Genomic DNA, 57,671 nt, shown 5'->3' on the forward strand with positions numbered 1-57,671 from the left:
TCGGGAGCCTTCCCCGGGGGAGTGTTCCCGGGGGTTGTGTGCGGGGTTCGCGCAGGATTCCGGGCCGGCGTCCGCAGCCGAGCGCGCGACCCCTGCCGCCGGGAAGCGGGAGCCATCCGGGTAAGGTCGGGGGGCATCGTCAGCACGTTCCCCCACAGGAGGCCCTCGGGTGGAGGTCCAGGAGACCCGCGTTCAGACCGACCGGGTCCTCACCATCCCCAACATTCTCAGCATGGCGCGGCTCCTCGGAGTGCCGCTCTTCCTGTGGCTGATCCTTCTCCCCGAGTTCGGCGGTCCGAAGAGCGACGGCTGGGCCCTGCTCGTCCTGATGCTCAGCGGAGTCAGCGACTACCTCGACGGAAAGCTGGCCCGCCGCTGGAACCAGATCAGCAGCCTCGGCCGCATCCTCGACCCCGCCGCCGACCGGCTGTACATCCTGTCCACCCTGGTGGGACTCACCTGGCGGGAGATTCTCCCCCTCTGGCTGACCGTCGCGCTTCTCGCAAGGGAGCTGATGCTGCTGGTCATGGTCGGGATCCTGCGGCGCCACGGATATCCGCCCCCGCAGGTCAACTTCCTCGGCAAGGCGGCCACCTTCAACCTCATGTACGCCTTCCCCTTGCTGCTCCTGAGTGACGGGTCCGGCTGGCTGGCGTCACTGGCGGCGATTTTCGGATGGGCGTTCGCCGGATGGGGTACAACACTGTATTGGTGGGCAGGGATCCTCTACGTGGTCCAGGTCCGCCGCCTCGTCAAGGCGGACGCAGCGGCCGATTGACCCCTCCAGAAGCGCAGCCGTGCAGAGTGGCCGGCCGCGGACGCCACCACAGGGTCCTTTCGGACGGGTGCCGTCGGCTGAACCGTCATCTCTTCAAGGAGGACGCTTCCGACATGAAGGCCGTCGTGATGGCCGGTGGCGAAGGAACCCGGCTTCGCCCCATGACCTCGAGCATGCCCAAGCCGCTCCTGCCGGTTGCCAACCGGCCGATCATGGAGCACGTGCTCCGGCTGCTCAAGCGGCACGGACTCACCGAGACCGTGGTGACCGTCCAGTTCCTCGCCTCGCTCGTCAAGAACTACTTCGGCGACGGCGAGGAACTGGGAATGGAGCTCACATATGCCAACGAGGAGAAGCCGCTCGGTACCGCGGGGAGCGTCAAGAACGCAGAGGAGGCGCTGAAGGACGACGCCTTCCTCGTCATCTCCGGCGACGCACTCACGGATTTCGACCTCAGCGACCTGATCGCCTTCCACAAGGAGAAGGGCGCGCTCGTCACGGTCTGCCTCACGAGGGTTCCCAACCCCCTGGAATTCGGCATCACCATCGTCGACGAGGAGGGAAAGGTCGAGCGCTTCCTGGAGAAGCCCACCTGGGGCCAGGTGTTCTCGGACACGGTGAACACCGGAATCTACGTGATGGAGCCCGAGGTCTTCGACTACGTCGAACCGGATGTCCCCGTGGACTGGTCCGGTGACGTGTTCCCCCAGCTGATGAAGGAGGGCAAGCCGATCTTCGGCTATGTCGCCGAGGGCTACTGGGAGGACGTGGGCACCCACGAGAGCTACGTGAAGGCCCAGGCCGACGTCCTGGAACGCAAGGTCGACGTCGAGCTCGACGGTTTCGAGATCTCCCCGGGTGTCTGGGTCGCCGAGGGCGCGGACGTCCACCCCGACGCCGTTCTGCGGGGGCCGCTCTACATCGGCGACTACGCCAAGATCGAGCCGGGGGCGGAGATCAGGGAGCACACCGTCGTCGGATCCAACGTCGTCGTGAAGTCGGGGGCCTTCCTCCACAAGGCCGTCGTCCACGACAACGTCTACCTCGGGCAGCAGAGCAACCTGCGCGGCTGCGTGATCGGCAAGAACACCGACATCATGCGTGCCGCCCGCATCGAGGACGGCGCGGTCATCGGCGACGAGTGCCTGATCGGCGAGGAGTCGATCGTCCAGGGCAACGTCCGGGTGTACCCGTTCAAGACCATCGAGGCCGGCGCCTTCGTCAACACCTCGGTGATCTGGGAGTCGCGCGGCCAGGCGCACCTCTTCGGCGCGCGCGGGGTGTCCGGCATCCTCAACGTGGAGATCACCCCCGAGGTGGTCGTACGCCTCGCCGGCGCCTACGCCACCACCCTGAAGAAGGGGGCCACGGTCACCACGGCCCGTGACCACTCGCGCGGCGCGCGCGCCCTCAAGCGCGCCGTGATCTCCGCCCTCCAGGCGAGCGCCATCGACGTGCGCGACCTGGAGAACGTCCCGCTGCCCGTGGCCCGCCAGCAGACCGCCAGGGGCAGCGCGGGCGGCATCATGATCCGCACCTCGCCGGGTGTCCCGGACTCCGTGGACATCATGTTCCTCGACGAGCGCGGAGCGGACCTCTCGCAGGCCCGGCAGCGCAAGCTGGACCGCGTCTACGCACGCCAGGAGTACCGCCGCGCCTTCCCGGGCGAGATCGGGGACCTGCGCTTCCCGTCGAGCGTCTTCGACTCCTACACCGGCTCCGTCCTGCGGAGCGTGGACGTCAGCGGCATCGCCGAGTCGGGGCTGAAGGTCGTCATCGACGCCTCCAACGGCAGTGCGGGCCTGGTCCTGCCGAGCCTCCTCGGCAGGCTCGGTGTGGACGCACTGACGATCAACCCCGGCCTTGACGAGTCGCGGCCCACGGAGTCGGCCGACGCCCGGCGCTCCGGACTGGTGCGGCTCGGCGAGATCGTCGCCTCGGCACGGGCCGCCTTCGGCGTCCGCTTCGACCCCGTCGGCGAGCGGCTGTCCCTCGTCGACGAGCAGGGGCGGATCGTCGAGGACGACCGGGCCCTGCTGGTGCTGCTCGACCTCGTGGCGGCGGAGCGGCGCAGCGGCCGGGTGGCCCTGCCCGTCACCACCACACGGATCGCCGAGCAGGTCGCCGCCTACCACGGCACCCAGGTGGAGTGGACGACGACCTCGCCCGACGACCTGACCCGGGTGGGCCGCGAGGAGTCCACGATCTTCGGCGGCGACGGGCGGGGCGGCTTCATCGTCCCCGAGTTCAGCTCGGTCTTCGACGGGTCGGCCGCGTTCGTCCGCCTCGTGGGCCTGGTGGCGAGGACCCAGCTCACCCTGAGCCAGATCGACGCCCGGATCCCGCGCGCCCATGTGCTGCGGCGCGACCTGGCCACCCCGTGGGCGGTCAAGGGCCTGGTGATGAGGCGGGTCGTCGAGGCCGCCGGCGACCGCCGGGTCGACACCACCGACGGCGTGCGGGTCGTGGAGGCCGACGGTCGCTGGGTGATGGTGCTGCCCGATCCCGCCGAGGCCGTGACCCACCTGTGGGCCGAAGGGCCCGACGACGCGTCGGCGGAGGCGCTGCTCGACGAGTGGACCGCGGTGGTGGACAGCGCCGGTACCTGACGGGCCCCTGTGCCGGGCGGGGCACCGGGTGCCCCGCCCGGCACTCCACGGGGGCCGTTCGGCGGTGGCGACCGCGACGTGCGACGATGTGCGGCATGTCCCAGCAGCCCCCCGTTCGGAGCAGTGGTCCCGCACCGCCCGCGCGCCCCGACGCGTCCATGTCGCTGCTGACCAACGTCATGGAGCACAGCCTCGATGACGGCTACGCCGAGGCGGCCGCGCGCCGGTCGGAGGGCGGCGGCGTCCCCCGTACCCTCAGGGCCCGTCTCGGGCTGGCCCTGGGACTGGTGCTGACCGGCGCCGTCGTCACCGTCGGCGCCGCGGAGACGCGGATAGCGGCGCCCGTGCTCGCCAAGGAGCGCGAGGAGCTGATCGACAGGGTCCAGGCGCAGACGCGTTCCGTGGGTGAGCTGGAGCGCACGGTGGAGTCGCTGCGCGAGGACGTCCACGAGCGGCAGCGCAGGGCCCTCAGCTCCTACGACTCCGGTGCGAGCAACCTGGCCGGGCTGCTGGCCGGCGCGACCGCGGTGGAGGGCCCCGGGGTCACGCTGGTGGTCGACGACGCCAAGGGCACGGGACAGGGGGGCGACGGCCCCCGGGAGAGCAGCGGGTTCTCCGACACGGGGCGGGTCCGCGACCGGGACCTCCAGCGGGTCGTGAACGGCCTGTGGGAGTCGGGCGCGGAGGCGGTCGCCATCAACGGGCACCGCCTCACCGCGCTCTCCGCGATCCGCGCGGCGGGAGACGCGGTGCTTGTGGACAACCGGCCCATGGTGCCGCCGTACACGGTGCTCGCGGTGGGCGACGGCGGGAACCTGGCCTCCGCCTTCCAGGACAGCGCCGACGGGCAGTACCTGCAGGTGCTCAAGGAGGACTTCGGCATCCGCACCCGGATCAGCGCCGAAGAGCGGGTCCGGCTGCCTGCCGCGCCGAGCCTGATCGTACGTACAGCCGAGCCGCAGGCCGCCGGTGCCGATGGGGGCAGCCGGACGGGCGCGGCCGACACAGAGAAGGACGCATCGTGATCGCCGTACTGGGCCTCGTCGTGGGAGTCGTGGTCGGTCTGCTGGTCCGGCCGGAGGTGCCGGCGGTGGTCGAGCCCTACCTCCCGATCGCCGTGGTGGCCGCCCTGGACGCCGTCTTCGGCGGACTGCGCGCCATGCTGGACGGCATCTTCGTGGACAAGGTCTTCGTGGTGTCCTTCCTGTCCAACGTCGTGGTCGCCGCGCTGATCGTCTTCCTGGGCGACAAACTCGGGGTCGGCGCCCAGCTGTCCACCGGCGTGGTGGTCGTCCTGGGCATCCGCATCTTCTCCAACGCCGCGGCCATCCGCCGCCATGTCTTCCGGGCGTGAGGCACATGAACAGCGACGACCGGCCGAACGAGGGCACGCCGGAGCCCCGTCGGGATCCCGCACCGGAACCCCGTCGGGATCCCGCACCGGAGCCCGGTCGGGATCCCGCACCGGAATCCCGGCGGGAACCGCTGCCGCCCCTGGCCCCGCCCCCGCCGCCGAGCGCGGAACCGGAGGACGGCCGGGCCGCCGCGGAGGCGGAGGAGCGGAGCACCGGGCGCCGGAGGCTGGGTGAGGCCCTGTGGCCGCCGCGCGTGACGCGTGCCCAACTCATCGTCGCGGTGCTGCTGTTCGTGCTGGGGCTGGGCCTGGCCATCCAGGTACGCTCCAACAGCGACGAGAGCGCGCTGCGCGGGGCCCGCCAGGAGGACCTGGTGCGCATCCTCGACGAGCTCGACAACCGCACCCAGCGCCTCCAGGACGAGAAGCAGAGCCTGGAGGAGCAGCGCACCGAGCTGGAGAACAGTTCGGACCAGGCGGAGGAGGCGCGCAAGCAGCTCCGGCAGAAGGAGCAGCAGCTCGGCATCCTGGCCGGTACGGTGGCGGCCCAGGGGCCGGGCATCACGCTCACGATCGGCGACCCCTCGGGGACGGTGGAGCCCGACAGGCTGCTGGACACCGTGCAGGAGCTGCGTGCGGCCGGGGCGGAGGCGATCCAGGTCAACGGGGTCCGGGTGGTGGCGGGGACCTACTTCTCCGGCACCGCCGGCGCCGTCGAGGTGGACGGCGAGCGGATCAGCGCGCCGTACACCTTCCGGGCCATCGGCAAGCCGGAGGACCTGGAGCCTGCGCTGAACATCCCCGGCGGTGTGGTGCAGACCTTGGAGAAGGAGCAGGCCACGGCTACCGTGGCTCGTTCGGAGAAGATCGTCGTGGACGCCTTGCGACCGGCGGAACCGCCTGACTACGCTCGGTCGTCATCGCAGTGAAGCGGGGGAACATGGGGGCTGCCGGACCAGGGCAGTGGAGTTCAGGGGGGCGGCGCGCCGGATCGGCGGCGCGTGGTGGAAACTGTCGGGTGGTCACGGACGTTGAGAAGGTGTCCGGGTCGGCAGGTGTGGTTGTTCAGGGTTCGTCCTGCCCCACGGGCGGGTCTATTTCGGTCAAGGGGAAACGCCCGTGAAGTTGTTTGGGAAGTTGTTCGGCAAGAGCGCGCGCGAGGACGGCGACGCCCGGCACCGCGCGCCGCGTCACGGCCAGGCCGAGGAGCAGGGCGGTGACCGTCCGCTGTTCCGCGACGAGATCGCCACCGGCGACCATTCCGGTGGACGGGGCGCGTCGTCTGTTGACCCTGCCGGTGCAGGCCGCATAGGTTTCGGGGAACCATCACGTACGGGTGGAGGGTTCGCCCCGGACCCGTACGCGACCGACCCCCACGCGGGGCAGCCGCGGCAGGAGGAACCGTCCATGGCGGGCTTGCCGGTTTGTACGAGGTGCGGCCACCAGAACACCGAGGCCGCCCGGTTCTGCTCCCAGTGCGGTGCGCCGCTGCGCGGCGGGGTGCCCGCCGAGCGGGCCTCGGAGACCACGTCGACGATCTCGATCTCCGGGATCGAGGCGTACGACTCCGAGACCACCGGCCAGACCGCGCTGCCCGCGCTCTCCCCGGAGGCCCAGGCCGCGGTGGACGCGCTGCCGCAGGGCTCGGCCCTCCTGGTGGTGCGCCGCGGCCCGAACTCGGGCAGCCGCTTCCTCCTGGACGGCGAGCTGACGACGGCCGGGCGCCACCCGCAGAGCGACATCTTCCTGGACGACGTGACGGTGTCCCGTCGTCATGTGGAGTTCCGCCGCGGTGCGGACGGCCACTTCACCGTCTCCGACGTCGGCAGCCTCAACGGCACCTACGTCAACCGCGAGCGGATCGACTCCGTCCCGCTGTCCAGCGGCGACGAGGTCCAGATCGGCAAGTACCGGCTGGTCTTCTACGGGAGCCAGCGGGGCGTCTGACCCGTCAAGGGGAAGGTAATGCTGCGCACACCCCCAGGCGGTGCCGGCCACGGCACCGCCGCACCGGGCGACCGTCCGATGAGCATCGGAGCGGTGCTCACCCGGCTGCGGGACGAGTTCCCCGAGGTGACGATCTCCAAGATCCGCTTCCTGGAGGCCGAGGGGCTCGTGGAGCCCAGCAGGTCCCCGTCCGGGTACCGCAAGTTCAGCCCCCAGGACGTGGAGCGGCTGGCACTGGTCCTGCGGATGCAGCGGGACCACTACCTTCCCCTGCGGGTGATCCGCGAGCAGCTGGACGCCCTGGAGCGCGGCGAGCAGCTGCAGCTGCCGCCGGGCCCCGCCCCGGGCGAATCCACGGAGGAGCTGTGGGAGCCGGGGGCCGAGGAGCCCACCGTGCGCAGGGTCGGCCGGGCCGAGCTGCTGGCCGCGTCGGGCGCGGGCGAGGAGGAGCTGGCCGAGTGGGAGTCCTACGGTCTGGTGACGCCGGACGGGGACGGCGGCTATCCCGCCGAGGCCGTCACCGTCGCACGGCTCGTGGCCGATCTCGGCAGGTTCGGGCTGGAGCCCCGCCACCTGAGGGCCATGCGGGCGTCGGCGGAGCGTGACGCCGGACTGGTGGAGCAGGTCGTCGCGCCGCTGCGCCGTCACCGCAATCCGCAGACCAGAGCCCATGCGGAGGCCACCACCAGGGAGCTCGCGGCCCTGTCCGTACGGCTGCACGCGGCCCTGGTGCGCAGTGCCCTCGGGATCCGCTCGACCTGATCTTGACCCGGCCCGACTACCCAAACCCGGCGCGGACGTCCTAGGGTTGCTGTGTGAATGAGCTCGACGTTGTGGGTGTCCGGGTCGAAATGCCCTCGAACCAGCCGATCGTGCTCCTGCGCGAAGTGGGAGGCGACCGGTACCTCCCCATCTGGATCGGTCCGGGTGAGGCCACGGCCATCGCCTTCGCGCAGCAGGGCATGGCCCCCGCCAGGCCGCTGACCCATGATCTCTTCAAGGACGTGCTCGAGGCCGTGGGCCAGGAGCTGACCGAGGTCCGTATCACCGACCTGCGCGAAGGCGTCTTCTACGCGGAGCTGGTCTTCGCCAGCGGTGTCGAGGTCAGTGCCCGTCCGTCCGACGCCATAGCGCTCGCCCTGCGCACCGGGACGCCGATCTACGGCAGCGACGGTGTCCTCGACGACGCGGGAATCGCGATCCCGGACGAGCAGGAGGACGAGGTCGAGAAGTTCCGCGAGTTCCTCGACCAGATCTCGCCCGAGGACTTCGGCAGCAGCAACCAGTGATCCCGGGAACGCGCCCGTGCGGACGGCCGGCCGGCGCGCCGCGGACGGCGGCCCGTGTTCACGCGGGGTGACGGCGGCGCGGGGTCCTGTCGACGGTCGGTGACGGGAGTGGTGGGGCCCGTGACCATTCGGCCAGCTTTTCCCGGTCCCGGGTCACGGCAAACCACTCCCAGGGTGACTATCACCCGGCGTGGCGAGTGTGGCGATCGTTGACGGGCCCCGGGCGACTCCCTACCGTCGTGGTGGCAGGTCAAGGACGGAGGTCGGCGTGAGAAGCAGCGGCGGCAGTGCGGCTGGGGGCGGCCCCGGAGTCAGTCCGGTGGGCGGTGCGCCGTATCCGCTGTGCGGGAGCGCGGACGAACCCGGGCAGGACACCATCGGCTACCGCGGGCCGACGGCCTGCGCGGCGGCCGGTATCACCTACCGCCAGCTCGACTACTGGGCGCGCACCGGGCTCGTCGAACCGAGTGTCCGCGCCGCCTACGGATCGGGCACCCAGCGCCTCTACAGCTTCCGGGACGTCGTCGTCCTCAAGATCGTCAAGCGCTTCCTCGACACCGGTGTCGCCCTCCAGAACATCCGCGCGGCCGTACAGCACCTGCGCGCCCGGGGGTTCCGGGACCTTGAGCGCATGACGCTGATGAGCGACGGGGCCACGGTCTACGAGTGCTCCTCGCCCGACGAGGTCGTCAGTCTGCTCCAGGGCGGCCAGGGCGTCTTCGGGATCGCCGTGGGCGTCGTGTGGAGGGACGTGGAGACCGCGCTCTCCCAGCTCCACGGGGAGCGCGTCGACACGGGGGAGACGCTCATCGGCAACAACCCCGGCGACGAGCTGGCCCGGCGCCGCCGCGACCGCGCCGTCTGAGGCCCCTCCGGTCCCCCGCCTCCGGCCCGGCCGCCCCGCAGCGCCCTCCGTCACCCGTCCGGCGGTACGCGGCCGGTTCCGTGTCCGGCGCCGCGGACACCCCGGCGCGGCTGTCGGTGCGGTAGGGCAGCATCGGGGGTGTGAGATCCGCCCCGACCGTCCTTCACCTGGACATGGACGCCTTCTTCGCCGCCGTCGAGCAGGCGGCGAAGCCCTCCCTGCGCGGGAAGGCGGTCGTCGTGGGCGGCCTCGGGCCCCGGGGTGTCGTCGCCACGGCCTCCTACGAGGCCCGGCGCTTCGGCGTCCACTCCGCCATGCCGACGGCCCAGGCCCGGCGCCTCGCCCCGAACGCCGCCTACCTGGTGCCCCGGTTCGCGCTCTACCGGGCGGTCAGCGACCAGGTCATGACTCTGCTCCGCGAACTGTCGCCGCTGGTGGAGCCCCTGTCGCTGGACGAGGCGTTCGTCGATCTGGAGGCCGGGGGAGCGGCGGAGGACTCCGCGTCCGCGCGGGCTGCCGGCCTGCGGCTGAGGGCCGACATCCGTGCGCTGACCGGGCTGAGCGGCTCGGTGGGCCTCGCCGGTTCCAAGATGCTCGCCAAGATCGGTTCCGAGCAGGCCAAGCCCGACGGGCTCCTGCTCATCGAGCCGGGCACCGAGCGCGAGCTGCTCGCCCCCATGCCGGTGCGCATCCTGCCGGGGGTCGGCCCGGCCACCGGGGAGCATCTGCGCCGGGCCGGGACGGCCACGGTGGGCGACCTGGTCGAGGCCGGGGAGGACGAGCTGGTGCGCCTGCTCGGCAGGACGCACGGTACGGCCCTGTTCCGCATGGCCCTGGGGCGCGACGACCGCCCGGTCGTGGCCGAGCGGGACGCCAAGTCCGTCTCCGTCGAGGACACCTTCGACACCGACCTCCACGACAGGCTGCGGGTGCGCACGGAGGTCGACCGGCTGGCCGAGCGGTGCGTGCGGCGCCTGAGGGCGGGCGGGCACTCGGGGCGCACCATCGTGCTGAAGGTGCGGCGCTACGACTTCTCCACCCTCACCCGCTCCGAGACCCTGCGCGGACCCACCGACGACCCCGCGGTCGTCCGCGAGGCCGCGGGGCGCCTGCTGGAGTCGGTGGACACCACGGGCGGGGTGCGGCTGCTCGGCGTGGGGGTCACCGGGCTGGCGGACTACACCCAGGAGGACCTGTTCGCCCAGGCCGCCGCCGGGGCGGGCCCGGAACCCCGGGACCACGCACCCCCCGGCCGCGCGGCCGGGGACGGGGCCGCACCGGGCGGGTCGGACGGGGCCGGGGAGCAGCGCCCCGCGCCGCCTGCGCGGGACCGGTCCGGGAGCCCCGCGGGGCCCCGGCACTGGGCGGCGGGGCAGGACGTCCGGCACGCCGTGCACGGCCCCGGCTGGGTCCAGGGCAGCGGCGTCGGCCGGGTCACCGTGCGGTTCGAGCAGCCCGGGTCCGAGCCCGGGCGGGTACGGACCTTCCCCGTGGACGACCCGGAGCTGGAGCCCTCCGACCCGCTGCCCCTGGTCGGGGGCGGCGGCACTGCGGCCCGCGGCTGAGCGCCCCGGCCACGGCCGCCCGGAGCGGCGGCTGCCGGTGCGCCCGCCGCGGCGGCGGGCTCAGGGCCTGCCCGGTGGCACGGACGGCCCTCAGTCCTCCTCGCCCGCGATCCGGCCGAAGGACCGGTCCCCGGACGCCGGAGCCGGCGTCGTCGGCGGGGGAGGGGCCAGATGGAGCCCGTAGTGGTGGTAGAGCTGGAGCTCCTGCTCGGGCGAGAGATGACGGCCGACACCGAAGTCCGGGGCGTTCCTGATCAGGGAGCGCTCGTAGGGCACCCGCAGCATCCCGCCGACGAGCTCGCTCGGCTCCAGGGGGACGAACGCGTCCCTGCTGAAGAGACCCGTGCGCACGGCCGCCCACTCCGGGACCCCCGTCGCATCGTCCAGGTACACCTCGTCGACGGTCCCGATCTTGTGGCCGTCGCGGTCGAAGGCCTTGCGGCCGATCAGGCTGCGCGGATCGATGTCGGTCTGCACGGTCCCTCCAACTGATCGCGGCTGCTCCCCCTCCTACGAAAGGCCACATCGGCGGTGTCGGCCACTCGGGGGACCGCGCGGAACACGCTGGTACCCTGGCAGACGGCTGTCGACCCCGTGCGGGAGAGTCCACCGGCGAAACCCCGCCGGCGGCGCCGAAGGAGCAAATCCTCCCCGGAATCTCTCAGGCCCCTGTACCGCACGGACGAGGTCACTCTGGAAAGCAGGGCGGGCGTCGGACGGCATCCGCTCTCACCGACGGTGAAAGCCGGTGCGTGCCACACGTGCCCGGTGAAGCTCTCAGGTCGAGATGACAGAGGGGGAGGCCGTCCGGGCATCCGCGTCGTGATGCCCCTCGCAGGTCGTACTAGACCAGGAGGCCTCCCACATGACCGACAACCGCATCCCGCTCTCGGAGCTCGAACGCGGCACCCCCTTCGAGCACCGCCACATCGGCCCCGACACCGCCGCGCAGGCCAAGATGCTGGCCCAGGTGGGCTACGGCTCGCTCGACGAGCTGACCGCCGCCGCGGTCCCGGACGTCATCAGGAGCGCGGAGGCCCTGGATCTTCCCGAGGCCCGCAGCGAGGCCGACGTCCTCGCCGAGCTCGGCGCCCTCGCCCGCCGGAACAGCGTGCTCGCGCCCATGATCGGCCTCGGTTACCACGGCACCTTCACGCCCCCCGTCATCCTCCGCAACGTCATGGAGAACCCCGCCTGGTACACGGCCTACACGCCGTACCAGCCGGAGATCTCCCAGGGGCGCCTGGAGGCCCTGCTCAACTTCCAGACCGTGGTGGCGGACCTCACCGGACTGCCGACCTCCGGCGCGTCGCTGCTCGACGAGGGCACCGCGGCCGCCGAGGCCATGTCGCTCTCCCGCCGGGTGGGCAAGGTCAAGGGCGGAGTCTTCCTCGTCGACGCCGACGCGCTGCCCCAGACGATCGCCGTCATAGAGACCCGGGCCGAGCCCACCGGCGTCGAGGTCGTGACCGCCGACCTGTCCGACGGCATCCCCGCCGAGATCGCGGAGCGCGGTGTCTTCGGCGTGCTGCTGCAGTACCCCGGCGCCTCCGGCCAGGTGCGGGACCTCAAGCCCGTCATCGACCAGGCGCACGGGCTCGGGGCCGTGGTGACCGTCGCCGCCGACCTCCTCGCCCTCACGCTGCTCACCCCGCCCGGGGAACTGGGCGCCGACATCGCGGTGGGCACCACCCAGCGCTTCGGCGTGCCGATGGGCTTCGGCGGCCCGCACGCCGGCTACATGGCCGTCCGCGACGCCCACGCCCGCAGCCTTCCCGGCCGTCTGGTCGGCGTCTCCGTGGACGCGGACGGGAACAAGGCCTACCGCCTCGCCCTCCAGACCCGCGAGCAGCACATCCGCCGCGAGAAGGCGACCAGCAACATCTGCACCGCCCAGGTGCTCCTCGCCGTCATGGCGGGCATGTACGCGGTCTACCACGGCCCCGACGGCCTGCGGGCCATCGCGGAGCGGACCCACCGCTATGCCGCGCTCCTCGCCGACGGGCTCCGCGCCGGGGGCGTCGAGGTGGTGCACGGCTCCTTCTTCGACACCGTCACCCTCCGGGTGCCCGGCCGCGCGGCCGAGGTCGTCGCGGCCGCCCGCGAGGGCGGGGTCAACCTGCGCCTCGTCGACGCCGACCACGTCTCCGCCGCCTGCGACGAGACCACCGGCCGCGAGCAGCTCGCCGCCGTGTGGGCCGCCTTCGGGGTGAGCGGGGACGTCGAGGCGCTGGACGCCGCCGGCGCCGACGCGCTGGCCGCGTCGCTGCTGCGGACCGACGACTACCTGGCCCACCCGGTCTTCCACCAGTACCGCTCCGAGACCGCGATGCTGCGCTACCTGCGCCGCCTCGCGGACCGGGACTACGCGCTGGACCGGGGCATGATCCCGCTCGGCTCCTGCACCATGAAGCTGAACGCGACCACCGAGATGGAGCCGGTCACCTGGCCGGAGTTCGGCCAGATGCACCCGTTCGCGCCGGTGGAGCAGGCCGCGGGCTATCTGACGCTGATCACCGAGCTGGAGGAGCGGCTCGCCGAGGTCACCGGCTACGACAAGGTGTCCATCCAGCCCAACGCGGGCTCGCAGGGCGAGCTCGCCGGGCTGCTCGCGGTGCGCGCCTACCACCGGGCGAACGGCGACGAGCAGCGCACCGTCTGCCTGATCCCGTCCTCGGCCCACGGCACCAACGCGGCCAGCGCCGTCATGGCCGGGATGAAGGTGGTCGTGGTCAGGACCGCCGACGACGGCGAGATCGACGTCGAGGACCTGCGGGCCAAGATCGAGCAGCACCGCGAGCAGCTGGCCGTCCTAATGATCACCTACCCGTCCACCCACGGCGTCTTCGAGGAGCACGTGGCCGACATCTGCGCCCAGGTGCACGACGCGGGCGGCCAGGTGTACGTCGACGGGGCCAACCTCAACGCCCTGGTGGGTCTGGCCAAGCCGGGCCGCTTCGGCGGGGACGTCTCGCACCTCAACCTGCACAAGACCTTCTGCATCCCGCACGGCGGCGGCGGCCCGGGCGTCGGTCCGGTCGGCGTCCGCGCCCACCTGGCGCCGTACCTGCCCAACCACCCGCTCCAGCCGACCGCCGGCCCGGAGACGGGCGTCGGGCCGATCTCGGCGGCCCCGTGGGGCTCCGCGGGCATCCTGCCGATCTCCTGGGCCTACGTGCGCCTGATGGGCGGCGAGGGCCTGAAGCGGGCCACCCAGGTGGCGGTGCTGGCCGCCAACTACATCGCCAAGCGCCTGGAGCCGCACTACCCGGTCCTCTACACCGGCCCCGGCGGGCTGGTGGCCCACGAGTGCATCATCGACCTGCGGCCGCTGTCCAAGGCGACGGGGGTCAGCGTCGACGACATCGCCAAGCGCCTGATCGACTACGGCTTCCACGCGCCGACCATGTCGTTCCCGGTGGCCGGCACGCTGATGATCGAGCCGACCGAGAGCGAGGACCTGGCCGAGCTGGACCGGTTCTGCGACACCATGATCGCCATCCGGGCGGAGATCGAGAAGGTCGCCTCCGGCGACTGGCCGGCGGAGGACAACCCGCTGCGCAACGCCCCGCACACCGCGGCGGCGCTGGGCGGCGAGTGGCAGCACGCCTACAGCCGCGAGGAGGCCGTCTTCCCGGCCGGGGTGAGCGCCGCCGACAAGTACTGGCCGCCGGTCCGCCGCATCGACGGCGCGTTCGGTGACCGCAACCTGGTCTGCTCCTGCCCGCCGCTGGACGAGTACGACGCCTGACCGGACCGCCCCCCCGGGGCGGAGACCCGCAGGGGCCGTGCGAGGACACCGTCCTCGCACGGCCCCTGCGCCGTTCCCCCTCGCGGGGGAGCGCCCGACGGGCCCGCGGTCAGGCCGCCGTCACCACCTGGCCGGCGCCCAGGGCGCGCCGGGGAGCGATGACCCGGCCGTCGGGGAGGAGTTCACCGGTGTCCTCGAAGAGCAGGACGCCGTTGCACAGCAGGCTCCAGCCCTGCTCCGGATGGTGCGCCACCAGGCGTGCCGCCTCCCGGTCGGCGGAGTCGGACGTCGGGCAGACAGGCTGGTGCTGGCACATGGGCGGGTTCTTTCCCTGCGATGTGGTGTGATTCCTGCGGCTCGATGAGCTGTTCATGGCCGCCCCCCGTATCGTGTCGGTCCGGTGCCAGTCTTCCGCTGCGGAGCGCGATCCGCAGGGATTTCACGGCAGCTCTTCCTACTGATGGATGACGCATCACCCGCCGGAGCGGTTCAGGACACCCGGGCCGTCACTTCGGGGGGTTCTGCATGGCCCCAGCGGGCTAGTCACTCCGGGCGGGGCGCGTCCGGGGGCGGACACGGGTACGCCCCGTGCCCGTGGGGGCGCGGGGCGTACGGAGCGGCGCGGGTGCCGTCAGGCGGCCGGGTCGAGCAGTGGAGCCGGCGCCAGCCGCAGGGTCATCAGCGGCAGCAGGTCGGCCGCCGGGTGCGGGCGGTGCGCCGCGATCCCGGGGGGCGCCGGGGCCAGGGGGACCAGGAGGTCGCCCGGCTGGAGCGAGCCCCGTGCCGGATCGGCCTCGGTGTCCGCGTGCAGCCACAGGGTGAGCATGTAGAGCTCGGGCACCGACAGCAGCCGGGCCTGGCCGTGGGCACCGGTGGACTCCGCCTGGTGCAGGGCGAGTTCGGTGGAGGCCAGGTAGGGCCCTTCGAAGAAGTGGGAGAACGCCCAGCCGTCGGCGCTGGGCACGCTGTCGGCCGCCGCCACGGCGCGATCACCGCTGCGGACCAGGAAGCGCCAGCCGGCGAGCCGGGTCGCCGGCTGGCCGCCTGCGGTCACGACCCGATCGAGGACGTGCAGCGGGAGCGGCAGCTCGGCGCTCAGTGGTCCCTGGACGGACCGCAGGGCCCGGGTCGGAGCCTCGCGGACCGCCGCGGGGGATCCGAGCGCTGCGAGAACGCTGCGCAGGGCGGATGCGGGGGCCGGGGGGAAAAGCAGCGGCATGATGGGTCGCCTCTCACTCAGGAGACACGGTGATGCGGGGAGGTGCGGACGACGCTGTCGGCAGGGGGCCGCGCGGGGCCGGAGGACCACCGGGCGCCGACTGTCGGCCCGTTCGCGGAGTTTATACGACACTTGTTCGCCCGATGTTTCCGCTAGTCGTCGCCCATATTTCCCACAAGGCGAATACCGGACCCCGTCGCCGGGCCTGTCCCGCTGTTCGGGCGAGAGGTACGGACCGTGGCCAGCGGATTCACCGTCCGTGCGGTAGGCCGAATCCGATCGGTGGTTCTCGCCGCGGCGTGCCGGTGAATATCCCTCCGGCATATCCGTTGGTATGTGCCGCCGGTATGTGCCCCACAGGGGCTGACTCCAGCCTATCGGGAGCGTGCATGTGCCGGGGGCGTTACGGATCAAAGAGTCTGGGCATTATCGTCCGTGTCACGAGCCGCCCTGGCTGAGTGGCTTCCAGTCGAGGAAGGAACCGCCGATGGGGGAGAAGGTCGTGGCAGGCGGGTTCGACCTGTCCGATCGGCAGCGGTACCGGCGCAAGCTCCAGCAGTGCCTCGCCGGACTGGGGAGGCTCCTGGCCGAGAAGCGGTTCGACAGGCCGAGGAATCTCATGGGCCTGGAGATAGAGCTGAATCTCGCCGGCGGGGACGGCATGCCGCGCATGATGAACGGAGAAGTCCTCTCCCGCATCGCCAGCCCGGATTTCCAGACCGAGCTCGGAATGTTCAATCTCGAAGTGAACATCGTTCCGCACCGGCTGGAGGGCCATGTTCTCGACCAGCTCGCCGAGGAGTTGCGGACGGGACTCGGATATGCGGACCGGAAGGCCGGTGAGGCGGGTGCCGGCATTGTGATGATCGGGATTCTGCCCACGCTCGCCCAGCAGGACCTGGTGACCGCCAACCTCTCCGCCGTCGACCGCTACACCCTGCTCAACGACCAGATCGTCGCGGCCCGCGGGGAGGACTTCACCCTCGACATCTCCGGCGTCGAGGATCTGCACTGCACCTCCTCCTCCATCGCCCCCGAGGCGGCCTGCACCTCGGTGCAGCTGCACCTCCAGGTCACCCCCTCCCGCTTCGCCGACGTCTGGAACGCCGCGCAGTCCGTCGCCGCCCTGCAGGTCGCGGTCGGAGCCAACTCGCCCTTCCTCTTCGGCAAGGAGCTGTGGAGGGAGTCCCGGCCGCCGCTGTTCCAGCAGGCCACCGACACCCGCCCGCCCGAACTCCAGGCCCAGGGGGTGCGCCCGCGGACCTGGTTCGGGGAGCGCTGGGTGACCTCCGCCTACGACCTCTTCGAGGAGAACCTGCGCTACTACCCCGCGCTGCTGCCGATATGCGACGACGAGGACCCCCTGCGCGTCCTCGACGACGGCGGTGTGCCCAGGCTCCAGGAGCTCGTGCTCCACAACGGCACCGTGTACCGCTGGAACCGCCCCGTGTACGGCGTCGTCGACGGAGTGCCGCACCTGCGCGTGGAGAACCGCGTCCTGCCCGCGGGGCCCACGGTCACGGACGTCATCGCCAACACCGCCTTCTACTACGGCCTGGTGCGGGCGCTGGCGGAGGACGCCCGGCCGGTGTGGAGCCGCATGCCCTTCGAGACGGCCCACGAGAACTTCGAGGCGGCCTGCCGCCACGGCATCGACGCCGAGGTGCGCTGGCCCCGGTCCGGCAGGGGCGGCGGGCTGGTCACCGTACCGGTGGTCGACCTGGTCCGCGACGAGCTGCTGCCGCTGGCGGAGGCCGGGCTGGACGCGTGGAACATCGAGCGGGCCGACCGGGACCGCTACCTCGGCGTGATCGAGGAGCGCTGCCGGCGGCGGGCCAACGGCGCCTCCTGGCAGGTGCGGACCTACCATCGGGCGCTCGGGGCGGGCCTGGGGCGCGAGGCGGCCCTCGCCGCGACGACGCGGCGCTACATGGAGCTGATGCGGGAGGGCGAGCCGGTGCACACCTGGCCCGTCGGGTTCCCGGGGCCGGGCGGGGCCTGACCGCCCGCAGGCACCGCCGGGGGGCGCTCCGCCCGCCGTGCGGAGCGCCGGGCGCCCGGCGCCGGCGGGGAGGCTCGGGGAGGACCCGGCTGGGACGGCGGCACCCGCATCGGGCAAGCTGTGGTCCCCCATGCGGTGGGCCCCCTCACCGGTGCGCCGGGAGGGGCCCGGGCCTTGCGCGGGTGCGGGGCCGGGGCCCGCCGCACGCGGCCACGCACCCGCGCCCCCAGGGCGAGGGAGCGTGGCCGTCCACCGAACCTGGAGGCACGTGTGCAGGCAGAGGCCGTCGGCGGGAGCCACTCCCGCCCTCCCGCAGGACTGTCGGTCGGGCTGCTGCGGTCCGAGACCGTGCTGGTGCTGGCCCTGTCGCTCGGGGCCAGCGCGGTCTCCTCGCTGATCAGCTTCGTCGGGTCGCTCACCAAGCCCGGTGGGCTCAAGGACCAGGCCGCCACCCTCAACGGCTCCTACGCGCCCGGGCGGCCCTGGCTCGACCTCGCCTGGCAGCTGTTCGGCATCGCCACCGCCCTGGTGCCGGTGGCGCTGGTGGCGCATCTTCTCATCAGGGAACGCGCGGGGCTGGGCGCGATCGGCTTCGACCGGAGCCGCCCCTGGTCCGACCTCGGCCGCGGAGCACTGGTCGCGGCCGGGATCGGCAGTGCCGGGCTGGCCTTCTACCTCCTCGCGCGGGCGGCGGGATTCAACCTCACCGTGGTACCCGAGTCCCTGCCGGACGTGTGGTGGAAGTACCCGGTGCTGGTGCTCTCCGCCGTGCAGAACTCCGTCGTCGAGGAGGTCATCGTCGTCGGCTACCTGCTGCGCAGGCTGGACCAGCTGGGGTGGTCGCCGAGGGCGTCGCTCGCGGCGAGCGCCGTGCTGCGGGGCCTCTACCACCTCTACCAGGGCGTCGGCGGCTTCGTCGGGAACATGGTGATGGGCGTGGTGTTCGTGCTGCTGTACCGCCGCTGGGGCAGGGTCGGGCCGCTGGTCGCGGCCCACGCCTTCCTGGACATCGTGGCCTTCGTCGGATACGGGCTGCTCGCCGGCCGGGTCGACTGGCTGCCGACGCCCTGAGGCGGCGCCGGGGCCGGGCAGGGCCCGGCCCCGGCGCGGCTCACGGGGCCGTGAGCAGCTCCCCGTCGATGACGGTGACGGCCCGCCCCGAGAGCAGGGTGCGCTCCCCGTGCAGCTCGGTGCGGACCAGACCGGAGCGCGCGGACGCCTGGAGACCCGTCAGCACCGGACGCCCCAGCCGGGCGGACCAGAAGGGGGCGAGGGCGGTGTGGGCGCTGCCCGTGACGGGGTCCTCGTCGATGCCGAGCCGGGGGAAGAAGCAGCGCGAGACGTAGTCGTGGCCCCGGGCCGGGTCCGCGGCCGGAGCGGTGGCGACGACTCCCCGGTCCGACAGGGCGGCCAGCGCGGCCGTGTCGGGGCGCAGACCGCGCACCGTGGCCTCGTCGGCCAGCTCCACGAGCAGGTCGCCGATGTGCTCGCCCGTGTCGTGCACCGACAGGGGCGTGGCCCCGAGGGCCTCCGCAAGGCCGTCGGGCGCGGCAACGGGGGTGAGCGGCGAGGTGGGGAAGTCCAGGGTGACGGTTCCGTCGTCCCCGGCGGTGGCGGTCAGGATCCCGCACCGGGCCGCGAAGCGCACGGTCCCCTCCGTCCTGCCGTCGCCGTGCAGGACGTGCGCCGTGGCCAGCGTCGCGTGCCCGCACATGTCCACCTCCGCCGCGGGGGTGAACCAGCGCAGGGCGAAGTCCGCCTCCGACCCCGGGGGGAGGGGGTGGGCGAAGGCCGTCTCGGAGAGGTTGACCTCCGCGGCCACGTTCTGGAGCCACGTGTCGCCGGGGAAGCCGGGGGAGTCCAGGACCAGGACACCGGCCGGGTTCCCGGTGAAGGGACGGTGGGCGAAGGCGTCGACGATTCGAATCCGCATGCCGCGACCGTAGAGCGCCCGGGCCCCGGCGGGACAAGGCCAATCCGCAGCCACTGGACTCTTCGCGGCCCGCCCCGCGGCGTACCCCGGCGGTCCCCGGCGGGGCCTCCGCGTCGGGGACCGGGGGGAACGACCGCGACCGGGCCGGGCGCCGCGCACGGCGGCGGGGGAGGGCCTTCGACCGCCGACTGGCCGTTCGGGATCCGGCCGCCACGCCCGCGCTGATCGAACGGCTCAGCCATGACCCCGCGGTCTGGACGCGTCAGGCGGCGGCTGGTGACCCGCGCCTCCCGCTCCACCGGCTTCGCGAGGCCCTCCACGTACCCGAACTGGCCTCCAGCGCGGGCGCCAACCCGGCGCTTCCCGAAGACGAGATGGCCGCCGTCCTGGACCGGGCCGGCGTTCCCGTCTGACCAACGGGCAGAACCGCCCGGCTCTGCGCCACGTCCCTGCAACCCGGCCGGGCAGTCCCGGGGATGACGGCCGTGATCGACCGGACGTCCCCCTCGTCGGGCGGACGCGCGGCAGGGCGACGATCGTGACGGTCAGCCTGCACCGGCACGGACAGCGGGGCAGTCACCCTTCGCCGACACCAACCGGCTTTGGCCGACTCTCCCCGGCAAGCGGTCAACGACCGCCGTCACAGGTCGGCAGACGCCGATCGGGAGCATTGTCATCCGACAGGTTCCGATATATCGTTGAAGCATCGCGACAGATCAACGATGGAAGGAGTGCGCGATGGACGCGGAACAGTACGGCGGATACGGGCGGGGTCGTGGACACTGCGGGCCCGGTCATCGCGGCGGTGGGGAGCGGGAGGGGCACAGGGCGGCCTTCGGGCCCTTCGGCCCCGGCTTCGGCGGCCCCTTCGGCGGGGGACGCGGGCGCGGCGGAGGTCGCGGCAGGGCCCGCCGCGGCGATGTGCGGGCCTCGATCCTGGCGCTGCTCAAGGACCGGCCCATGCACGGCTACGAGATGATCCAGGAGATCGCCGAACGCAGCGGCGGGGCGTGGAAGCCCAGCCCCGGATCGGTCTACCCCACCCTCCAGCTGCTGGAGGACGAGGGACTGATCACGAGTGCCAGCGAGGGCGGCAAGAAGCTGTTCACCCTGACCGGCGCGGGGCGCGCCGAGGCCGAGTCGGGTCCCGAGGCCCCCTGGGAGGAGGCCGGTCGCGGTGTCGACTGGGACACCGTCAACGAGGTCCGACAGGCGGGCTTCGGACTGATGGAGGCGTTCGGGCAGGTCTGGAAGACCGGCTCCCCGGAACAGCGGCAGAAGGCCGTCGCCGTGATCAACGAGGCACGCAAGAAGCTCTACCTCATCCTCGCTGACGACTGACGACTGACGACTGACGACTCGACGGCGTGCGGCAGGCGCACAGGGCGGGGCATGGCCCGGGACCCGCGGTGGCGGGTCCGGGGCCACGCCCGCATCCGGGGCAGGGCGGCGCGCGGGCCGTGGGGGGCGATCTCCTCCGCAGGGATGAGGCGCCCGGGACGCGTGCCCGACCTGCGTCGGATGGGCGGATGCTCCCCTGCGGGGAGGTTTTCGTGCCGGATGCCTGGTGAAGTGGGAGGGTGTACAGCTCCGCCCCGCCGACACGGCCCTGCCGCGCCTTTGCCGACCGCCCCGCCGCCCCGGGCGCCGGGCCCGCCGCCGTCCTCTCGGGCGCGCGCCGCAGGGCTCTGCGCGGCGGCGACCGGCACACCGACACCGCCCACCTCCTGCACTCGCTGCTGGAGAGCGACGACCGGGCGCGCGCGGCCGTCGGAGACCCTGCGCGGGCGGCCCGGGTACTCGGCTACCTCGTGCAGCGCAGCATCGGGTACGGGCTGCGCTGGCAGCGCACGGTGGAGGGGGTGCCCCCGAGGCCGGGCCACGCCGCACGGTGCGGGAGCGGGTCCCGCGCCTCCGCCTCGGCCGCGCTGTCCCCCTCGGCGGCGGGCGCCGTCGCCGCCGCGTCCGCCCGCGCCCGCCGCCGGGGCGGCGACGAGGCGACGGGACTCGACCTGCTCGCCTCCCTGGCCGCGGACCCCACCTGCCGCGCCGTGGAGGTGCTGCGGCGGGCGGGTGTCGACCCGGCCGTCCTGACGGACCGGATCGCGAGCCGTCTCGACATGTGTCACAGGGGTGACGGTCCTGACGGGCGCTGACATCATGGCCCGATGCACGTGTCCTCGGGAAGAAGTGCCGGGCTGGGCCTCGCCCTCGCCTCGGCCTTCGCGTTCGGCGGTTCGGGAGTCGCGGCCAAGCCGCTGATCGAGGCGGGGCTCGACCCGCTCCATGTGGTGTGGCTGCGGGTGGCCGGGGCGGCGCTGGTGATGCTGCCCGTCGCCTGGCGCCACCGCGACCTCGTCCGGCGGCGCCCCGCGCTGCTCGCGGGGTTCGGCCTGCTGGCCGTCGCGGGCGTGCAGGCCTGCTACTTCGCCGCCATCTCCCGCATCCCGGTCGGCGTGGCGCTGCTCATCGAGTACCTGGGCCCCGCCCTCCTGCTCGGCTGGGTGCGTTTCGTCCAGCGCCGCCCCGTGACCCGCGCGGCCGCCTTCGGTGTGGCACTGGCCGTCGTCGGCCTCGCCTGCGTCGTCGAGGCCTGGGCCGGGCTCCGCTTCGACCTCCTCGGGATGCTGCTGGCCCTGGGTGCGGCCTGCTGCCAGGTCGGCTACTTCGTCCTCGCCGACCAGGGCGGGGACGCGGAGGACCCGCCCGCCCCGCTGGGTGTCATCGCCTACGGCCTGCTGGTCGGCGCGGCCGTGCTGACCCTGGTCGCCCGGCCCTGGGGCATGGACTGGGCCGTGCTGGCCGGCGGGGCGTCCATGGACGGCAGCCCGGTGCCGGCCGCCCTTCTCCTGGGCTGGGTGGTCCTGGTGGCCACGGTGCTCGCCTACACCACCGGTGTCCTCGCCGTGCGCCGGCTCTCCCCGCAGGTGGCGGGGGTGGTCGCCTGCCTGGAGGCGGTGGTCGCCACCGCCTTCGCCTGGATCCTGCTCGGCGAGCACCTCTCGCTGCCGCAGGTCCTCGGCGGCGCGGTCGTCCTGCTCGGCGCCTTCATCGCCCAGTCCCAGGCCCCTCGCCCGTCGTCCGGGCCGGTGGCGGCGGGCGGGCCGGAGGGGGCCTCAGACGCCGCGGACGGTCGGGGCGCCCCGGCCGCGGCGGCGGGGAGCTGACCGGCCCGAGGCCGCGGCGCGGCACCGCGCACCCCGGGACGCGGTCGGGAGGGCACGCGGCAGCCGCTAGGGTGGGGCACATGCATTCGACCGTGCTTCCGCCTCCCGCCGCCTGAGGCGGGCGGCAGTCAGCAGACAAGGACCGGGCCCGGGGCGACCCCGGGCGGACGGGTGCTGCCCGCACGACCTCCCGCAGGCAGACCCTCTCTCCCGTTCCTCGTTCGGAGCCACACGTGTCGCATCCCTCCACCGCTCCCGTCGGCGTGCCCGTCGGCCGGAGTCTCGTCTACCTGGTCTTCGCAGGCGTCGCCTGGGGCACCGCGGGTGCCGCCGCCTCGCTCGTCTTCGCCGCCGCCGACCTCGGCCCCCTGGCCCTGTCCTTCTGGCGCTGCGTCGGGGGACTCCTGCTGCTCCTGCCCGTGCTGGCCCTGCGGGCCCGCAGGCGACCCGTCCGCACGTCCGAGCCGCGGCGGCGGCGGCTGGTGCGGATCCTGGGTACCGGCATCGGCCTGACGCTCTTCCAGAGTGCCTACTTCGCCGCGGTGGAGGCGACCGGGCTGGCCGTGGCCACCGTGGTCACCCTCGGCGCGGGCCCCGTGCTGATCGCCCTGGGGGCGCGCCTGGCGATGGGCGAGCGCCTGGGCCGCGGCGGGGTGCTCGCCGTCGCGGGGGCCCTGGCGGGGCTCGCGGTGCTCGTGCTGGGCGGCGAGCGCGCCCTGGTGCGGCCGCCCGGGATCGCCCTCGCCCTGCTCTCGGCGGCGGGCTACGCGGCCATCACCCTGCTGACCCGCCACCTCGGCCGGACGGGCGGCGGCGGCGACTCCCTGTCGACCACGGCGTGGGCCTTCGCGATCGGTGCCGCCGGGCTGCTTCCCCTCGCCCTGTCCGAGGGCGTGCTGCCGCACACGGCCGAACCCGCCCGGGTCGCACTGCTGCTCGTGTACGTGGCCGCGGTCCCGACGGCGCTGGCCTACGCGCTGTACTTCGCGGGCGCCGCCCGCGTCCGGGCCGCCACGGTTTCCGTGATCATGCTGCTCGAACCCGTCAGTGCCGCCGTGATCGCCGTAGCCCTTCTGGGGGAGCGGCTGTCGGTCGCCACCGTGGCCGGAACCCTCCTGCTGCTCTCCGCGGTGGCGGGTCTGTCGGCCGCCGAGGCCAGGGGCGCGGCCGCGCGGCGCCGCACGGTGGCGCCCGCCTAGGAGCTGTCCGGGCGGACAGGTGACCGCCCCGTGCCTGGGTCCTTGGTCCGGGCACGGGGCGGGGCCGGGTCGGCAGCCGCTCGCGCGCGGCGTCCCGCCCGTCCGGTCCCCCCGCGGCCCCCGGCGCCGCCGGCCGGTGAAGCCGCACGCCGACACGGGCTACGAGTCCGCACCCGCGCCGATGGCTCCGCGAACCGACGTGGGAGGGCGTCAGCCGAAGACGACGGAGCGGAAGTGCAGCCGCTCGCCGAGATTCCGGCCCGGGGCCATGACGAAGTACGTGTCCCCCTCGCAGCCGGCTTCGAGGAACACGGTGGCGGTGGCGTCCGTGCGGTTCCGGGGGGCGAAGGCGGGGACGTCGTTGCCGACCGTCTCGGGGACGTCGACGTACACCCCGCTCTCCGGGTCCGCCAGGGTCCCGTTCAGGTTGATGCCGCCGGGACCGGCATAGGCGTACGCGAAGTCCCCTGTGGCGGCCGAGGCCGGCGAGGCGGGCAGGGCGACAAGGAGAGCGAGCGCGCCGAGACCGGCGGCCAGGGTGCTGCGCACGTGCAGGGGATGTACTCCAAGGGGGAGTGCGATGCGGGACACCTCACCCTCCCCCACGGGCGGTCCGTGGTGAGCGCGTCGTGCTCGCGGGAAGGTTCCGCTTCACCCGTTCGGACCGGCGCCCGCCGCTGCGGCCCGCGGCTCCGGCAGGGCTGGATCAGGACCGGTGCGGCCCCCGGCCGGGGCGGGCGGGAGGCGAGGGCCCCGCCCGCGCCGGGTCCCCTCAGGCGCGGGCGGCCAGGTAGGGCGGCAGCGCGATCGCGGCGTCCAGGTCCGCTGCCGGCACCGGCTCGCCGTGGGTGCGGGACACCGGCAGCACTCCTGCCCAGTGGGGGAGCGCCAGGTCCTCGGCGTCGTCGTTCGGGCCGCCCGCACGGGACTTGGCCGACACCTCGGCGAGGTCCAGCCGCAGGACGGCCGTCGCCGCCAGCTCCCTGGCGTCGGCGGGGCGGGAGTCGGCCGAGCGGCCCGCCACCACCTGGTCCACCAGCGCGTCCAGCGCGGTGCGCTTCTCCTGCGGATCCGTCACCTGGTACGCGGTGCCGTGCACCACGACGGAGCGGTAGTTGACGGAGTGGTGGAAGGCGGAGCGGGCCAGGACCAGTCCGTCGACATGGGTGACCGTCAGGCACACCGCCAGGCCCGGGTCCGGCTCCCCGGCCATCCGCAGCGGCCTGGAGCCGGTCGACCCGTGCACGTACAGTGCCTCGCCGACCCGGGTGTAGAGCGTGGGCAGGACGACGGGCGCACCGTCGCGGACGAACCCGAGGTGGCACAGGTAGCCCTCGTCGAGTATCGCGTGGACGGTCCCGCGGTCGTAGGACGCGCGGTCCCGGGACCGGGTCGGCACGGTGCGTCCGGTCCGCGGGTAGGCGGACGTCTCGGCGGGCGGGAGGGTCCCGGTGGTCTCCGGCATTGCGGTCTCCATTGCACTAGTGCATAATCATGTTTGTGCTAGGAGAGTATCGGATCAGTGGGCGGCGTGCATCGGAGATCGCCGCGAGCATCGAGCAGGCAGTGGGCTCAGGCGCGCTCGACCCGGGCCAACTGCTCCCGCCCATGAGGGCGTTGGCCGTCGAGCTGGGCGTCAACCCCAATACCGTCGCGGCCGCCTACCGGACCCTGCGCGAGCGCGGGGTGATCGAGACGGACGGCCGTCGGGGCAGCCGCATCCGCCCGCGCCCGGCCACCACCCCGCGCAACGCCGTCCGGGTGGAGGCACCGCCGGGCGTGCGCGACGTGGGCAAGGGCAACCCCGACACGGCCCTGCTGCCGCCCCTGCACGAGGCGTTCGCCGAGGCCACCCGCATCCTGGACCGGCACCCCGTGCTCTACGGGGAGGAGCCGCTGGACCCGGAGTTCGCGCGCCTGGCCCGTGCCTCGCTCGACGCCGAAGGGGTCCCCGCGGGGCCGCTCGCCGCGACCTCCGGCGCGCTGGACGCGATCGAGCGGGTGCTCGCCGCCCACCTGAGGCCCGGCGACGGCGTCGCGGTGGAGGACCCGGGATGGGGCAGCCTGCTGGAACTGGTCACCGCCCGGGGCTTCCGCGCCGTACCGGTCGGCGTCGACGACGAGGGACCCCTCGCGGCCGACGTGGAGCGCGTCCTCGCGGGTGGGGCCCGTGCGCTCATCGTCACCTGCCGCGCGCAGAACCCCACCGGCGCGGCGATCACCGCGGAACGCGCCACCGCGCTCAGGGCGGTCCTGGGGCGGCACCCCGGCGTCCTGCTCGTGGAGGACGACCACGGTCACGCGATCGTCGACGAGCCCCTCAGGCCGCTCGCCGGGGCCACGGCGCACTGGGCGTTCGTGCGGTCGGTGGCCAAGGCGTACGGCCCCGACCTGCGGGTGGCGGTGCTCACCGGCGACGGCGTCACCGTGGACCGCGTCCAGGGCCGCCTCGGCCTCGGCCCCGGCTGGGTCAGCCGCATCCTCCAGCGGGCCGTCGCCCGCCTGTGGGAGGCGGGCAGCGTGGACGTACGGGCCGTGGCCCGGGCGTACGGGGAGCGCAGGGAGGCCCTGCTGGAGGGCCTGGCGCGGCGCGGCGTCCCGGCCCGGGGCCGCAGCGGCATGAACGTGTGGGTGCCGGTCGCCGACGAGACGGGCGCGGTGACCCGGCTGCTGCACGCGGGCTGGGCCGTCGCACCGGGGGCCCGCTTCCGGCTGTCGAGCCCGCCCGCCGTCCGGATCACCGTCTCCGGGCTGGCCCCCGCCGAGATCGAGGAACTGGCCGGTGCCGTGGCCGAGGCGGTGAGGGGCTCCTCCCGCGCGCCGCGCTACGGCTGACCGCTCCCGCCCGGCAGGGCGGGCCGCCCGCCCCCCGGGGTCCCGTGCGGCGGCCCGAAAACGGCGCCGCGGGCGGCCCCCGGCCCCGGGCCCGCAGTTCCGGCTGCGGACCTCGGAGCGCGGCGGCCGCCCGCAGCGCAGGACGGACCGTCCGGGGTACTGCCGACCCGCGCACCCCGGACGGTTCCGTCGGCCGGGCGCATGCACGCACCACCCTGCGCGCCGCATGGCCCGGCCCTTCGCGTGACCACGGTGCCCGGATCCGCCCGCTGACCCCGGCGGGCGGATCCGGGCCCGCGTCACGCGAGCCTGATGGTGTCCCCCTCGACCGTGATCGACGCGGGCGGCAGCGGCGCGGTCGCGGGACCGCCCTTGACGCTGCCGTCGTTGGCGTCGAACAGGCTGTTGTGACACGGGCAGGTGATGACGCCCTCGGAGACGCCCTTGACCGCGCACCCCTGGTGGGTGCACTTCGAGGAGAACGCCTTGAACGTGCCGGGCTCGGGCTGCGTCACCACCACGTCGCCGACGACCATGCCGCCGCCCTCGGGGATGTCCGCCGTCTTGGCGAGCACCGTTCCGCCCCCCGCGCCGGGCTCGCCGCCTCCCGCGCCCGCCCCGCCGCCCGCGGGCGGGACCTCGGCCGACTGCGCGGGGTCGTCCGTCCCGCAGGCGGCCAGGGCGACGGTGAGACCGGCTCCGCCCACCGCGGCCACGACGGTGCGGCGCGTCACGGTGCGTGCGGTCCCCTGCGATCCGGTCATGCTTGCTCCCTCGTCACGGCCGGCCCCGTGCCGGCCCGTTCACCCGGGAGTACGCGCCCGCGGCGGCGGGCGTTCAACCGGTCGCGGAATTCTCCCGCCCCGCCGTGCGGGCCCCGCCGGGAGGCCGGCACGGCGGAGGCCCTCAGCGACCGTCGCCGAAGACGGCCGGGCGCTTCTCCAGGAAGGCGCGCATCCCCTCCTTCTGGTCCGGACCGGCGAACAGCGCGTGGAAGACCCGCCGTTCGAAGCGCACGCCCTCGCTCAACGGGGACTCCAGCGCCCGGTCCACCGCCTCGCGCGCGGCCCGCACGGCGGGGGTGCTGAACGAGGCGATCGTGCGGGCCATCCCGGCGGCCTCCTCCCGCAACCGGTCGGCGGGCACCACGCGGGCGACCAGGCCGGAGCGCTCGGCCTCGGCCGCGTCCATGGTGCGGCCCGTCAGGACGAGGTCCATGGCCTTGGCCTTGCCGACCAGCCCGGTCAGCCGCTGGGTGCCGCCGATCCCCGGGATCACGCCCAGGCGTATCTCCGGCTGGCCGAAGACGGCCGTGTCGGCGGCGACCACGGTGTCGCACATCATGGCCAGTTCGCACCCGCCCCCCAGCGCATAGCCCGCGACCGCGGCGATCCGGGGCGTGCGCAGCCGGGCGAACCGCTCCCAGCGGCCGAAGTAGTCCTCCGCGAGCATCTCCGGCGCGGTCTTCTCCGCCATCTCCCGGACGTCCGCCCCGGCGGCGAACACCTTCTCGGAGCCGGTGACGACGATGCAGCCGGTCCCCGGATCGTCGTCCAGGGGCTCCAGCAGGGCGAGCAGTTCGTCCAGCAGCGGGGTGCCGAGGGCGTTGAGCGCCTCGGGGCGGTGCAGCGTGACGGTCAGGACCCTGCCGTCGCGTTCGGTCCTCAGGTACACGGGTGTCCCTTCTGCGCAGGAGTGCGGTCGTGGTGCGGTCGTGGTGCGGAGCGGGTGCGGGACGCCGCGGCGCGGCCCGGGGCCCTGTCCCGCGGTCCCCGGTGGATCGGCGTGCGGCCGCGGACGCGGTGCGCCGCACGGCGGGGGCCGTCCTGCCGCGCGGCCGAGGAGGCGGTCGGAGGCACGGTGTTCGCCGGGCGCACGCGGACGGTGCGACAGCGCGGCGAGGTGCCGTGGCCGTCGCCGCGCCCACCGCGGCGTGCGGAACGGACCTCAGGAGTCCCAGATGGCGCCGTAGGCCGGGATGCCCCGGCTCTCCAGGCCGTGGACCACCTGCCAGGTCAGCTTCCTGTTGGAGATGCAGATGACGGCCTCGGCCCCGAACTCCCGGTACACGGACCAGGCCAGCGCCACCATGTCCGGCTTGCCGTGCTCGGCGGTGTCCCACACCACCGCCTCGGGCTGCACCCCGAGGATCTCGTCCACCAGCGCGTCCCCGTAGGTGGCCCGGGGGCTGCGGGTGGCCCACACCAGCCGCGCGGGTACCTCACCGGCCAGCAGGTGGGGCAGGCAGGGGCCGATGCCGCTGCCGGTGGCCACGTAGACGACCTTGCGGAACAGCGTCTCCACGTTGGCCACCCCGGCCGTGGTGATGCCCTTGACCCACACCGTCCCGGGCCGGTCGTCGATGAACCGGCCCGTCCAGTCGCCCGCCCTGGAGACGGTCAGCCGGAAGCCGGTGCGCCCGGGCTCGGGGACGTTGGCGAAGGAGTGCCACTGCCCGAGCGGGCTGCGGCTGATCGCGGTGGAGGAGCCCGCGAAGGGCGTCACCCCGTGGTCGAAGCGGGCCAGGGCGACGTGCGGGGACGGTGTCTCCACCGCCACGGGCACCCTGCGCAGCCGCAGCCACGGCAGCGCGACGCTGGCGGTGACCACGACGAGCAGCCAGAACGCGGGCTCGGCCGGGGGGAACGCGCCCCGCGCCCGCGCGACCAGGACCGTGTGCGCCCAGAGCAGGGCGAGGGCCGTCCAGCCGCCGTAGCGGTGGATGCGCTCGAAGTGGTCGTGGAAGCGCGCCCGGAAGGGAGGGAGCGCGGTCGCGACGATCACCACGCACAGCACCGCCAGCGCGTACGCGGCGGCCAGCACGGCCGCCGGCGCCCCCTGCGCGGTGGTGACGGCGACGAGGGCCAGGAACCAGAGGGTTCCGGCGAGGGCGCCGCCGACGTGCAGCCCGCCGAAGTGGTAGACCTTCGCCAGCGTCCAGCGGACTCTCAGCGGCCAGTGGACGGGCGCGGAGGTGGCGATCCGGAACAGCGCGTTGACGACGTACTGCTGACGGACCACCACCGCCAGCGCCAGGTTGCCGAGCGCCGCGTGCGACAGGCTCCGCGCCCCGACGGCGCCGTCGTCCGCCAGCCCGTACCAGAGCAGTCCGAGGTTGCCCGCCAGGACGAGTGCGATCAGCCGGTTGTAGTGCATGAGCCGCGGATGCTTCCCCATCCGCCGCAGGGGGCCGGTGGGCGGCGGCAGCCCGGCGGAGCCGACCGCGGCGCCGGAGCGGACGGCGGTGCTCACGAGGCCACGTCCAGCCCGGCCCGCTGCCGCCGCACGGCGAGCTCCAGCAGCGCCGCCTTGTCGATCTTCCCGCGACCGGTCTGCGGAAGCTCGGCCAGGGCGTGCACCGCCTCGGGCACGCAGTAGTAGGGCAGCGCCTGCGCCACCGACCGCCGGGCCGCGCCGGGCGCGACGTCCTCGGGCGTGACGAAGGAGACCAGCGTCCGGTCGTCCACCCTGACCGTGGCGGCCCGCACGCACCCGGGGGTGGTCTCCAGGGCGGCGGAGACCGCGTCCAGCTCCACCCGGAAGCCGCGCACCTTCACCTGGTCGTCGGTGCGCCCCAGGTGCTCCAGCTCGCCCTCCGGGGTCCACCGGCCCAGGTCGCGGGTGCGGAACATCACGTGCCCCGGACCGAGGAAGGGATCGGGCCGGTAGCGCTCGGCGCTCAGGCGCGGGGAGGCCAGGTAGCCCGCCGTCACCCCGGCGCCCCCCGCCCACAGCTCGCCCGTCGCCCCGATCCGCACCGGGCGCCGGCGCCCGTCCAGCACGTAGACCGTGTTGTTCGGCGTGGGGCGTCCGATGGTGAGGCGGGCCGACCCGGTGACGTAGCGCTGCACGGTGTTGACGATGGTGGTCTCGGTCGGGCCGCAGCCGTTGTGGAAGGCGCACACCGACGCCCAGCGGTCCGCGAGCGGTCGCGGGCAGGGCTCCCCGGCCACGGCCACGGTCCGGATCCGCGGGCAGCGCTCCGGGTCCAGGCCGGCCAGGACGCTCGGGGTGGCGATCACCACGTCCGCGGTCCGGGCGGCCTCGGCGAGGTCCCGGCCGCGGATCACCAGTGTCGCCCCGTGGCACAGCGCCCCCAGGATCTCCCAGGCGGCCATGTCGAAGGCGATGTTGAGCAGCTGGGCCACCCGCTGCCCGGGGCCGATGCCGAGGTTCCCGGGAGCGGTGAGCAGCAGGTTGCAGACGTTGGCGTGGGTCACGGCCACGCCGTTGGGGCGGCCCGTCGTGCCGGAGGTGAACAGCACGTAGCACAGGTCGGATCCCTGCGGCCCGCGGACCGGCCGGAAGCGCGCCGGGCGGTCCGGGAGCGGCTCCGTCATGAGCCTGTCCACGCACAGGACGGGCCGGTCCGGCCGGTCCGCGACGCGGTCCGCGTAGGCGGCGACGGTGAGCACCGCCGTCGCCCCGGACGCCTCCAGCACATGGGCCAGCTGGGCGGGCGGCGTGAGCGCCGCGTCCTGCGGTACGTAGGCCGCGCCCGCCTTCAGGACCCCCAGCAGTGCCACCAGCATCGGCAGGGACCGCCGGGTGAGGACGGCCACCCGGTCACCGGGGCGCACCCCCGAGGCGGCCAGACGGGCGGCGAGCCGGTCCGCCTGGCGGTCCAGCTCGCCGTAGCGGATGCTCCGGCCGAGATGCTCCGCCGCGACGGCATGCGGCCGGGCAGCGGCCTGCTCCTCGAACGCCCGGTGCACCAGGGAGTGGGGCACCGGTACGAGGGGGCCCTGGCCGTAGCGCCGGAACAGGGCCCGCTCCGCGGGCGGGAGGGCATCGAGCGCCGGGCCCGACCAGGGGGGTGGGGCGGCCGGTGCCGGTCGTTCCGCCGTCGGATTCACACGCACGTCTGCGGACCTCCTCGAAGGGGGGACGAATTCCGACAGGAACTCAACTACCGCCTGAGGCAAGGCTCCAGAGGTCTACTCCATGCGTCACAGAGTCGTAAGACCTCCGCCCCGTGCCCGCCCCGGGCGCCCGGTCCCGCCCTCCGCTCACGGCACGGGACCCGCGTCCCGCTGCGCCAGGCGCGCGAACCGGTCGAGCGCCGCGGCCGCCGCCGCGGCGATCGCGGGCCGCAGCGCGCTGCCGACGTGGGGGGCGAAGTACGGCGAGTGGTTGGTGACCGGCGGCGACCCGGCGTCGGGCCCCCCGGGGGCCGTCCGGCGCCACTCCTCGGGGCCCACCACCCCCAGCATCCAGTACGCCAGGGGTACCCCCCGCTCCCCGTGCAGCGCCTCCCCGGCGTCCCCGAACAGCGGGAAGTCCTCCGCGGCCATCGAGCCGGGCCAGGCCAGCACCCGGCCGGACCCCAGCAGCTCGGCGTGGACCCGCCGCACCTCCTCGGTCGTCGCCGGGTCGCACCGCAGCGCGGCGGCCCGGGAGGCCACGGTGATCTCGGGCTCCCGGGGCGCCCCCACCGCGGCGCTCTCGGCCCGCACGACGCGGCGCACCTCGGCCAGCGCGCGCTCCAGCGCGGCGGCGCTCGGCGCGCGGACGCCGATGCCGAGCGCCGCGCTCTCGGGCACGATGTTCGCGGCCGTGCCCGCCCGCAGCGTCCCCACGGTCAGGGTCACCCGCTCCGAGGGCGGCGCCCCCCGCGAGACGAGGCCCTGGAGCCGGGTGACCGCGGCGGCCGCCGCCACCACCGGGTCCGCGGTCAGGTGCGGGGTGGCGGCGTGGCCGCCGCGCCCGTGCACCACCACGTCCAGCACCGCGGCGGCCGCCGCCATGGGGGTGCCGCCCGTGCCGTGGGCCACGGTTCCGGACGGGAGCGGCGCGGAGTGCTGGGCGAGGACCGTGCCCGGCCTGCCGAAGCGCTCGTACAGCCCGTCGCGCAGCATGGCCTCGGCACCGGCGAGCGTCTCCTCGGCGGGCTGGCCCACCACCAGCAGGGTGCCCCGCCACCGGTTGCGCAGGCGCGCCAGCAGGTCCGCGGCCCCGGCCGCCGCGGCCAGGTGGAGGTCGTGCCCGCAGGCGTGCATGGCCTCGCCGCGGGCGGCATAGGGAAGACCCGTCCGCTCCCGGACCGGGAGCGCGTCGAGTTCCGCGCGCAGCCAGACGCGCGGCCCCGCGCCGTTGTGCAGCACGCCCACCACCCCGTGGCCGCCCACCCCTTGGGTGACCGCGCAGCCCGCGTCCGCCAGCCGCCGCGCGAAGCGGTCCGCCGTGCCGGCCTCCCGGCCGGAGAGCTCCGGACGGGCGTGCACCTCCAGGTACAGGTCGAGCGCCGGCCGCAGCACGGGCCCGGCCAGCGCGAGCAGGCTCCTCGCCCCCGGAGGCGCGGTGCCCTCGGCGGCTTCCGGCGGCCCGGCGGTGCGGGGCGGTGTGCGGGGGGCCTCGTCCGGCGAGGGGGGCATCGTGCGGCTCCGGAGGGACGGCCCGGGCCGTGCCGCACGGGGAGGCACGGCCCGGGGAGGGTACGGGAAGAGGGGTGACCGAGGGCGTGAGGAAACCCGCCCCCGCGTTCCCGGACCACGCACACGACGCGTGCCACCGGACGCGGAGCGAACGCGGGCGACCAGGACACCCACGACCGTTCGGGATGCCGCAGTGACCAGGTGCGAGTCCAGGACTCACTCCGGCTCCCCGAGGAGGAACGGTCAGGGGAACGGGTGCGGTGCCCGCAGGAGTTCCGCCTCGCCGAGGTCCGCCTCGCGGTGGCCGCCGCGGCGCAGCGCGGTGCGCAGCCGGGGCATCAGCAGGGCCCGCTGCCGGTTCCAGCCGAAGTCGATCGGCAGCAGCCCCGGCACCACGGCCGAGACCGTGCGCAGGCCCATCCGCTCCTGCTCGGGCGAGGTCTGGTCGACCACGATCACGTCGTGGCCCGCCCGGACCAGTTCGTCCGCGACCGCGGCGACGTCGTCGCGCAGATCGCCGGTGCGCGGGCGCCCGGCGCTCTCCCACCCCTCGTAGAGCTCCCCGAAGGACCGCGCCTCGGACGGCTCCAGATAGGCGTGCGCGTACCGGGCCATCCGGGGCAGCCCGTAGAGCTGGGGATGGTCCTTCAGATGGCGCACCAGCAGGAAGTCGTCGGCCATGGCCTCCAGCTCCCCACGGCGCTCGGCCGTCTGCCGGGCCAGGTGCGGGATGTAGCTCAGCACCTCCGAGAGCGCCCCCTCCACGGCGGACCGCGGGTCCAGCGAGGCGGCCGCAGCGAAGGACAGGGTGCCCGGGCCGCCGTCCCGCCGCACGCCCACCACCGTCACCGCCGGGACCGCCAGGTCGATCCGGTTGTCGAAGGCCAGCACGTCGTAGCCCTGGAGCGCGGCCCGCTCCACCATCGCGGAGGCCGTCGGACCGCCCACCGTCGCCAGGTCGATGCGCGGGAGCCGGGCGGCCCCGTACCACCCGTTCAGGAAGGCGTCCCGCTCGACCAGCTCCAGCAGCCCGCCCAGGACGGCCTCCTCCAGGCAGCCGCCGATGGCGCAGCCGTTGGAGCACTCGAAGACGAAGGCGTCCCCTGCGACGGGTGCGCTGTAGTACACCAGCCGCGACGGGACCAGCACCTCCCGGCCGTCCCGCAGCGACCAGCCCCGCTCCCAGGGAATGGGCCGCGCGGGGTCGAAGGGCTCGACGGCGGGGTCGTCACGGTAGGTCTCCGGCGCGTACAGGCCGCATTCCGCCGGGTCGACCGCCGCGTCGCCGAGCGCGTCGTAGGAGGCGACCACCGGGGCGGCGCCGCCGCGCCGCCGCGTCCCCGCGTACCGTTCGAGGCCCTCCAGGAAGGCCAGTCGGCGGCTGGCGGCGAAGGAGTTCTCCTGCCCGCTCCAGGTGACGTCGTGCAGTCCCGCGTAGCCGCGCACGAACACGCTCCCGGCCACCGGGGCGGTGGTGGAGGAGGTGACGTCGTTCCACGTGCCCGCCCCCAGGGCGCCGCAGACCGGATTGGCCAGGGCCTCGGTCGGCAGCGGGTAGGCGGAGGCCGGGCGCAGCCGGTAGCCGTCCGGATCGGGCTTCGGCCGCGGTGCGAGGGCGAGCGGCCGGGTGCCGTCCGGCTCCCCGTGCCCGGGCCGTGTGCCGCAGTGCGGGCAGAGCGGGTCGGCGAGCAGCGGATACGTCCGGACCAGCAGGGTGGCCAGGTCCAGCCGCGTCACCTGCGGCAGTGCCCGGTCCGCCGGGTGCTCGGCGGGGGGTGCCGCGCCCGGTCCGTGCAGCAGCGCCTCGCAGAGCGCGTGCACCGTGTCGCGGACGTGGCCGGTGAGGAGGGGCCACGCACCGGCCGGGCGGGGCCCGTCGGGGCCGCCGGTCTCCAGGGCGTCGCGCTCGCTGCGGCTGCGCAGCCGCTGCCAGCGCACCGCCAGGCAGCGGCCGCAGGCGGGTGCGCCGCCGTCGCCGCCCCAGGGGCCCAGCAGCACGGCCGAGGCGGTGAGGTGGACCCGGGCCGCGGGGCGGACCGCGGCCCAGGGGTCCGGGGCACCCCCCGCGTCCGCACCGGCCGCGCCGACCGGTACGACGCGGGGGGCGGCCCCGGCACCGAAGCGGGCCTCCAGGCCGGCCTGGAGAGCCGCGCGGGCCTCCTCCATGGGCTGCGGCGGCAGCGCGGGCGCGGCGCTCACGAGCTCTTCGTCCAGCGGAAGACGCGTGCCGCGAGGGCCGCGAAGAGCAGGGCGAACACGAGCAGCCCGGCGCACCCGGTGCCGATGTCCCCCAGGTCGCCCCGGCCGACCAGCGCCGACGACACCGCGTCGTTGAGGTAGCGCAGCGGCAGGACGAGCGAGAGGTTCTGGAGCCACTGGGGCATGGCGTCCAGGGGGAAGAAGGAGCCGGAGAGGAAGGCCATGGGCAGCATCAGGAAGTTGGCGATGCCGGCGACCGACTCCGGGGTGTCCGCGATGCTGCCGATGACCACCCCGAGCAGCATGAAGGTGGTGACGCCGAGGGCGAGCACCGGCACCAGCAGGGGCCAGCGGCCCGCGGGCACCAGGCCGAAGCCGGGGAGCATCGCCACCCCGACGAACAGCAGCGACTGCACCAGCCCCACGCCCAGCGCGAGGACGTAGCGGGAGCCGATGACGGCGGACAGCGGCGCGGGCGACATCCGGATCATCCGCAGGATGTCGTCCGCCCGCCACTGCATGAGGGTGAAGCCGATGCCGAAGACCGCGGCGTTGGCGACACCCCAGGACAGCACCCCCGAGGCGGTGTAGGACAGGTACGAGAACCCGCTCTCCTCGACGTCGCGGCCGCGGAAGACGAGCCCGAAGACGACGAGGAAGACCAGCGGGAAGGCGAAGGTGAAGAAGAGGGTGGTCCTGTCCCGGACCTGGGCGCGGTAGCCCGCCGCGGTCAGCGCGGTGTAGGCGCTCATGCCTGCTGCTCCTGGTTGTCCGTGCCCGGTGCGAGGGGGGCGTGCCGGGCGGTGAGTTCGAGGTAGACGTCCTCCAGGCTGGGCGTGCGGGTCTGCACGCCGTCCAGGCCGGTCAGGGCGTCGAGGGCGGCGAGCACCCGGCCCGTGGCCCGGGTCTCCAGCACGAGGTGGCCGCCCCGCACGGCGACGGCGTCGACCCCGGGGAGGTCCGCGGCCTGCCGCTCGTCGATCCGGCCGAGCGGGACCAGCAGCCGGCTGGTGGCGCCGAAGGTGCCGATCAGGTGCTGCGGCGCGTCGGTGACGACGAGCCGGCCCGCGACCAGGATGCCCACGCGGTCGCAGAGCGCCTCGGCCTCGTCCAGGTGGTGGGTGGTGTAGACGATGGTCCGGCCCGCGGCCTTCAGGCCCCGCAGGACCTGCCACAGGTCGCGGCGGCCCTCGGTGTCGAGCGCCGCGGTCGGCTCGTCGAGGAAGATCAGCTCGGGGCCGTGAACCAGTGCCGAGGCGATGGCGAGCCGCTGCCGCTGCCCCCCGGACAGGTCGTCCACGCGCACGTCCCGGCGTTCCGCCAGGCCCACGGAGTCGAGTGTGGCGTCGACGGCCGAGGGGGCCGCGCCGAACAGCGCCGCGACGGTGCGCAGGTGCTCGTGGACGGTCTGGCGCACGAAGAAGGCGGAGGACTGCGTCTGCACGCCCATGCGCGGCAGCAGCCCGGTGTTGCGGGGCCAGGGGGACTCGCCGAACACCGCGACCGACCCGGAGTCGGCCCGGCGCAGTCCCTCCATGATCTCCACCAGGGTGGACTTGCCCGCCCCGTTGGGGCCGAGCAGCCCGAAGAACTCGCCGCGCCGGATGTCCAGCGTGATCCCGTCCACGGCCCGGCGCCCGCCGTAGCTCTTGGTCACGTCGGCGACGGCGACGGCGACGTCCGGCGGGGACTCGCCGTCCGCGCTGGGGTGGGTGGTGCTCATCGGTGTACCTCATTCATCGGTGTGCGGTTCGTTCCGGGGCCGGTGGCGGCCGGAGGGCGAGGGGTCAGCGGAGCAGCAGCAGGACGGTGACCGAGGCCAGCCCACCGGCCGCGAGCAGCACCAGGGCGGTGGCCGCGGCGGCGTAGCCGGCGTACAGCCGCCGTGCGCGCGGGGAGTAGGCGGCGACGGCCTGGCGCCCCCTGCGCCGCAGGGACAGGTAGGTCCGGGTCTCCGGGGCGAGGTGGGCGGCGCCCGCGGCGTGGCCGAGCATCCGGTAGCCGTCCAGGGGAGGCAGCGGCACCAGGTTGCTCAGGGCCTGCACGACGCCGATCCACAGTGCTCCGGCGAGTACCGGGCGGGCGGCGCCGTCCGGGGCGAGCAGGGCCCACCACACGGCGAGGGGCAGCAGGAGCAGCAGGTTGACGTAGGCCCCGGCCGCGGCGACCACCAGCTTCGCCCGCAGACCCGGCAGGAACAGGTAGTCGTCGACCCGGCAGTACATGATCACGGCGGGGAAGCGCCAGCGCACCCCGATCTCGGAGACCGTCCCGCCGTAGTGCCGGGCGGCCACCCCGTGGGCGAGTTCGTGGAGGCCGATGCTGCACCACAGGAAGAGCGCGAACAGCAGCAGGGCCCAGGGCCGGGAGACCAGCTCCGGCACGCCGTCCAGCAGCCCGGAGGGGTCGGCGAGTACGGCGGCGGACATCACCGCGACGGCCGCGGCCAGCGGCAGCTGGACCCACGGGCGCAGCAGCGGGCGCAGCGTCCGGTGCAGGCGGCCCGTGGTCGCGTGCGCGTCGGCGACGGTCCTCCTGCTGCCCTTGAGGAAGGTGCCGGTGCGGGCGGGCGGCGGCTTCGGCGGCTCCGGGTCGGGGGAGCCGTCCAGCAGCCCGCGGCTGCCCAGCAGGCCCAGCAGCCGCGTCCACTGCTCCTCGGGGAGCCGCAGGCGGAAGCGCTCCGCGTACGCGGCGACGACGTCGTCGAGGGTCCGGGTGCCGTCGAGGCGGCTGATGACGAAGTGCTCCTTCGGCCCGACCTCGAAGGCGGCCCCGCTGACCGGGTGGCGGATGAGGTGGACGGTGCGCGGACCGCGCAGCAGAGGCGGGCCGATCCGCACACCGGCGCGCAGGGCGGGGCGGTAGGCGCGGGCGGCGCCGGACAGCCCGGCCGCGGCCCGTCCCGGGGGCCGGCCCCCGGACGCTGCCCCCGGGTGGGGGGCTCCTGCCGCGCTCACGGGGCGTCCTGCCGTCCGCCCGCCGTCTCGCGCAGCACCCTTCCCAGCATGAAGGCCAGGTAGGCCTCGTCCCGGATCGTCACATGCAGCCGATTGTTGGTCATGTGCATGTACGGCGACAGCAGTCGGGGGAGGACCGCGGGCACATGGGTCGCGGTCACCAGGGGTGCCGCGTCCCGCTCCTCGGGGCGCTCCTGGCCGGTGTCCTCCCGGGGCGGCCCGTCCCAGGCGGGGAAGGCGAGCGCGCCGCGCTCGGTCAACCCGACCACCCGGTCCCTCAGTTCGAGGCAGTGCTCCGCCCAGCCGCGGAGGAAGGGCGGCAGCCGTGCCGGCTCGCCGTCGGCCAGGGCCCGCCGGATCCGGGTGAAGCGGGCCCCCAGGTCGGGCGCCATGCGCGCGTAGGCGCGCTCGTACTCGGTCGAGCCGATGAAGCCGGTGCCGGGGAACAGCCGGTGCCAGAAGGCGTAGTAGGAGTCGAGGTAGTCGGCGAGCCGCCGCTCCTCGGGCAGGAAGCAGGCCGCCATCACCATCATCAGCTGGGCCGAGGTCCCGAGCAGCACCGTCCGCAGATGGAGGTTCATGCTCCGGTACGCCTCCAGGACCAGGTCGCTGGAGTGGCGGAAGTGCCACTCGGCCAGCTCCACCCCCGCGGGCCCCCCGTACTTGGCGTACTCGGGGGCGTAGGGCTCGTAGGAGAAGGAGTTGTTGGGCCGGAGGTTCATCCGGCCGTCCTCGCCCATGTAGCGGGCCCGGTCCTCGCCGGGGAACTCGATGTCGAACAGCGCGTTGTAGAAGTCCTTCAGGAAGCCCGAGTCCACCTCGTACAGGGCGGGGCGGGTCTTCAGGAAGTCCGTGACGGCCTCCTCGGCGCGCCGCCGGACCTCGGCCTCCGCCGCGGGCCCGCTGGGGCGCAGGCGCAGCCTGACGTGCGGGCCCTCCAGCCAGTAGGTGATGAAGAAGTAGCCGGACAGCAGGCCGTCCTCGGTGAGCCGGTCCACCAGCGGGCGGACGCAGCGGACCAGCAGCGGCTGGGGGTTGGCGGCGTAGTAGACGTGCAGGGCCAGCCAGGGCGAGGGCCCGTCGCCCTCGGGCGCGGGCCGGAACGCCGCGGGCTCGGTCAGTTCGGGCATGACGGTGCGACCTCCGGAGGGGACGGCGGCAGAGGGCGGGTGGTGAAGGTCTCGACGGCGAGTTCGGCGACGTGCCGGCCGTGCCGGGAGACGAGGTGGAGCCCGTCCTCGGCGGGGAGCATCTCCCGGAAGACGACCCGGGTGCCCGGGGTCCGCTCCACCTGGGCGTCGAGGGCGGTCAGGGACAGGGGGCTGTCGAAGTCCACGTAGACGGGCTTGGCCCCCGCGGGCCCCCCGCCCGCGGACGAGGCCGTGGCGAAGCACCGGTCGGGCAGCCGGTGGGCGCGCTGCCAGCGCCGCCACGCCAGGTAGCCCTCCTCCTCCCGGGCGTCGCTCCGCCGGGCGGGAAGCGACTGCGCCTCGGCGGTCCAGCTGCGCCGGGACACCACCACGTCCCCGTGCCGGACCCGGGGCCTGCGGGTGACCCCGCCGACGGGTTCGCCCTCGGGGACCCCGGCCCACACGTCGAAGGGGGCCATGGTGCTGGGGGAGAGCAGCAGCAGGGTGCGCGGGATCTCGGGGAGGGCGACGGGCACGAGGTAGCCCAGGTAGACCGGGACGACCTCGCGTCCGAGGCGTCGCGAGCGCAGGACCAGGCGCCCGGCGGCCGGATCGTGCTCGACGTAGAGGTCGTCGAGGTGGATCCGGGCCTCCTCGGGGCCGGATGCCGTCTCCCCGGGGCAGACGATCCGGTGGTCGGTCAGGCGGCCGTGCAGGTTGAGGTTGCTGCTGACGGGCCCTCCGGTGACCTCGGCGAAGACCGCGCCGTCCGGTTGCCGGGCGGCCGCCTCGGCGCGCAGGGCGCCGGAGAACGGGCCGTCCGCCCCGTCCGCGGCGGCCTCCGCGCCCGCGGCGTCGAAGAGGTGGGTGAACCGGCTGAAGGGGAAGGCCAGTCCGCCGTAGGACTTGTTGAGGACGATCCGGTTCGGGCCCCCGGGCGGCCGGGACAGCTGAAGGTGGTGGCACTGCGGCACGAACGGGCCCGCGAGGGTCGCGAGCCGGTCGGCCGTCCCTTCCAGCAGCGGCGCCGGGAGTTCGACCTCCTCCGCCGTGTCGGCCCCGCCGGCGCTCCACAGGGCCCGCATGCCCGCGTGGAAGTGGCGGCGCGCCCCGTCCAGGGCCCGCATCTCGTCCTGCCCGAGCCAGTTCTCCTCGGGCCGGTAGTCGCCGTTCCCGTCGAAGGGCGCCCGCTTGGCCGTGAAGGACACGTACTGGTCGAAGAAGTCCTCGTGGAAGTCGTGCACCAGGCCGAGCAGGTCGTCGCAGCGGCCCCCGGGGCCGTACCGGGCGAGGAAGAAGCCCAGCAGGGTGATGCGCTGGGGGAGCGTCAGGTCGAACAGCGGCAGGATGCCCTCGACGGCGCGCAGGGACCGGCCCGCCTCCCCGCCCAGCACGCCCGGGCCGCAGCGCAGCTCCCCGCCCGCGGCGGCGTCCTCGTACACCAGGGTCTGCGGCAGCGCCGGCTTCTCGGCGCCCAGCTCGCGCTGGGCGCCGAGAAGCTCCTCCCGCAGGGCCGACAGCAGGGCGCGGCGTTCGCCGACCCCCGCCGCCGGGTAGCGGGCCAGGCAGTCCGCGGGGCCCTCCAGCAGGGCGGCCAGCCGCTCGGCCCAAGGCACCGACAGGGAGCGCAGGGCGTCCTGGTAGCCGCGTAGCGGGTCGGGTGAGTGGACGTCCGTCACCAGCAGCGGCACCTGCACCATGCCCAGGTCCAGCAGGGCCGAGGCGTACCGCTCGCACGCCTCGCGCCCCGCGTCGTGCTCGGAGGCCAGCCAGTCCACCAGCTCCCCGTGCCGGACGCCCCGGTCACGGCCGCCCAGCCATTCCAGCAGGCGGTCCAGGGTGCCGCTGCGGCGCAGGAAGAACAGCCGGTCGCGGACCGCGTCGAAGGTGACGGCGGCGGTGTCGTCGCCCGCGGTCGTCACATGGCGCACGTAGCGGATCCGGTCGGCGTCGTGCACCCACCCGGGGGAGAGGACCACCGGCAGGTCCCGGCGGCGGGCGGGGTCGGCGGTGATCAGCTCGGTCAGCCGGGTCAGCGCCACCACGTTCAGCCGTACCCGGCTGACCCACTCGCCGTCGATGCGCAGGGCGGCCCCGTCGTCCTCCGGCCCGCCCTCGAAGGAGCCGAGGCCGATTCCGGTGAAGGTGCTGAAGGGGCTCGTCTTGCAGGCCGTGCGGTACACGTACGCCAGCGCGGAGCGCTCGATCTTGCGGAGCCGGTTGCCCGGCCGGTCGGCCGTGTCGCGCAGGTAGGCGTCAAGGCGTGCGTCGAGTGCGGGCGAGGCCAGCAGCAGGCCGCCGCGCAGCCGGTGGTCGGCGAGCAGCTCGCGCAGCGCACGGCGGTTCCGGCGCAGTCCGCCGGCGAGCAGCTCCGCTCCCTCGGCGCGGAGCAGCTCCAGGCGGCTCCGGTCCTCCAGCCAGCGGGCCGTGTGCCGGCCGGCCTCCGCGTCCAGCCCCGCGACCAGCGCGGCGGCGGCACCCGGGTCGGCCGGGAGGCGGTTGTTGAAGACCTGGCGGCGCAGGGCGAGCAGGGCGCGGCGCGCGGCCGCGGCGTCCGGGCCCCCGTCCGGTGCGGTGGTCGACTTGACCAGGGTGTGCAGCCGGTCGCTCAGGGCCGCTCCTGCCGCGGCCAGCCTCTCCTCCTCCGCCAGCACGGTCCCCGACCAGCGGCCCGCCTCGGGGCAGCGCAGGGCGTGGACGGACTCGACGGGCAGGCCCGCCGCGCGGAGGACGAAGCGCCTGCCGGGCTCCCAGCGGGTCCCGGCCCCTTCGGTGGCGCCCGGGGCGGTGCCGCCGGGCTCTGCGGGTGTCATGGGGAAACCTCCGGTGCCGTCAGGCGATCTCGTAGCGGAAGTCGGCGGACCCGGGCCGCTCGTGGCCGAGCGCCATGATCAGCAGCGGGGCCTCGTCGCCGCCGTCGAGGCCGAGCCGCTCGGCGAACGACACGTTGTCGAAGCCCAGGGCCACCCCGGCGCCCAGCCCCAGGGCGGCGGCCGCCGTGTAGAAGGTCTGGGCGACCGCCCCGGCCGTGCCGACGGCGAGCCGGTAGCCGCGCCCGCCGAGGGCGTCGAGGACGGCCGTGGTCCGCACGGTGGGGACCAGGACCGCTCCGGCCTGCTCCAGGTTGTAGTTGGACAGGAAGTAGTTCCGCTGGAGGAACGAGCCCTGCGGGCCCGCGGCGAGCAGGCGCAGCTCACCGGCCTCGGGGTCGTAGGCGTACGCACCCGGAGCCAACCCCTCCACATGGTCGGCGAGGACGTACAGCGCGGCCGGGCGGACCGCGCCGGAGGGGTCGGTGTCACCGGCCAGCCGGGTCCCGGCGCAGGCGGCCAGTACCGCCGACAGGTCGCCGCGCCCGAGCGGGCGCCTGGCGTCGAACCTGCCGAAGCTGGAGCGCCGCAGCCTGAGGGCCCGGCGGACACCGGTGTCCGGGAAGCGCGGGGCCGGCAGGGGGACCCGCTCGCCGCCGCCCGGTACGGGCCTGGCCGCGGCGGCGGCCAGGGCGCCGGGGGCGGGGCGGCGGTCCGCGCCCTCCAGCGTCGCCCCGTGCATCGCCTCCAGGGCCGCGAAGTCCAGCAGACGGCGCGAGCGTTCGCGGTCCCGGTGGCGGACGGCGGGCCGGTGGTCCGGGGCCGCCCGGCCGGGTGCGGGCGTGCGGGGCGCGGGTGTGCCGGGCGCGGGGCCGTCCCAGTGCAGCGGGACGACGGCGAAGACGGCCTCCTCGCCGTCCGGCGCGCCGAGCAGCCGGCCGAGCCGCGGCTCGTCGAACCACAGCACCGGCGCGAGCCGCAGCCCCCGGGCGGCGGCCCAGATCCGCCAGGTCTGCACCAGGGTGCCGAGGTCCGTGCAGACCACGTGGAAGGAGAAGCTGTTGTACTTGAAGGAGTTCTGCCAGTACTTGACGCTCAGCACCAGGTACTGGTCCGTCGCCAGGGCCTCGGCGGGCGCGTCGGGGCCGAGCGCCTCGCGGACCTGGTCCGTCACGTCCCCGGCCAGCAGCCGCTGCAGGGCGTGGCGGTGCACGTCGTAGTAGTGGAGTCCGGGGGTCAGCGGCCCGGAGGGGCCGCTGGCCCAGTGGATGCCCACCGGGTACAGGCCCCCGCCGCCCGCCGTGCCGCGCGACCAGTTCGCGTGCGTGTAGAACGGCAGCCCCGGCAGGTCGGTGTTGGCCTGGATGCCCAGTCGGCGGCCCGTCAGCCCGTAGGAGTCCTTCAGCATCGCCGCCAGCAGGGGCAGGTTGAATCCGCGCACGGTGCCGGTGCCGGGGTGCGCGGCGTCCGGGGCCGCGTCCGGCAGCAGTCCCGGCGCGACGGGCACGTCCGGGAGGTCCGCGGTGCCGGGCAGGGCGAAGGCCTCGGCGTGCGGGTAGTACTTGCCCTTGCGCGGGCCGTCGGCCCAGTCCACCACGTGGTCGGTGGGCTCCATCGGGACGCGGCCGCGGTGCAGGACGGCGTGCGCGTACTCATGGGCGTACCCCACGGGCTCCCCCTCTCTCGGGTCGTCTCTCCGGCCGTCCGGCCGGTCTTCCTCGGGTCGGTGGCGCGCCCGGCGCGTGGCCGGACGCGCGGTGGCCGCGCGGGCCGCGGGTCACGGGAACGGGTGCGGGCCGGGGTTCAGGTCGCCCTCGGCGAGGTCGTCCGGCCGCAGGCCCGCCTCGCGCAGCGCCGTGCGCATCCGCGGCATGTGCCGGGCCCGCTGCCGGGTCCAGCCGAAGTCCAGCGGCAGCAGCCCGGGCACCAGCACCTTCACCGTGTGCAGTCCGAGCGCCCGTTGCTCGGGGGCGGTCTGGTCGACGACGACCACGTCGAACCCGGCGGCGGTCACGGCCTCCACCGCGGCGCGCAGGTCCTCCCGCACGTCCGGGCCGGAGCCGTCGGCGTGCGACCAGCGCAGGTCGCCCACGCCCAGCGGCTCGGGCGGCGAAGGGCGGCGCAGCAGGAAGTCGGCGTGGCGGCCCATCTCCGGCACCGCGTAGACCAGCGGGTGGTCGTGCAGGCTGGTGATCCTGCCGAAGTCCTCCGCCATGGCCCGGTACCCGGCCTCGCCGCGCCGGAAGCGCTGGAGCAGCTGCACCGAGTCGGTGGCGATCTCGCACAGGGCGGCGGCCAGCGCCGCCTCCGGGTCGAGCGAGGCGCCCGCCCCGAAGCACATCCGGCCGGGGCCGCCGTCGTGGCGCTCGGCGACCGCGGTGACCACGGGCACGGGGAAGGTGATCCGGGTGTCGAAGAACCGGGCCCGGTACCCGTACAGGGCCAGCCGCTCGACCATGACCCGGGTCCGCGGATCGGTGCTGGTGGCCGGGTCGATCTCGGGCAGCGGCTGCATCCCGTGCCAGGCGAGCAGGAAGGCGTCCCGCTCCAGCACCTCCATCAGCCCGCCGAGCACGGCCTCCGCCATGCTCCCGCCGGACGCGCAGCCGTTGGAGCTCTCCTGGACGAACCGGTGCTCGATGCCCGGCTTGTGGTAGTAGGCGAGGACCTCGGGGACCGGCCGGGGCGCACCGTCGCGCAGGGACCAGCCCCACACCCAGGGGATCGGGCGGTCGGGGGTGAACGGCGGCACCCAGGGCTGGGACCGGTGGAACGCCTCGGTGTACAGGCCCGTCTCGCGCGGGTCGACGGCGGCCGGTCCCAGCTCGCGGAGCGAGGCCGTGAGGGTGAGGGCGCGGCCGCGGGCCCGCATCCCGGCGAACCGCTCCATGCCCTCCAGCACCCCGATCAGGGTGCTGGCGCGGTAGGACGCGGCGTGCCCGCCCCAGAAGGTCTCCCGCAGGTACTCCCCCGAGCGGCTGGAGAAGCACCCCACCGTGGCCGCCGTCGTGGGGGAGGTGACGTCGCACACCACCGAGGAGCCGACCGCCCCCCAGTGCGGGTTGGCGAAGGCGTCCACCGGCAGGCCGTACGCCTCCACCGGCCGGACCCGGGCGGTCCCCGGGCGGTGCCGGGGAGCGGGCCCGAGCTCCAGGGCGGCCGCCGCCGCGGTCATCGGCTCGGGCACGGCGCACCGGGGGCAGTCGGGCTCCGGGACCAGGGGGTGGTGGCGGACCGTCAGATCCTCCAGGTCCACCAGCCACACGTCGGGAAACGGGTTGGCGCGCTCCCCCTTCCCGGCGCCCGGCCCGGCCCCCGGGCCGTCGCCCCGCGCCGCGCCGATCCGGGCGATCAGGGCCGCCACGGCCTGCGCGGCGAACGGCACCCGGTAGGGCCAGGCGCCCGCCTCCCGGGTGTTGCCGCGCAGTTCGACGCCCTCCCGCAGGCCGACCGAGCGCACCGCCTGCCACCGGCGCCGCAGGCAGGTGCCGCAGCCGGCGCGCCCGGGTTCCGGCCAGGGGCCGACCAGCGCCTGCCTGCCGTAGAGGTGGACGGGGAGGGCGGTGTCCGGGGCCGGCGGCTCCACGCCCTCCGGGTCCCGCGGGGCGAAGGCGTCCCGTACACCGAGCGCGGCGACGGCGACCTCCGGGAGCCCCGGCGCCGACCCGGCCAGAGCGGCGCGCAGGTCCCGGGCGAACAGGCGGCACGCCTCGTTCCGTCGGCCCCCGGCGGTCTCGTGGAGGTCAGAGGTCATCGTCCGCCGCCCTGGTCAGCAGGACCCGCACGGTGTGGACACCGGCCGCGGGCAGGTCCTCGGCGTGGGTCGGGACGACCAGGGCGTCCCGCCCCGCGGCGGCCAGCCGCCCCAGGACGTCCGACCAGGAGGCCGCGTCCTGCCCGGCCGCGTCCTGCCCCGACGTGACCGGGACGAGGGCCGCGTCGAGGCCGGCCAGCAGCGGATCTCCGGTGTCGGGTGCCCCCAGCACCCCCTCGGTGGCCAGCTGGACCACGCCCAGCAGGTCGCGGAGGGCGTCGGTGGCCGCGGCCGCCCGCCCGAGGGCCGCCCCGACCGCCCAGCGCCCCTCCTCGCCCGCCGCGGCCGGCCGCGCCCGGGCGAGGACCACCGTGACGGCCGTGCGCTCGGCCTCCCCGAGGTCGAGCAGCTCCACCTCCAGCCCCAGATGCGCCGCGGAGCGCAGCAGGAAGGTCGCCTCCGGGTCGTCGGCGAGCACCGCCCGGGGGATCACCGAGGTGCGCCCGGTGCCCCGCACACCGCGCAGCAGGGCCTCGTGGGAGAGCGCCGACAGCAGTCCCGCAGCCGCGGCCTCCGGCAGGCCGCCGCCCGCCCCCGCCCCGGCCCGGGACGGCTCGAAGCGGCGATCCGCGTTGTCCGGCCCGAAGGGCCGCACGGCCCCGGACGGCACCCGGACCTGCTCCTTCGTCAGCAGGGACACCGCAAGACTCCACGAGGCGACGGGATCGCCCCCCGCCCCCGTGGCCGTGGTCAGCACCTCGGGGGCCGTCCGCACGGCACCGTCCGCGCCACCGGGCGCGTGGGCGGTCGGCACCACGTGCTCGGCGTAGACCTCGGCCGCGGCGTTCAGGGCCCGCAGCCGCGCCCCCGCGGTGTGGTGCACGTCGAACGCGGCGACGGTCCTGGTCCCCGCCGGCCCCAGCCCCACCTCCACGGCGCCGACCTTCAGCGGGGTCTGGGTGACCGGCTCGTCCGCGTAGCGGGTGAAGACGCCCACCGACGGGCGGACGGCCACCGCGCGCCGGTCGAGTTCGGCCAGCGGCCCCTCGGTCGCGCCGTCGTCCGGCGCGGCCGCCACGACCGGCCGGAAGGCGGGCCGCCCGGGCGCCGCGGCCAGGTCGACCGGCTCCGGCGCCCCCCGCCGGGTCCGGCACAGCGGACAGCGCGGATGGGGCAGCAGCCGCTCGGCAAGGACGTCGAAGGAGGCCATGTCCTGGAGCAGTACCCGGTCCCGGGTCTCGGCGGGAAGCGCCTCGGTGACCAGCCGGAACACCTCGTAGCTCAGGAGGTTGCCGAGCATCGCGGCGAGTGGCCCGCGCGGCGCCTCCCCCCGCCCGGCCCCCAGCGCCACGCCGCTCCAGAGCTCCGCCGCGACGGCCGCGTCCCCCGTGGCACCCAGCCGCAGGGCGGCGCAGGCCACGCATCCGGCCGCCCCCGGGGCGCCGGCCGGACCGACCACGGCCCGGCCGCCGAAGGTCCAGGCGGGCACCAGCAGGCACCCCTCCGGCACGCCCTGCCCGAGCAGCGCCAGCGAGGTCGCGAACGCGTCCCCGCCGCATGCGGCGACGACCACCTCGTACCCCTCGTAGGCCGCCCAGCCGCCCGCGCCGCCGGGCCCCGGGGGAGGCAGCACCACCACCTCGGCGGGGCTCCCCTGCCCGGTGAGCCCGGCCACCTCCGCGCGGAGCCGGCCGAACTCCGCCGCGGTGGCGGGCCCTTCGGCCAGTGCGGCCTGCACACCGACGCGGGCGCAGCCGTTGCGCACCAGGGACAGGGCGCACCAGCGGGCGACGTCACCGTCGCCGAGGACGGCGACCCGTGTGCCGCGGAAGCGGGCGAACCTCCCCTCCGCGCCGTCGGCGTAGTGGTCGAGGTAGGCGATCTGCTCCGCGAAGCGTTCGGCCACCGCGGGCTCCACCCGGGGTCCGTCCGCCTCCTGGGAGGGGTCGGGGACCGGCCGGGCGAAGCCGCGGGCGTAGAGGGCCTTGACCAGGCCGCCCACCATCGCCTTCTGCGGCTCCCCGAACCCCGCGCAGATCTCCGCCACGGTGCGGTTCCCGTCCAGGTGCGGCACGAGGAGGGCGGCGAACCGGTAGGCCGAGGGCGAGCTGAACTGGAAGCCGCCGTCGGCGTTGTGGAAGACCACACCCTTGGGGGTCTCGGTGAACAGCACGTCGCGGCGCACTCTGGGGCGGGTGTCCGCGGTCTCCTCGTAGGGCGTCGTGGGCATGCGGGCGTGGCACCTCCGGGTCGGGGCCTGTGCGGCCGCTCGGGTCTGTACGGGTGGGGGTCGGCGGGCGTGGCACGGAGCGGACCGTGCGCCCGGCCGCGCGTCAGGGGGCGGGAGAGGGCAGCGCGCGACGGGCCGCGGCCGACGACCGCGAGAGCCCGGCGGCGGTCCGGTCGGCGCGGCGCAGCGCATGCGCGCGGAACAGCGGGTTCATCAGGAAGGCGCCGGGCTGCTCCTCTTCCAGCAGCCCCGTGTCGAGGAGGCGCTCCAGCAGCTCCTCGGCGTCGGTCTCGGCCAGCGACAGCGCCGAGCCCGCGGCCACCGCCGTGATCCGCCCCTCGCAGCGCGCCAGCCTCAACTGGGCCTCGGCCAGGGGGGCGGGCAGCCGCCCGAGGGCTTCGTCGAGCGCCAGCGGCACCGACATGCGCGGATCGTCGGGCAGCGCCAGTCGTGCGGGCAGGTCCCGGTCCAGCCACGCGGCGTAGTCCGCCAGGCGCAGCTTCGGGCGGGTCAGCAGCCGGGCCGCGGCGATCCTCAGCGCCAGCGGGACGTGCCCGCACGTCCGTGCCAGCTCCCGCGCGGCGGAGGCCTCGGCCCCCACCCGCTCCGCTCCCAGGACCGCGGTGAGCAGCGCCTCGGACTCGGGGGCCGTCAGGGCGCCCAGCTGCAGCACCCCCGGGGCGTGGGTGGCGACCAGGGCGGCGAGCCCCATCCGGCTGGTGGCGACGACGGCACCGCAGCCGGGCACGTCGAGCAGTTCCCTCACCTGGTCCGGGTGCACCACGTCGTCGAGCACCACCAGGCAGGGCCCGTGCCCGGGGCGGGGGAGCGCGGCGCGCAGCGCGGCGGCCGCCTCACCCCCGGGCCGCGGTACGCCGTCGGGCCCGGTCAGCGGCACCAGCACGCTGCCCCCGGGGTACCGGTCGGCCACCAGCTGCGCGGTGTGCAGGGCCAGGGCGGTCTTGCCCATGCCGGGGCCGCCGGAGACCACCGCCAGCACCGGGGCGGTCCCGGCGCGCCGGCTCCCGTGGGCGCCGCCCAGCAGGTCCGCCAGGGCGGCGGTCTCGCGGGAGCGCCCCGTGAAGCCGGGGACGGCCGGGAGTCGGGGCGCCGCGGCGGCCGTGCCCCCGGGGGCGGGCGGCCCGCCGCCGGAGGGGAGCGCGTCGGAGGGCTCCCGGATCGCCGCCCGGGCCGCGGCAGCCCGTGGGGCGGGCCCGGGCGCCGCGGGGGACGGGTGCGGTGCGCGGGTCAGCGTCGCCGGGAGCGCCGGGCCGCCGGGTTCGTCGCCCCGGAGGATGGCCAGTTCCAGGGACTGCAACTCGGCACCCGGGTCGACCCCGAGCTCCTCGCGGAGCCGCGTCCTGATCCTGCGGTACTCCGCCAGCGCCTCGATCTGCCGGCCCACCCGGTACAGGGCCCGCATCAGCTGGGCGGCGAAGCCCTCGTGCTGGGGGTGGGTGCGGGTGGCCTCCCACAGGTCCACCAGGACCTCCCGGCCGCGGCCCCGGGCCAGCTGGATCTCGCAGACGCGCTCCAGGACGCGCAGGCGCTCCTCCACCAGCCGGGGCACCTCGTCGCGGTGCAGCAGCTCCGAGGGGACGTTGGCGAGCAGCGGGCCCCGCCAGAGCCCCAGGGCCTCCCGCAGCAGCGGGAGTTCGGCCTCGCCCGCGGAGGCCGCCCGGTCCGCGAGCCGACGGAAGTGGAGCAGGTCCAGGGTGTCGCCGTCGGCCGGTACCCGGTAGCCCCCCGCGACCGCCACCACCGCCTGCTCCTCGACGTCGTACTTCGCGAAGAGGCGGCGCAGGCGCAGGACGCAGCTCTGCAGGGCGGCCTTGGCCGTCGCGGGCTGGTCCTCGCCCCAGACGGCCTCGCGCAGCCGGTGGGCGGGCACGACCTCCCCGGGCCGGACCAGCAGAGCCGCCAGCAGCGAGGTCGGTTTGGACGGGGGCAGGACGACCACGCCGCGCCCGTCGGTGATGCTGAGCGGGCCGAGTAGCTGAAAACGCAATGTAGTTCCCCCGTCGGTCGACGACTGCCGCACCGGTGCCTTGCGGAACCTGGGAGCGCGCCCCTGCCCCCGCGGGCCCCGCCGGGGTGCCGCGGCGCATGTCGGAACCCGGCCTCCCCTCTGGCCAGGGCAGGCCGAAACGCGTGTGGCGTCGTCCTCACGCAGTCGCTCGGTCGTGCGACTGGGGTGAGTTTCTACCGGCGTAGAACGGGGGTCAAGGGGGGTCGGGCAAACGCACAGAGAGGGCCGGACGTACTGGTTCGTGCGCCCCAACTCGACGGGAAACGGCCGGAGTCGGGGCAAGGGGCGCGGCCCGCGGGCGCTCCCCCGCGCCCGCTCCGGCCGCGCCGTCCCGGGCATGGCGAACGCCCGGTCGGCGCCCCTCCCGGCGAGGGGAGCGGAGCCGACCGGGTGCTGCCGCACCGGACGTGGTGTCAGGCGGAGCAGGAGGTGGTGCTGCAGGTGGAGCTGGAGGTCGAGGTGGAGCTGGTGCTGGTGCAGCCGGCCAGCACGACCTCGCTGGCGTCCGAGTAGTCGGAGATCTCGAAGGTCTCCGCCTCCAGCTCCAGGATCTCGTCCGCGAGGGTGCTCAGGTCCTTGCTCATGGTGCCTCCCGATGCGTCGGGACGGAGCGCCGCCGGCCGGCGGCCTCCGCCGTGTGCGTTGCGGCCATTCCAGCGGAACCCGCTCACCGTTCGGCAGCCGTTCCGCTGGCATCCCGCTGGCATCCCGCTGACGCGCCGTGCCCGCGGACGGCGCCGCCGGCCCGGTGCGGCAGCGGGGCGGGGCGGTTCCCGGGTGCGGGGCGGGCGCCCGGTGCGGCCTCCGGGTCGGTGTCCGCCAGGAGGCCGGCCAGTTGGCGGCGGGCCCGGGAGACGCGTGAGCGGATGGTGCCGACGGGGCAGCCGACCGCGCTCGCGGCCTCCGCGTATCCGAGGCCGAGCACCTGCGTGAGCAGGAAGGCCTCCCGCCGCTCGGCGGGCAGCAGGGCCAGCAGCTCCGCCAGCGCGACGCCCTCCTCGAAGCCGGGCACGCCCGGCGGCCGGCTCCGCTCCGCGGCGGCCTGCCAGTCGCGGTCCGACAACCGGGGGCGGGCCGCCGCCCGCCGGATGCTGTCCACGACCGTGCGACGGGCGATGGTCAGCAGCCACGTCCGCGCCGAGGAGCGGCCCTCGAACCGGGGCAGCGACGCCAGCGCGCGCACGAACACGTCCTGGGTCAGGTCGTCGGCGGCCTGGGGGTCGGCGCTGAGGTGCGTCACGTACCTGCGCACATCGTGCTGGAAGGCGCGGACGAAGCGGTCGGCGCCGACCGGGTCGCCGTCCCTCGCGCGCAGGGCCAGTCCGGTGGCCTCCGCGTCGGATTCCGGGGTGTGCCGGGACGGCCCCCGGCTGTCGGGACGGCAGGGGGCGGGCAGGGCAGGGGTCATTGCCGCGTGGTCCTCACGGGTGAAGGTGCCGGTCCCGCCCAGCGGGACCGGTGACGGGGACGGCCCGGCCGGAGGGCGGGGCCGATGCCCGGGGCACGGCGGACGCGTCGTCAGCGTGCTCCCGGGGAACCTGCTGTCACAGGACAGCGGGCTCCGCGGGCGGGCCCCGTGAGGTGAGGGAGTCGGCGAGGAGGCGTCCGCGCAGGACGCGTGCGGCCGTGCCGGGGCGCGGCCGGACCCCGGACCGGTGCGGAGTGCGCACGGGCAGGCCGAGCAGGACCCGCAGCGGGGCCCACACCCAGTGCGCGAGGGCGCGCAGCAGCCGGAAGACGCCCCGCTCGGTGTAGGCGAGCCAGAGTCCCGCCAGGACGGCCGCCAGCAGGTGGGCCGCGAGCATCCCCGACGCGGACATCCCGGCCATGTCGTGCCCCGCGCCCGCCCACGCCGAGCCCGCGCCGTGCACCGCATGCCCGGCATGCGGCGCCGCCACCGGAGTACCGGGCGGCGGCCGGGACACCATCGCCCCGAGCCCCGCCCCCTCGACGATCCGCATCGCCTCCCGCAGCGGCATCGACCCGGCCGGACCGGAGCCGCACATCAGGAAGTCGGCCCACTGGCGGGCGAAGGAGGCCCCTGCCGGCGCGGGCGGCCGCCCGGCCGCCTGGACGAGGGAGAAGGCCGTGTGCAGGGCGCCCTGGACGGCCACGGCCGCCCCGGTCACCGTGGGCAGCCCCCGCTCCCGGCCCGCCAGGGACCAGGCCGCGCCGGCCGTCCCCGCGAACGCCGACAGCAGCGCCCACCAGGGCAGGTCGGTGCCCGACATCAGCACATGGCCGACGGCCGCGAGCACCACGCAGACGGCCGCGAACATCGCGGCCCGGGCGGCTCGGGACAGACGACCTGGGGTCATGGCGGGCCCATCCTCGCACTCCCGCCGAGCGCCCCGGGACGCCGGTGCCCGGGGTCCCGGCCCCCGGGCGATGTGGCGCACGGCACACCGGCGGGCCGGAACCCGGCGGTGCCTCCGGCCGACTGACTCCCCGACTGCACCCACCCTTTCAGCTACTCAGCGACTCAGCGACGCCGGAAACGGAGACGACGACCGTGGCGCCACCCGGGACCGCAGCGTCCGCACCGACCGCCGACCGGGGGGACCGACGGCTCGTCGTCCTGCTCACCGGCGCGATGGCCTTCTCCATGCTCCAGCTCTTCCTCCTGGGGGCGCTCGGCCCCCGGCTGGTGGCCGACCTGGGGGTGTCGCCGACGGTGCTCGGCCTGACGACGACCGTCGGCTTCGGCACCGCGGCGCTGCTGTCCCCGATCGGGGGCCGGATCGTGGACCTGACGGGGCCCCGGCGCTCCCTGGTGCTGCTGCTCGCGGTCTCGGCCGCGGCCCTCGCCGCGATCGGGGCGGCGCCCGGCGCCGGCCTGCTGCTCTGCGCGGTGGCCCTGGGCGGGCTGCCGCAGGCGCTGGCCAACCCCGCCACCAACAAGGCCGTCCTCGCGGCCGTGGCCCCCGAACGGCGCGGCGCGGTCACCGGGTTGAAGCAGTCGGGCGTGCAGCTCGGCGCCTTCGCGGCGGGGCTTCCGCTCGCCGCACTCGCGGCGGGCCTGGGCTGGCGCGCCGCCGTCTGGACCGCCGCGGCGGCGGCGCTGCTCGCGGCGGGCTGGGCCCACCGGGTGCTGCCCGCCGACCCGGCGCGCCCCGCGGCCCCGGCGGCCGCACTCAGCGCGCCGCGCGGCATGACGGCGTGGCTCTGCGCCTACTCGCTCCTCCTCGGTGCGGGCATCGCCTCCGTCAACACCTATCTGGCGCTGTACGGGGCGCGCGAGCTCGGTCTCGGAAGCACCCTGGCCGCGGCGCTGGTGGCCGTCCTCGGCGTCACCGGGATCGCGGGCCGGGTCCTCTGGTCGCGGGCCGCCCGGCCGGGGCGCGCCGAGCGGCTGCCCGCCCTGCTCGCGGGCGGGGCGCTGCTGGCCGCCGCCCTGCTGGCCGCCGCCCGGTGGGCGGTACCGCTGGTGTGGGCGGGAGCGGTCGCCGTGGGCGTGTTCGCCGTCTCGGCGAACGCCGTGTCCATGGTGCTGGTGATGCAGCGGGCGGCACCGGGCCGGGCCGGGCAGGACTCCGCCCTGGTCGCCGCGGGGTTCTTCGGGGGCTTCGCGGTGGGCCCGGCGGTGTTCGCGCCGTTCGCCGAGAGCGGCCACTACGGCGCCGGCTGGCTGCTGGTCGGCGCCGAGTTCGCCCTGGCGGCGGTGGTCGGGTACACCTGGGCCCGCCGCGACGCGCGCGGGGAACCCGCGTGAGCGCGGGGGACTGGGCGGACCGGGCGCTGGCCGGGGTGACGGAGCGGGTACGCACCACACAGGCCCAGGTCGGCGACCGCTTCCCGCTGTACGCGGGCCCCGGGGACGGCGTCTGGCGGACGACCGGACGCGGTTCCTGGACGGGAGGCTTCTGGGCGGGCCTGCTGTGGCTGCGGGCCCGCCGCACCGGAGCCCCGGCGGACCGGAAGGCGGCGGCCGACCGCACGGCCCGCCTCGCCTCCTGGGCCGAGGCGGACACCGCCGCACGCGGCCTGATCCTCTGGTACCCGACGGCCCTCGCCGAGGACGACGCGGCGGCGGCCGCGCTCCGGGAGCGCGCGGCACGGGCCGCCCTGCGGGACCGCCACCGCGGACTCGGCATCGTCCCCTGGGGGACCGCCTTCGGCGGCCCCCGGCTGCTCGCCCGCGCGGACGGCGTCCCCGGCATGGTCCCGCTGCTCGCCACCGCCGACCCGGCCGCCGCCGCGGGCCACCTCCACCGCCATCTCGACCTCTGCCTCGCCGGAGGCGGGGAGCCCCGGCCCGCGTGGCGCTTCGACGAGGCCGGGACGCGATGGCATCCCTGCGAGAACCCGCGGCCCGGCTGGAGCCGCGGCCGGGCCTGGCTGCTGCTGGCCGTCGCCGACGCCCTGCTCCGCCCCGAGGTCGCCGCCCACGACCCCGGCCGCCTCACGGCGGCGGCCCGCCGGCTGCTCGCGCTGGACGGCGTGCTCGCCGGGCCGCTGGTCCCGCCGGACGACGCGGGCGCCCCCCACGGCCCGCTGGACACCTCCGCCGCCGCCATCACCGCGGTGGCCCTCCTCAAGCTCGCCCGGCTGCCCGAGGACTGGTCGCGCGCCTGTGCCTACCGGGGGGTGGCGATCCTGAGCAGGCTGGCCGAGGGGCACCTGACGCAGGGCGGGGACGGCCGCCCCGCGGGCATGCTGCTGGACGGCTGCTACGACGCGGCCGAGGGCCTGGCCGAGCGCCACGAGCTGATCTGGGGCGACTTCTTCCTCGCCCTCGGCCTGGCCTCGCTGAACGGCCTGGTGGACCTGACACGGGTGTAGCGCGCCCGGCGGCGCGGCGATCCGCCTCACGCCCCGGGCGCCCGCCTCCCGCCCGGTACCGCCCCCGGCCCGTGGGCCGGACCGCCGGGCGGAGCCGGCCTCGGCGGCGCCCCGGGAGGGACCGGTCCGCGGCGTCAACGGTCCGGCGGGGGAACGGGGGCGGCTTGCCCGGGGCGGGCTCCCACCGCCCCCGCCGCTTCCGCACCAGCCCTGGTGCGCGCCCGCGCAGACCCGGCCGCCCCGCCCCTCCCGTGCGCGGACCCGCCCCCACGACCGTGCGCGGACCCGTCCGCTCCGTCCCGTCCCCCGGCACCGGGCGGGCACGCCCGGGAGCCGAACCCGGCGCCCGGCGTCCGCGGCCTGCCCGAGGCGCCGTCCGCCCCGCCCCGGAAGGCCCCGGGAAGGCCCCGCCCGGGAAGGCCGGGCGGCCCCGGGAGCTCCCCTCCGCGGGAACTCCCGCGAGCGCGGGCCCGACTGACTGTCCGTGGAGCCGCTCGGGGCGTGCACGCGCCCCGGCTCCCACCTTCCGTACGACCTGGGCGCCGGCCACCGCCGCGCGCCGGGAGAGGAGAGGCATGGCGTCACCAGCAACCACGGCGGCCCTGCGGCCGCTCGACGCGATGGACACCACCGTCTCGGGGCCCGCGGAGATCGCCGGCGTCGTCGCCGCGCACCTGCACCTGCTCGGTGCCCGTCCGGCCCGCACCGCGGAGGCGGACGCCACCCCACCGCAGGCCCGCACCGGCCGGTTCACCCTGGGCGGAGGGGACTTCGCCCCCGTGCACGCGACCGCCGCCTGGGGAGCCCCCGGCACCGGGGTCGCCGACGAGGCCACCGCACAGGCCGCCACCGGCGTCATGGCCGTCCACGGGCGCCGCGACGGAGCCCCGGCCGGACTGGCCGCCGACTACACGGCCACCGCCACCGCCGTGCTCACCGTCCAGGGACTGCTCGCCGCCCTCCTCGGGCAGGCACGCGGGACCGGGCCGCACCGCCCGCACACGGGTGCCGACCGGGCCGGACTGCTCGCCGTCTCCCAGTACTTCGCCGCCGCCGGTGCGGACGAGGGCGAAGCGGCCGACATCGCCCCCGGCGGACCGCCGTTCACCTCCGCCGACGGGGTCCTGTTCGAACTGGAGACCCTCGACCCGGGCGCCTGGGCCGCCTTCTGGCGGGCACTGGACGCCCCCGCCGCAGCGGTCCGGGCCGGCTGGCGGCCCTTCCAGTTCCGCTACGCCACCGCCTGCGCACCCCTCCCGGCCGGACTCCACGAGGCCACCCGCAGGCGGACGCTGGCGGTGATCCGCCGGGCGGCGGAGACCTCCGGCGCCGAGGTGTGCGTCCTGCGCACGCTGGCCGAGCGGCACGCCGAGGCGGACGGCGCGCCTCCCTGGTCCTTCCGCCCGGTCGACGGCTTCGCCGCCGACCGGACGGCCGGGCACCCCCTCCCGCCCGTCCCGCCCACCGCCGACGGGCCCCTGTCGGGCCTGACCGTGCTGGAGGCCGGACGCCGCATCCAGGCCCCCCTCGCCGCCCACCTCCTGGGCCTGCTGGGCGCCGAGGTCGTCCGCATCGAACCGCCCGGCGGGGACCCCCTGCGGGGGATGCCCCCCACCTGCTCCGGCGTCTCGGCCCGCTGGCTCGCCCTCAACCGGGGCAAGCAGGCGGTGGAGATCGACATCAAGTCCGCGGCCGACCGCGGCCGGCTTCGGGACCTGGCCGCGACGGCGGACGTCTTCCTGCACAACTGGGCCCCCGGCAAGGCCGCCGAACTCGGCCTCGACGCCGAGGACCTGGCCCGCGCCAACCCCGCCCTCGTCTACGCCTACACCGGCGGCTGGGCCGGCCGCATCGAGGGCGCCCCGATGGGCACCGACTTCATGGTCCAGGCCCGCACCGGCGTCGGGGAGGCCGTCCGCCCCGACGGAGAACCGCCCGCCCCCTCGCTGATGACCCTGCTCGACGTGCTCGGCGGCCTCCACGGCACGGAGGCCGTGCTGGCCGGACTGCTGCTCAGGACGCGCACCGGGCGCGGCGTCCGCGTCGACTCCTCCCTCCTGGGGGCGGCCGACACCCTCACCGCCGCCGCCCTGGCCCGGGTCGGACGCGGAGAGAACCCGCGCCGGGCGGCGGGCTTCCGCCGCCCGCTGCGCACCGCGGACGGCTGGATCGCCCCCGCGGACGCCGACGCCCCCGCCGCCGCGGCTCTCGACGTCTCCGCGCTGCCCACCCCCGAGGCGCTCGCCCTGCTGGCCGGCCGGGGGCTGGCCGCCACGGCGGTCACCACCGACCTCACCGGCCTCCACCACGACCCGCGCTTCGCGGGATCGATCCACCGCGACGCGCACGGCGCCCCCGCCGTCCCCGATCCCTGGAGCTTCGCATGACCGACGGCCCCGCCCTGAAGGACCTGCTGCCCGCCGGACTCCGCCGCTCCTGGGCGGCCGACGGCAGCTGTCCCGACCTCGACCTCTACAGCCTCTTCAGAGCCCGCCGCTTCGCCGAGCCGCACGCCCCCGCCGTCCTCGACGCCAAGGGCACGCTCTGCTACACGGCCCTGGACCGCAGGGTCCGGTGTCTGGCCGCCGGCCTGCGGGACCTCGGCATACGCCCCGGCGACGTCGTCGGCGTCCAGCTCCCCAACCACCGCAACGCCGTCATCGCCGACCTGGCCCTGGCCGCCCTGGGGGCCGTCGCCCTCCCCTTCCCGGTGGGGCGCGGTGTCCTGGAGGCCGAGTGCCTGCTGCGGCGGGCCCGGGCCGTCGCCGTGATCGCCTCGGCGCGGCACCGGGACTTCCACCACGCGGCCGACCTCCTCGCCCTCTCGCGGTCCCTGCCGGGCCTGCGGCACGTCGTCGCGGTCGGGCCCGGGGCCGCGCCCGAGGGCACGGCG

Annotated in this window: 46 protein-coding genes and 1 riboswitch (1 of these 47 running past the window's edge); of the genes, 22 read left to right on the top strand and 24 right to left on the bottom strand. The window is 75.6% G+C overall.

Going from position 1 to position 57,671, the window contains the following annotated elements:
- The first annotated feature begins 169 nt into the window (after positions 1–169).
- From NPS70_RS17005 to NPS70_RS17050, 10 genes are all read left to right on the top strand, one after another.
- On the top strand, positions 170–778 hold the full coding sequence (locus NPS70_RS17005; RefSeq protein ID WP_256525131.1) for a CDP-alcohol phosphatidyltransferase family protein: 609 nt from the start codon (positions 170–172) through the stop codon (positions 776–778).
- Positions 779–891: 113 nt separating this feature from the next.
- Positions 892–3,387, top strand: coding sequence for a mannose-1-phosphate guanyltransferase (locus NPS70_RS17010; RefSeq protein ID WP_256525132.1), 2,496 nt, complete (start codon positions 892–894; stop codon positions 3,385–3,387).
- A gap of 95 nt (positions 3,388–3,482) precedes the next feature.
- Positions 3,483–4,412 (top strand): DUF881 domain-containing protein, encoded by a 930-nt coding sequence (locus NPS70_RS17015; RefSeq protein WP_256525133.1) that lies wholly within the window; start codon positions 3,483–3,485, stop codon positions 4,410–4,412.
- Complete coding sequence (locus tag NPS70_RS17020; protein ID WP_003970459.1) at positions 4,409–4,741, top strand: small basic family protein; 333 nt, start codon at positions 4,409–4,411, stop codon at positions 4,739–4,741. Before NPS70_RS17015 ends, NPS70_RS17020 begins: the two co-directional genes overlap by 4 nt.
- A gap of 5 nt (positions 4,742–4,746) precedes the next feature.
- On the top strand, positions 4,747–5,670 hold the full coding sequence (locus tag NPS70_RS17025) for a DUF881 domain-containing protein (RefSeq protein ID WP_256525334.1): 924 nt from the start codon (positions 4,747–4,749) through the stop codon (positions 5,668–5,670).
- 148 nt (positions 5,671–5,818) lie between these two features.
- Complete coding sequence (locus NPS70_RS17030; protein ID WP_256525335.1) at positions 5,819–6,688, top strand: FHA domain-containing protein; 870 nt, start codon at positions 5,819–5,821, stop codon at positions 6,686–6,688.
- Between the two features lie 18 nt (positions 6,689–6,706).
- The gene (locus tag NPS70_RS17035) at positions 6,707–7,450 is read left to right on the top strand and encodes a MerR family transcriptional regulator (RefSeq protein WP_256525134.1); all 744 of its coding nucleotides are present in this window, start codon (positions 6,707–6,709) and stop codon (positions 7,448–7,450) included.
- 53 nt (positions 7,451–7,503) lie between these two features.
- Positions 7,504–7,977, top strand: a complete 474-nt coding sequence (locus NPS70_RS17040) for a bifunctional nuclease family protein (protein WP_109294339.1) — start codon at positions 7,504–7,506, stop codon at positions 7,975–7,977.
- A gap of 319 nt (positions 7,978–8,296) precedes the next feature.
- Positions 8,297–8,842, top strand: a complete 546-nt coding sequence (locus NPS70_RS17045; protein ID WP_256525336.1) for a MerR family transcriptional regulator — start codon at positions 8,297–8,299, stop codon at positions 8,840–8,842.
- 140 nt (positions 8,843–8,982) lie between these two features.
- Positions 8,983–10,407 carry a DNA polymerase IV gene (locus NPS70_RS17050; protein WP_256525135.1) on the top strand — a complete coding sequence of 475 codons (1,425 nt, stop codon included), beginning with the start codon at positions 8,983–8,985 and terminating at the stop codon, positions 10,405–10,407.
- 90 nt (positions 10,408–10,497) lie between these two features.
- Here the strand turns inward: NPS70_RS17050 and NPS70_RS17055 are convergent, their stop codons facing one another.
- A complete protein-coding gene (locus NPS70_RS17055) occupies positions 10,498–10,884 on the bottom strand; it encodes a PRC-barrel domain-containing protein (RefSeq protein WP_256525136.1) in 387 nt (128 codons plus the stop codon).
- 110 nt (positions 10,885–10,994) lie between these two features.
- Positions 10,995–11,094, top strand: a riboswitch (glycine riboswitch).
- A 178-nt stretch (positions 11,095–11,272) separates the two neighbouring features.
- On the opposite strand from NPS70_RS17055, the gene gcvP reads away from it, so the two are divergent.
- Complete coding sequence (gcvP, locus tag NPS70_RS17060) at positions 11,273–14,158, top strand: aminomethyl-transferring glycine dehydrogenase (RefSeq protein WP_256525137.1); 2,886 nt, start codon at positions 11,273–11,275, stop codon at positions 14,156–14,158.
- Between the two features lie 109 nt (positions 14,159–14,267).
- Here the strand turns inward: gcvP and NPS70_RS17065 are convergent, their stop codons facing one another.
- Together NPS70_RS17065 and NPS70_RS17070 are read right to left on the bottom strand one after the other, a co-directional pair.
- Complete coding sequence (locus NPS70_RS17065; protein ID WP_305885997.1) at positions 14,268–14,474, bottom strand: DUF5999 family protein; 207 nt, start codon at positions 14,472–14,474, stop codon at positions 14,268–14,270.
- Between the two features lie 315 nt (positions 14,475–14,789).
- Positions 14,790–15,377, bottom strand: a complete 588-nt coding sequence (locus NPS70_RS17070) for a hypothetical protein (protein ID WP_256525139.1) — start codon at positions 15,375–15,377, stop codon at positions 14,790–14,792.
- 487 nt (positions 15,378–15,864) lie between these two features.
- Here NPS70_RS17070 and NPS70_RS17075 point away from each other — a divergent pair, with 487 nt between their 5' ends.
- Positions 15,865–17,379: a glutamate-cysteine ligase family protein gene (locus NPS70_RS17075; RefSeq protein ID WP_256525140.1), complete on the top strand. Its 1,515-nt coding sequence runs from the start codon at positions 15,865–15,867 to the stop codon at positions 17,377–17,379.
- Positions 17,380–17,649: 270 nt separating this feature from the next.
- Positions 17,650–18,450 carry a CPBP family intramembrane glutamic endopeptidase gene (locus tag NPS70_RS17080; RefSeq protein ID WP_256525141.1) on the top strand — a complete coding sequence of 267 codons (801 nt, stop codon included), beginning with the start codon at positions 17,650–17,652 and terminating at the stop codon, positions 18,448–18,450.
- 40 nt (positions 18,451–18,490) lie between these two features.
- Here the strand turns inward: NPS70_RS17080 and NPS70_RS17085 are convergent, their stop codons facing one another.
- Entirely contained in the window at positions 18,491–19,312 is an 822-nt protein-coding gene (locus NPS70_RS17085) for a PhzF family phenazine biosynthesis protein (RefSeq protein ID WP_256525142.1), read from the bottom strand.
- Between the two features lie 738 nt (positions 19,313–20,050).
- Here NPS70_RS17085 and NPS70_RS17090 point away from each other — a divergent pair.
- The 4 genes from NPS70_RS17090 to NPS70_RS17105 all read left to right on the top strand — a co-directional run bounded on the left by NPS70_RS17090 (position 20,051) and on the right by NPS70_RS17105 (position 23,678).
- Positions 20,051–20,653 (top strand): PadR family transcriptional regulator, encoded by a 603-nt coding sequence (locus tag NPS70_RS17090; RefSeq protein WP_256525143.1) that lies wholly within the window; start codon positions 20,051–20,053, stop codon positions 20,651–20,653.
- A gap of 239 nt (positions 20,654–20,892) precedes the next feature.
- Positions 20,893–21,468 carry a Clp protease N-terminal domain-containing protein gene (locus NPS70_RS17095; protein WP_256525144.1) on the top strand — a complete coding sequence of 192 codons (576 nt, stop codon included), beginning with the start codon at positions 20,893–20,895 and terminating at the stop codon, positions 21,466–21,468.
- 12 nt (positions 21,469–21,480) lie between these two features.
- Positions 21,481–22,479 (top strand): DMT family transporter, encoded by a 999-nt coding sequence (locus NPS70_RS17100; RefSeq protein ID WP_256525145.1) that lies wholly within the window; start codon positions 21,481–21,483, stop codon positions 22,477–22,479.
- A gap of 233 nt (positions 22,480–22,712) precedes the next feature.
- On the top strand, positions 22,713–23,678 hold the full coding sequence (locus tag NPS70_RS17105) for a DMT family transporter (protein ID WP_256525146.1): 966 nt from the start codon (positions 22,713–22,715) through the stop codon (positions 23,676–23,678).
- Positions 23,679–23,888: 210 nt separating this feature from the next.
- On the opposite strand, the gene NPS70_RS17115 is transcribed toward NPS70_RS17105, so the two are convergent.
- Together NPS70_RS17115 and NPS70_RS17120 are read right to left on the bottom strand one after the other, a co-directional pair.
- Positions 23,889–24,227 carry a hypothetical protein gene (locus NPS70_RS17115; RefSeq protein ID WP_256525147.1) on the bottom strand — a complete coding sequence of 113 codons (339 nt, stop codon included), beginning with the start codon at positions 24,225–24,227 and terminating at the stop codon, positions 23,889–23,891.
- Between the two features lie 223 nt (positions 24,228–24,450).
- Entirely contained in the window at positions 24,451–25,143 is a 693-nt protein-coding gene (locus tag NPS70_RS17120) for a pyridoxamine 5'-phosphate oxidase family protein (RefSeq protein WP_256525148.1), read from the bottom strand.
- Between the two features lie 35 nt (positions 25,144–25,178).
- On the opposite strand from NPS70_RS17120, the gene NPS70_RS17125 reads away from it, so the two are divergent.
- A complete protein-coding gene (locus tag NPS70_RS17125; protein WP_256525149.1) occupies positions 25,179–26,513 on the top strand; it encodes an aminotransferase class I/II-fold pyridoxal phosphate-dependent enzyme in 1,335 nt (444 codons plus the stop codon).
- A 299-nt stretch (positions 26,514–26,812) separates the two neighbouring features.
- Here the strand turns inward: NPS70_RS17125 and NPS70_RS17130 are convergent, their stop codons facing one another.
- From NPS70_RS17130 to NPS70_RS17215, 18 genes are all read right to left on the bottom strand, one after another.
- The gene (locus tag NPS70_RS17130) at positions 26,813–27,277 is read right to left on the bottom strand and encodes a Rieske (2Fe-2S) protein (protein ID WP_256525150.1); all 465 of its coding nucleotides are present in this window, start codon (positions 27,275–27,277) and stop codon (positions 26,813–26,815) included.
- 142 nt (positions 27,278–27,419) lie between these two features.
- On the bottom strand, positions 27,420–28,187 hold the full coding sequence (locus tag NPS70_RS17135) for an enoyl-CoA hydratase-related protein (protein ID WP_256525151.1): 768 nt from the start codon (positions 28,185–28,187) through the stop codon (positions 27,420–27,422).
- A 273-nt stretch (positions 28,188–28,460) separates the two neighbouring features.
- Complete coding sequence (locus NPS70_RS17140) at positions 28,461–29,690, bottom strand: hypothetical protein (protein WP_374212022.1); 1,230 nt, start codon at positions 29,688–29,690, stop codon at positions 28,461–28,463.
- A 71-nt stretch (positions 29,691–29,761) separates the two neighbouring features.
- Positions 29,762–31,369 carry an amino acid adenylation domain-containing protein gene (locus tag NPS70_RS17145; RefSeq protein WP_374212023.1) on the bottom strand — a complete coding sequence of 536 codons (1,608 nt, stop codon included), beginning with the start codon at positions 31,367–31,369 and terminating at the stop codon, positions 29,762–29,764.
- A 153-nt stretch (positions 31,370–31,522) separates the two neighbouring features.
- Entirely contained in the window at positions 31,523–32,887 is a 1,365-nt protein-coding gene (locus tag NPS70_RS17150) for an amidohydrolase (protein WP_256525153.1), read from the bottom strand.
- A 243-nt stretch (positions 32,888–33,130) separates the two neighbouring features.
- Complete coding sequence (locus NPS70_RS17155; RefSeq protein ID WP_256525338.1) at positions 33,131–35,053, bottom strand: TOMM precursor leader peptide-binding protein; 1,923 nt, start codon at positions 35,051–35,053, stop codon at positions 33,131–33,133.
- Between the two features lie 29 nt (positions 35,054–35,082).
- Complete coding sequence (locus NPS70_RS17160; RefSeq protein ID WP_256525154.1) at positions 35,083–35,838, bottom strand: ABC transporter permease; 756 nt, start codon at positions 35,836–35,838, stop codon at positions 35,083–35,085.
- Positions 35,835–36,809 carry an ABC transporter ATP-binding protein gene (locus NPS70_RS17165; protein ID WP_256525155.1) on the bottom strand — a complete coding sequence of 325 codons (975 nt, stop codon included), beginning with the start codon at positions 36,807–36,809 and terminating at the stop codon, positions 35,835–35,837. The genes NPS70_RS17160 and NPS70_RS17165 overlap by 4 nt, the downstream gene beginning before the upstream one ends.
- A gap of 64 nt (positions 36,810–36,873) precedes the next feature.
- Positions 36,874–38,043, bottom strand: a complete 1,170-nt coding sequence (locus NPS70_RS17170) for a M50 family metallopeptidase (RefSeq protein WP_256525156.1) — start codon at positions 38,041–38,043, stop codon at positions 36,874–36,876.
- The gene (locus tag NPS70_RS17175; RefSeq protein ID WP_256525157.1) at positions 38,040–39,173 is read right to left on the bottom strand and encodes a lantibiotic dehydratase C-terminal domain-containing protein; all 1,134 of its coding nucleotides are present in this window, start codon (positions 39,171–39,173) and stop codon (positions 38,040–38,042) included. The genes NPS70_RS17170 and NPS70_RS17175 overlap by 4 nt, the downstream gene beginning before the upstream one ends.
- Positions 39,161–41,986, bottom strand: a complete 2,826-nt coding sequence (locus NPS70_RS17180; protein ID WP_256525158.1) for a lantibiotic dehydratase — start codon at positions 41,984–41,986, stop codon at positions 39,161–39,163. Before NPS70_RS17180 ends, NPS70_RS17175 begins: the two co-directional genes overlap by 13 nt.
- 19 nt (positions 41,987–42,005) lie before the next feature.
- Entirely contained in the window at positions 42,006–43,652 is a 1,647-nt protein-coding gene (locus NPS70_RS17185; RefSeq protein WP_256525159.1) for a nitroreductase family protein, read from the bottom strand.
- Positions 43,653–43,760: 108 nt separating this feature from the next.
- A complete protein-coding gene (locus NPS70_RS17190) occupies positions 43,761–45,737 on the bottom strand; it encodes a TOMM precursor leader peptide-binding protein (protein WP_256525160.1) in 1,977 nt (658 codons plus the stop codon).
- Entirely contained in the window at positions 45,727–47,967 is a 2,241-nt protein-coding gene (locus NPS70_RS17195) for a TOMM precursor leader peptide-binding protein (protein WP_256525161.1), read from the bottom strand. Before NPS70_RS17195 ends, NPS70_RS17190 begins: the two co-directional genes overlap by 11 nt.
- A gap of 103 nt (positions 47,968–48,070) precedes the next feature.
- Positions 48,071–49,975, bottom strand: coding sequence for a BTAD domain-containing putative transcriptional regulator (locus tag NPS70_RS17200; protein WP_256525162.1), 1,905 nt, complete (start codon positions 49,973–49,975; stop codon positions 48,071–48,073).
- Positions 49,976–50,409: 434 nt separating this feature from the next.
- Positions 50,410–50,580: a thiazolylpeptide-type bacteriocin gene (locus NPS70_RS17205; protein ID WP_112471283.1), complete on the bottom strand. Its 171-nt coding sequence runs from the start codon at positions 50,578–50,580 to the stop codon at positions 50,410–50,412.
- An 83-nt stretch (positions 50,581–50,663) separates the two neighbouring features.
- The gene (locus tag NPS70_RS17210) at positions 50,664–51,404 is read right to left on the bottom strand and encodes a sigma-70 family RNA polymerase sigma factor (RefSeq protein WP_256525163.1); all 741 of its coding nucleotides are present in this window, start codon (positions 51,402–51,404) and stop codon (positions 50,664–50,666) included.
- Between the two features lie 136 nt (positions 51,405–51,540).
- Positions 51,541–52,314 carry a hypothetical protein gene (locus tag NPS70_RS17215; RefSeq protein WP_256525164.1) on the bottom strand — a complete coding sequence of 258 codons (774 nt, stop codon included), beginning with the start codon at positions 52,312–52,314 and terminating at the stop codon, positions 51,541–51,543.
- 194 nt (positions 52,315–52,508) lie between these two features.
- On the opposite strand from NPS70_RS17215, the gene NPS70_RS17220 reads away from it, so the two are divergent.
- The 4 genes from NPS70_RS17220 to NPS70_RS17235 form a co-directional block, all read left to right on the top strand.
- Positions 52,509–53,708, top strand: a complete 1,200-nt coding sequence (locus NPS70_RS17220) for an MFS transporter (protein WP_256525165.1) — start codon at positions 52,509–52,511, stop codon at positions 53,706–53,708.
- Positions 53,705–54,778: a sugar ABC transporter permease gene (locus NPS70_RS17225; RefSeq protein ID WP_256525166.1), complete on the top strand. Its 1,074-nt coding sequence runs from the start codon at positions 53,705–53,707 to the stop codon at positions 54,776–54,778. Before NPS70_RS17220 ends, NPS70_RS17225 begins: the two co-directional genes overlap by 4 nt.
- A 575-nt stretch (positions 54,779–55,353) precedes the next feature.
- Positions 55,354–57,165, top strand: coding sequence for a CoA transferase (locus tag NPS70_RS17230; RefSeq protein ID WP_256525167.1), 1,812 nt, complete (start codon positions 55,354–55,356; stop codon positions 57,163–57,165).
- Positions 57,162–57,671 carry the 5' end (the start) of a class I adenylate-forming enzyme family protein gene (locus tag NPS70_RS17235; RefSeq protein ID WP_256525168.1) on the top strand. Its footprint extends 1,182 nt past the window's final position, so only the first 510 of its 1,692 coding nucleotides appear in the window; its start codon is at positions 57,162–57,164; its stop codon lies off the right edge, out of view. Before NPS70_RS17230 ends, NPS70_RS17235 begins: the two co-directional genes overlap by 4 nt.

This window comes from Streptomyces sp. C10-9-1 (genome assembly GCF_024497955.1).
Classification (GTDB): domain Bacteria; phylum Actinomycetota; class Actinomycetes; order Streptomycetales; family Streptomycetaceae; genus Streptomyces; species Streptomyces sanyensis.

Excerpts from the sequence above, each read along its gene's own strand:
- NPS70_RS17010 (WP_256525132.1), top strand. The coding sequence starts at position 892 with ATGAAGGCCGTCGTGATGGCCGGTGGCGAAGGAACCCGGCTTCGCCCC.
- NPS70_RS17015 (WP_256525133.1), top strand. The coding sequence starts at position 3,483 with ATGTCCCAGCAGCCCCCCGTTCGGAGCAGTGGTCCCGCACCGCCCGCG.
- NPS70_RS17025 (WP_256525334.1), top strand. The coding sequence starts at position 4,747 with ATGAACAGCGACGACCGGCCGAACGAGGGCACGCCGGAGCCCCGTCGG.
- NPS70_RS17035 (WP_256525134.1), top strand. The coding sequence starts at position 6,707 with ATGCTGCGCACACCCCCAGGCGGTGCCGGCCACGGCACCGCCGCACCG.
- gcvP (WP_256525137.1), top strand. The coding sequence starts at position 11,273 with ATGACCGACAACCGCATCCCGCTCTCGGAGCTCGAACGCGGCACCCCC.
- NPS70_RS17065 (WP_305885997.1), bottom strand. The coding sequence starts at position 14,474 with ATGTGCCAGCACCAGCCTGTCTGCCCGACGTCCGACTCCGCCGACCGG.
- NPS70_RS17070 (WP_256525139.1), bottom strand. The coding sequence starts at position 15,377 with ATGCCGCTGCTTTTCCCCCCGGCCCCCGCATCCGCCCTGCGCAGCGTT.
- NPS70_RS17075 (WP_256525140.1), top strand. The coding sequence starts at position 15,865 with ATGGGGGAGAAGGTCGTGGCAGGCGGGTTCGACCTGTCCGATCGGCAG.
- NPS70_RS17085 (WP_256525142.1), bottom strand. The coding sequence starts at position 19,312 with ATGCGGATTCGAATCGTCGACGCCTTCGCCCACCGTCCCTTCACCGGG.
- NPS70_RS17090 (WP_256525143.1), top strand. The coding sequence starts at position 20,051 with ATGGACGCGGAACAGTACGGCGGATACGGGCGGGGTCGTGGACACTGC.
- NPS70_RS17100 (WP_256525145.1), top strand. The coding sequence starts at position 21,481 with ATGCACGTGTCCTCGGGAAGAAGTGCCGGGCTGGGCCTCGCCCTCGCC.
- NPS70_RS17120 (WP_256525148.1), bottom strand. The coding sequence starts at position 25,143 with ATGCCGGAGACCACCGGGACCCTCCCGCCCGCCGAGACGTCCGCCTAC.
- NPS70_RS17130 (WP_256525150.1), bottom strand. The coding sequence starts at position 27,277 with ATGACCGGATCGCAGGGGACCGCACGCACCGTGACGCGCCGCACCGTC.
- NPS70_RS17140 (WP_374212022.1), bottom strand. The coding sequence starts at position 29,690 with ATGGGGAAGCATCCGCGGCTCATGCACTACAACCGGCTGATCGCACTC.
- NPS70_RS17150 (WP_256525153.1), bottom strand. The coding sequence starts at position 32,887 with ATGCCCCCCTCGCCGGACGAGGCCCCCCGCACACCGCCCCGCACCGCC.
- NPS70_RS17155 (WP_256525338.1), bottom strand. The coding sequence starts at position 35,053 with ATGGAGGAGGCCCGCGCGGCTCTCCAGGCCGGCCTGGAGGCCCGCTTC.
- NPS70_RS17160 (WP_256525154.1), bottom strand. The coding sequence starts at position 35,838 with ATGAGCGCCTACACCGCGCTGACCGCGGCGGGCTACCGCGCCCAGGTC.
- NPS70_RS17165 (WP_256525155.1), bottom strand. The coding sequence starts at position 36,809 with ATGAGCACCACCCACCCCAGCGCGGACGGCGAGTCCCCGCCGGACGTC.
- NPS70_RS17175 (WP_256525157.1), bottom strand. The coding sequence starts at position 39,173 with ATGCCCGAACTGACCGAGCCCGCGGCGTTCCGGCCCGCGCCCGAGGGC.
- NPS70_RS17180 (WP_256525158.1), bottom strand. The coding sequence starts at position 41,986 with ATGACACCCGCAGAGCCCGGCGGCACCGCCCCGGGCGCCACCGAAGGG.
- NPS70_RS17190 (WP_256525160.1), bottom strand. The coding sequence starts at position 45,737 with ATGACCTCTGACCTCCACGAGACCGCCGGGGGCCGACGGAACGAGGCG.
- NPS70_RS17195 (WP_256525161.1), bottom strand. The coding sequence starts at position 47,967 with ATGCCCACGACGCCCTACGAGGAGACCGCGGACACCCGCCCCAGAGTG.
- NPS70_RS17205 (WP_112471283.1), bottom strand. The coding sequence starts at position 50,580 with ATGAGCAAGGACCTGAGCACCCTCGCGGACGAGATCCTGGAGCTGGAG.
- NPS70_RS17210 (WP_256525163.1), bottom strand. The coding sequence starts at position 51,404 with ATGACCCCTGCCCTGCCCGCCCCCTGCCGTCCCGACAGCCGGGGGCCG.
- NPS70_RS17215 (WP_256525164.1), bottom strand. The coding sequence starts at position 52,314 with ATGACCCCAGGTCGTCTGTCCCGAGCCGCCCGGGCCGCGATGTTCGCG.
- NPS70_RS17230 (WP_256525167.1), top strand. The coding sequence starts at position 55,354 with ATGGCGTCACCAGCAACCACGGCGGCCCTGCGGCCGCTCGACGCGATG.